At 69.5% G+C, this 56,981-nt stretch carries 53 protein-coding genes and 4 pseudogenes (1 of these 57 running past the window's edge); 28 read left to right on the plus strand and 29 right to left on the minus strand.

All coding sequences use genetic code 11. The features are described from left to right. Positions 1-188: pseudogene (locus tag ACZ31C_RS28025) on the plus strand (IS3-like element ISRhosp5 family transposase); the annotation flags it as partial. A 148-nt stretch (positions 189-336) separates the two neighbouring features. On the opposite strand, the pseudogene ACZ31C_RS28030 reads toward ACZ31C_RS28025, so the two are convergent. The 5 genes and pseudogenes from ACZ31C_RS28030 to ACZ31C_RS28050 all read right to left on the minus strand — a co-directional run. Then, a pseudogene (locus tag ACZ31C_RS28030) lies at positions 337-1,257 on the minus strand (alpha/beta hydrolase family protein); the annotation flags it as partial. 24 nt (positions 1,258-1,281) lie between these two features. Next, entirely contained in the window at positions 1,282-2,115 is an 834-nt protein-coding gene (locus ACZ31C_RS28035; protein ID WP_465797831.1) for an IS5 family transposase, read from the minus strand. A 101-nt stretch (positions 2,116-2,216) separates the two neighbouring features. Further along, on the minus strand, positions 2,217-3,050 hold the full coding sequence (locus tag ACZ31C_RS28040) for an IS5 family transposase (RefSeq protein ID WP_465797832.1): 834 nt from the start codon (positions 3,048-3,050) through the stop codon (positions 2,217-2,219). A 429-nt stretch (positions 3,051-3,479) separates the two neighbouring features. After that, on the minus strand, positions 3,480-4,049 hold the full coding sequence (locus ACZ31C_RS28045; RefSeq protein WP_465797833.1) for a nucleotidyltransferase family protein: 570 nt from the start codon (positions 4,047-4,049) through the stop codon (positions 3,480-3,482). Between the two features lie 221 nt (positions 4,050-4,270). Next, positions 4,271-4,717 carry a hypothetical protein gene (locus ACZ31C_RS28050; protein ID WP_465797834.1) on the minus strand — a complete coding sequence of 149 codons (447 nt, stop codon included), beginning with the start codon at positions 4,715-4,717 and terminating at the stop codon, positions 4,271-4,273. A 328-nt stretch (positions 4,718-5,045) separates the two neighbouring features. Here ACZ31C_RS28050 and ACZ31C_RS28055 point away from each other — a divergent pair, with 328 nt between their 5' ends. Then, entirely contained in the window at positions 5,046-8,990 is a 3,945-nt protein-coding gene (locus ACZ31C_RS28055; protein WP_465797835.1) for an nSTAND1 domain-containing NTPase, read from the plus strand. Between the two features lie 253 nt (positions 8,991-9,243). Further along, positions 9,244-9,330 (plus strand): annotated as a pseudogene (locus ACZ31C_RS28060) (IS5/IS1182 family transposase); the annotation flags it as partial. Positions 9,331-9,740: 410 nt separating this feature from the next. Here the strand turns inward: ACZ31C_RS28060 and ACZ31C_RS28065 are convergent. Beyond that, complete coding sequence (locus tag ACZ31C_RS28065) at positions 9,741-10,751, minus strand: IS701 family transposase (RefSeq protein WP_465797836.1); 1,011 nt, start codon at positions 10,749-10,751, stop codon at positions 9,741-9,743. A 1,413-nt stretch (positions 10,752-12,164) separates the two neighbouring features. On the opposite strand from ACZ31C_RS28065, the gene ACZ31C_RS28070 reads away from it, so the two are divergent. Then, entirely contained in the window at positions 12,165-12,314 is a 150-nt protein-coding gene (locus ACZ31C_RS28070; protein ID WP_465797837.1) for a hypothetical protein, read from the plus strand. Between the two features lie 772 nt (positions 12,315-13,086). Here the strand turns inward: ACZ31C_RS28070 and ACZ31C_RS28075 are convergent. The 8 genes from ACZ31C_RS28075 to ACZ31C_RS28110 form a co-directional block, all read right to left on the minus strand. Continuing rightward, positions 13,087-13,746 carry a hypothetical protein gene (locus ACZ31C_RS28075; RefSeq protein ID WP_465797838.1) on the minus strand — a complete coding sequence of 220 codons (660 nt, stop codon included), beginning with the start codon at positions 13,744-13,746 and terminating at the stop codon, positions 13,087-13,089. Positions 13,747-14,044: 298 nt separating this feature from the next. After that, positions 14,045-14,335: a hypothetical protein gene (locus ACZ31C_RS28080; protein WP_465797839.1), complete on the minus strand. Its 291-nt coding sequence runs from the start codon at positions 14,333-14,335 to the stop codon at positions 14,045-14,047. Between the two features lie 80 nt (positions 14,336-14,415). Then, a complete protein-coding gene (locus tag ACZ31C_RS28085) occupies positions 14,416-14,958 on the minus strand; it encodes a transposase (RefSeq protein ID WP_465797840.1) in 543 nt (180 codons plus the stop codon). Continuing rightward, positions 14,880-15,065 carry a hypothetical protein gene (locus tag ACZ31C_RS28090; RefSeq protein WP_465797950.1) on the minus strand — a complete coding sequence of 62 codons (186 nt, stop codon included), beginning with the start codon at positions 15,063-15,065 and terminating at the stop codon, positions 14,880-14,882. The genes ACZ31C_RS28085 and ACZ31C_RS28090 overlap by 79 nt, the downstream gene beginning before the upstream one ends. 378 nt (positions 15,066-15,443) lie before the next feature. Continuing rightward, complete coding sequence (locus ACZ31C_RS28095) at positions 15,444-16,484, minus strand: ABC transporter permease (RefSeq protein WP_465797841.1); 1,041 nt, start codon at positions 16,482-16,484, stop codon at positions 15,444-15,446. Then, positions 16,474-17,964: a sugar ABC transporter ATP-binding protein gene (locus tag ACZ31C_RS28100; protein WP_465797842.1), complete on the minus strand. Its 1,491-nt coding sequence runs from the start codon at positions 17,962-17,964 to the stop codon at positions 16,474-16,476. The genes ACZ31C_RS28095 and ACZ31C_RS28100 overlap by 11 nt, the downstream gene beginning before the upstream one ends. Further along, entirely contained in the window at positions 17,961-19,430 is a 1,470-nt protein-coding gene (locus tag ACZ31C_RS28105) for an amidase (protein ID WP_465797843.1), read from the minus strand. The genes ACZ31C_RS28100 and ACZ31C_RS28105 overlap by 4 nt, the downstream gene beginning before the upstream one ends. A gap of 26 nt (positions 19,431-19,456) precedes the next feature. Further along, positions 19,457-20,446 (minus strand): sugar ABC transporter substrate-binding protein, encoded by a 990-nt coding sequence (locus ACZ31C_RS28110; RefSeq protein ID WP_465797844.1) that lies wholly within the window; start codon positions 20,444-20,446, stop codon positions 19,457-19,459. Positions 20,447-20,889: 443 nt separating this feature from the next. On the opposite strand from ACZ31C_RS28110, the gene ACZ31C_RS28115 reads away from it, so the two are divergent. The 16 genes from ACZ31C_RS28115 (at position 20,890) to ACZ31C_RS28190 (ending at position 35,995) form a co-directional block, all read left to right on the plus strand. Then, the gene (locus tag ACZ31C_RS28115) at positions 20,890-21,606 is read left to right on the plus strand and encodes a maleate cis-trans isomerase family protein (protein ID WP_465797845.1); all 717 of its coding nucleotides are present in this window, start codon (positions 20,890-20,892) and stop codon (positions 21,604-21,606) included. Beyond that, on the plus strand, positions 21,603-22,397 hold the full coding sequence (locus tag ACZ31C_RS28120) for an alpha/beta fold hydrolase (protein WP_465797846.1): 795 nt from the start codon (positions 21,603-21,605) through the stop codon (positions 22,395-22,397). The genes ACZ31C_RS28115 and ACZ31C_RS28120 overlap by 4 nt, the downstream gene beginning before the upstream one ends. An 84-nt stretch (positions 22,398-22,481) precedes the next feature. Next, positions 22,482-23,276, plus strand: a complete 795-nt coding sequence (locus ACZ31C_RS28125) for a 2-keto-4-pentenoate hydratase (protein WP_465797847.1) — start codon at positions 22,482-22,484, stop codon at positions 23,274-23,276. Next, complete coding sequence (locus ACZ31C_RS28130) at positions 23,273-24,211, plus strand: acetaldehyde dehydrogenase (acetylating) (RefSeq protein ID WP_396752164.1); 939 nt, start codon at positions 23,273-23,275, stop codon at positions 24,209-24,211. Before ACZ31C_RS28125 ends, ACZ31C_RS28130 begins: the two co-directional genes overlap by 4 nt. Further along, a complete protein-coding gene (gene dmpG, locus ACZ31C_RS28135) occupies positions 24,208-25,263 on the plus strand; it encodes a 4-hydroxy-2-oxovalerate aldolase (RefSeq protein WP_465797848.1) in 1,056 nt (351 codons plus the stop codon). Before ACZ31C_RS28130 ends, dmpG begins: the two co-directional genes overlap by 4 nt. Next, positions 25,260-26,210, plus strand: coding sequence for a PDR/VanB family oxidoreductase (locus ACZ31C_RS28140; protein WP_465797849.1), 951 nt, complete (start codon positions 25,260-25,262; stop codon positions 26,208-26,210). The genes dmpG and ACZ31C_RS28140 overlap by 4 nt, the downstream gene beginning before the upstream one ends. 88 nt (positions 26,211-26,298) lie before the next feature. Then, a complete protein-coding gene (locus ACZ31C_RS28145; protein WP_465797850.1) occupies positions 26,299-27,483 on the plus strand; it encodes a Rieske 2Fe-2S domain-containing protein in 1,185 nt (394 codons plus the stop codon). After that, positions 27,473-28,294, plus strand: a complete 822-nt coding sequence (locus ACZ31C_RS28150; RefSeq protein ID WP_465797851.1) for an alpha/beta fold hydrolase — start codon at positions 27,473-27,475, stop codon at positions 28,292-28,294. The genes ACZ31C_RS28145 and ACZ31C_RS28150 overlap by 11 nt, the downstream gene beginning before the upstream one ends. 78 nt (positions 28,295-28,372) lie before the next feature. After that, positions 28,373-28,504, plus strand: coding sequence for a hypothetical protein (locus tag ACZ31C_RS28155; RefSeq protein WP_465797852.1), 132 nt, complete (start codon positions 28,373-28,375; stop codon positions 28,502-28,504). Positions 28,505-28,532: 28 nt separating this feature from the next. Further along, positions 28,533-29,852: a M20 family metallopeptidase gene (locus tag ACZ31C_RS28160; RefSeq protein WP_465797853.1), complete on the plus strand. Its 1,320-nt coding sequence runs from the start codon at positions 28,533-28,535 to the stop codon at positions 29,850-29,852. Further along, positions 29,849-30,781, plus strand: a complete 933-nt coding sequence (locus ACZ31C_RS28165; RefSeq protein ID WP_465797854.1) for a DODA-type extradiol aromatic ring-opening family dioxygenase — start codon at positions 29,849-29,851, stop codon at positions 30,779-30,781. The genes ACZ31C_RS28160 and ACZ31C_RS28165 overlap by 4 nt, the downstream gene beginning before the upstream one ends. Positions 30,782-30,811: 30 nt before the next feature. Beyond that, the gene (locus ACZ31C_RS28170; protein WP_465797855.1) at positions 30,812-31,663 is read left to right on the plus strand and encodes an alpha/beta fold hydrolase; all 852 of its coding nucleotides are present in this window, start codon (positions 30,812-30,814) and stop codon (positions 31,661-31,663) included. Continuing rightward, positions 31,660-32,682, plus strand: a complete 1,023-nt coding sequence (locus tag ACZ31C_RS28175) for an LLM class flavin-dependent oxidoreductase (protein WP_465797856.1) — start codon at positions 31,660-31,662, stop codon at positions 32,680-32,682. Before ACZ31C_RS28170 ends, ACZ31C_RS28175 begins: the two co-directional genes overlap by 4 nt. Beyond that, complete coding sequence (locus ACZ31C_RS28180; protein ID WP_465797857.1) at positions 32,679-34,007, plus strand: MmgE/PrpD family protein; 1,329 nt, start codon at positions 32,679-32,681, stop codon at positions 34,005-34,007. The genes ACZ31C_RS28175 and ACZ31C_RS28180 overlap by 4 nt, the downstream gene beginning before the upstream one ends. Positions 34,008-34,107: 100 nt before the next feature. Next, complete coding sequence (locus tag ACZ31C_RS28185; protein WP_465797858.1) at positions 34,108-34,797, plus strand: TetR/AcrR family transcriptional regulator; 690 nt, start codon at positions 34,108-34,110, stop codon at positions 34,795-34,797. A gap of 175 nt (positions 34,798-34,972) precedes the next feature. Then, the gene (locus ACZ31C_RS28190; RefSeq protein WP_465797859.1) at positions 34,973-35,995 is read left to right on the plus strand and encodes an asparaginase; all 1,023 of its coding nucleotides are present in this window, start codon (positions 34,973-34,975) and stop codon (positions 35,993-35,995) included. Between the two features lie 766 nt (positions 35,996-36,761). Here the strand turns inward: ACZ31C_RS28190 and ACZ31C_RS28195 are convergent. From ACZ31C_RS28195 to ACZ31C_RS28210, 4 genes and pseudogenes are all read right to left on the minus strand, one after another. Continuing rightward, the gene (locus ACZ31C_RS28195; protein ID WP_465797860.1) at positions 36,762-37,136 is read right to left on the minus strand and encodes a hypothetical protein; all 375 of its coding nucleotides are present in this window, start codon (positions 37,134-37,136) and stop codon (positions 36,762-36,764) included. Beyond that, positions 37,133-37,501: an ATP-binding cassette domain-containing protein gene (locus ACZ31C_RS28200; RefSeq protein ID WP_465797861.1), complete on the minus strand. Its 369-nt coding sequence runs from the start codon at positions 37,499-37,501 to the stop codon at positions 37,133-37,135. The genes ACZ31C_RS28195 and ACZ31C_RS28200 overlap by 4 nt, the downstream gene beginning before the upstream one ends. Positions 37,502-37,646: 145 nt before the next feature. Beyond that, a pseudogene (locus ACZ31C_RS28205) lies at positions 37,647-37,859 on the minus strand (ATP-binding cassette domain-containing protein); the annotation flags it as partial. Continuing rightward, positions 37,852-38,427 carry a TetR family transcriptional regulator gene (locus tag ACZ31C_RS28210; RefSeq protein WP_465797862.1) on the minus strand — a complete coding sequence of 192 codons (576 nt, stop codon included), beginning with the start codon at positions 38,425-38,427 and terminating at the stop codon, positions 37,852-37,854. The gene ACZ31C_RS28210 and the pseudogene ACZ31C_RS28205, both read right to left, overlap by 8 nt. 209 nt (positions 38,428-38,636) lie before the next feature. On the opposite strand from ACZ31C_RS28210, the gene nhaA reads away from it, so the two are divergent. Continuing rightward, positions 38,637-39,881, plus strand: coding sequence for a Na+/H+ antiporter NhaA (gene nhaA / locus ACZ31C_RS28215; protein WP_465797863.1), 1,245 nt, complete (start codon positions 38,637-38,639; stop codon positions 39,879-39,881). Between the two features lie 164 nt (positions 39,882-40,045). On the opposite strand, the gene ACZ31C_RS28220 is transcribed toward nhaA, so the two are convergent. Genes ACZ31C_RS28220 through mbhE form a run of 6 tightly spaced genes read right to left on the minus strand, consistent with a single transcriptional unit; the run spans position 40,046 to position 45,719 of the window. Next, positions 40,046-40,369: a cation:proton antiporter gene (locus ACZ31C_RS28220; protein WP_465797864.1), complete on the minus strand. Its 324-nt coding sequence runs from the start codon at positions 40,367-40,369 to the stop codon at positions 40,046-40,048. 11 nt (positions 40,370-40,380) lie between these two features. Further along, positions 40,381-40,638, minus strand: coding sequence for an MrpF/PhaF family protein (locus tag ACZ31C_RS28225; RefSeq protein ID WP_131052860.1), 258 nt, complete (start codon positions 40,636-40,638; stop codon positions 40,381-40,383). After that, a complete protein-coding gene (locus ACZ31C_RS28230; protein ID WP_465797865.1) occupies positions 40,635-40,994 on the minus strand; it encodes a Na+/H+ antiporter subunit E in 360 nt (119 codons plus the stop codon). The genes ACZ31C_RS28225 and ACZ31C_RS28230 overlap by 4 nt, the downstream gene beginning before the upstream one ends. Next, positions 40,991-42,505, minus strand: coding sequence for a monovalent cation/H+ antiporter subunit D family protein (locus ACZ31C_RS28235; protein ID WP_465797866.1), 1,515 nt, complete (start codon positions 42,503-42,505; stop codon positions 40,991-40,993). Before ACZ31C_RS28235 ends, ACZ31C_RS28230 begins: the two co-directional genes overlap by 4 nt. Continuing rightward, positions 42,502-42,918 carry a sodium:proton antiporter gene (locus ACZ31C_RS28240; RefSeq protein WP_131052863.1) on the minus strand — a complete coding sequence of 139 codons (417 nt, stop codon included), beginning with the start codon at positions 42,916-42,918 and terminating at the stop codon, positions 42,502-42,504. Before ACZ31C_RS28240 ends, ACZ31C_RS28235 begins: the two co-directional genes overlap by 4 nt. After that, entirely contained in the window at positions 42,915-45,719 is a 2,805-nt protein-coding gene (gene mbhE / locus ACZ31C_RS28245) for a hydrogen gas-evolving membrane-bound hydrogenase subunit E (RefSeq protein WP_465797867.1), read from the minus strand. Before mbhE ends, ACZ31C_RS28240 begins: the two co-directional genes overlap by 4 nt. Positions 45,720-46,287: 568 nt before the next feature. On the opposite strand from mbhE, the gene ACZ31C_RS28250 reads away from it, so the two are divergent. The 4 genes from ACZ31C_RS28250 (at position 46,288) to ACZ31C_RS28265 (ending at position 48,372) form a co-directional block, all read left to right on the plus strand. Next, positions 46,288-46,701: a hypothetical protein gene (locus ACZ31C_RS28250; protein WP_465797868.1), complete on the plus strand. Its 414-nt coding sequence runs from the start codon at positions 46,288-46,290 to the stop codon at positions 46,699-46,701. 117 nt (positions 46,702-46,818) lie between these two features. Continuing rightward, positions 46,819-47,064, plus strand: coding sequence for a FitA-like ribbon-helix-helix domain-containing protein (locus tag ACZ31C_RS28255; RefSeq protein ID WP_465797869.1), 246 nt, complete (start codon positions 46,819-46,821; stop codon positions 47,062-47,064). Further along, the gene (locus ACZ31C_RS28260; protein ID WP_465797870.1) at positions 47,061-47,489 is read left to right on the plus strand and encodes a PIN domain-containing protein; all 429 of its coding nucleotides are present in this window, start codon (positions 47,061-47,063) and stop codon (positions 47,487-47,489) included. Before ACZ31C_RS28255 ends, ACZ31C_RS28260 begins: the two co-directional genes overlap by 4 nt. Before the next feature lie 442 nt (positions 47,490-47,931). After that, the gene (locus ACZ31C_RS28265) at positions 47,932-48,372 is read left to right on the plus strand and encodes a DoxX family protein (protein WP_465797871.1); all 441 of its coding nucleotides are present in this window, start codon (positions 47,932-47,934) and stop codon (positions 48,370-48,372) included. Positions 48,373-48,883: 511 nt separating this feature from the next. On the opposite strand, the gene mgrA is transcribed toward ACZ31C_RS28265, so the two are convergent. From mgrA to ACZ31C_RS28280, 3 genes are all read right to left on the minus strand, one after another. Further along, positions 48,884-49,873, minus strand: coding sequence for an L-glyceraldehyde 3-phosphate reductase (gene mgrA, locus ACZ31C_RS28270; protein WP_465797872.1), 990 nt, complete (start codon positions 49,871-49,873; stop codon positions 48,884-48,886). Between the two features lie 193 nt (positions 49,874-50,066). Further along, positions 50,067-50,273, minus strand: a complete 207-nt coding sequence (locus ACZ31C_RS28275) for a class I SAM-dependent methyltransferase (RefSeq protein WP_465797943.1) — start codon at positions 50,271-50,273, stop codon at positions 50,067-50,069. 21 nt (positions 50,274-50,294) lie between these two features. Next, on the minus strand, positions 50,295-50,897 hold the full coding sequence (locus tag ACZ31C_RS28280) for a mycothiol-dependent nitroreductase Rv2466c family protein (protein ID WP_465797873.1): 603 nt from the start codon (positions 50,895-50,897) through the stop codon (positions 50,295-50,297). A 583-nt stretch (positions 50,898-51,480) separates the two neighbouring features. Between ACZ31C_RS28280 and ACZ31C_RS28285 the strand changes: the two genes are divergently transcribed. Next, positions 51,481-54,219, plus strand: coding sequence for a tetratricopeptide repeat protein (locus ACZ31C_RS28285; RefSeq protein WP_465797874.1), 2,739 nt, complete (start codon positions 51,481-51,483; stop codon positions 54,217-54,219). A 20-nt stretch (positions 54,220-54,239) separates the two neighbouring features. Here the strand turns inward: ACZ31C_RS28285 and ACZ31C_RS28290 are convergent, their stop codons facing one another. Next, complete coding sequence (locus ACZ31C_RS28290) at positions 54,240-54,938, minus strand: hypothetical protein (protein WP_465797875.1); 699 nt, start codon at positions 54,936-54,938, stop codon at positions 54,240-54,242. Between the two features lie 165 nt (positions 54,939-55,103). Between ACZ31C_RS28290 and ACZ31C_RS28295 the strand changes: the two genes are divergently transcribed. Next, positions 55,104-55,996 (plus strand): IS5 family transposase gene (locus ACZ31C_RS28295; RefSeq protein ID WP_465797876.1). Its coding sequence is split into 2 segments (ribosomal slippage): positions 55,104-55,448 and positions 55,451-55,996, totalling 891 coding nucleotides; the frame shifts between segments, so codons are not numbered across the junction. A gap of 230 nt (positions 55,997-56,226) precedes the next feature. Here ACZ31C_RS28295 and ACZ31C_RS28300 read toward each other — a convergent pair. Next, a complete protein-coding gene (locus ACZ31C_RS28300; RefSeq protein ID WP_465797944.1) occupies positions 56,227-56,763 on the minus strand; it encodes a TetR/AcrR family transcriptional regulator in 537 nt (178 codons plus the stop codon). Between the two features lie 145 nt (positions 56,764-56,908). Here ACZ31C_RS28300 and ACZ31C_RS28305 point away from each other — a divergent pair, with 145 nt between their 5' ends. Then, positions 56,909-56,981, plus strand: the 5' portion of a protein-coding gene (locus ACZ31C_RS28305; protein ID WP_465797877.1) for a CatB-related O-acetyltransferase. It continues 584 nt past the right edge of the window; 73 of the gene's 657 nt are visible here — the first part of the coding sequence; it begins with the start codon at positions 56,909-56,911; the stop codon falls past the right edge of the window.

Here is a 56,981-nt window from a genome sequence, read left to right on the forward strand (position 1 = left end):
CCTTCAAACGCGAGACCCTGCAAGGCCGCCGCGCCTACACCGACGAACGCGAAGCACGACTGACCTCGTTTCGCTGGCTGCACCGCTACAACACCATCCGACGCCACTCACGGCTCGGACAGCAAGCACCGATCACTTACGAGAAGAGCACCCGGCCAGCGCCAGCTACGCTGGCCCCGGCCGCATAAACCCCGTGTCCAGGGTCAGGGGTCAAGCCCCAATGCCTGAGCCGAGTCGTCGTGGCCGTCACGCATCGCCACCACAACGCTGCGTGCCCGCTGGCCGAACTGATCCAGCTCTGGTGCCGTCAGTTGCCGCAAGCAGCGGTGTGATCTCTCAACTGGTCACTGCGGCCGTCATCACCGCACGGTAATGAGCCAGTTCCGCCTCCAACGCCGTGCCGGCCTCTGCGGAGGTTGCCACAGAATGACCGACATCGGGAAGAAGTAGCAGTCGGTGGGGCACATCGCGCGCGGCCAGCTGGTCGGCGAGTACGCGAACGTCCTCGACCACGGCCACGTCATCGGCGGTGCCGTGAATGAACAGCACAGGTCGTTGGACGTTGGAGGCCCGAACCCGGCCGGCCCCGCCTCGCAGCCGCATGGCATGGGCACGTTGGAACCGTGGCACCGTCTCGGCCCACCGATCTGGATCCACGATCGCCGACACGGCAGTGGCAGCGGCGAACGGGCCATTCTGCGCAACCGCATGCAGTGCGGTGTAGCCTCCAGCGCTGGCACCACGGATGAAAATCCGGCCTGGCAATGCCCGCCCTGCCGCCAGCAGGTGAGCAGCCACTGCCGCACAGTCATCGACATCGTCCAGACCCCACCGGCCATACAGCGATTCCCGAAAAGCACGGCCGTAGCCGGTGCTGCCGAGGTAGTCGACGTCCACGACAGCGAACCCCCGGCTGGTGAAGAACTGCGCCTGCCAATCCAACCGCAGGAGACAGGAGGCGGTCGGTCCAGGATGAGCCCGAATGATCACGGGTGCTCGCCAGTCCGCTGTCGAGCCCGTCGGTGGATACACCAGGGCCGATACCTCGCGCCCACCTGCGGCCTGGACCCGCAGCTCCGTGGGCGTCGACACCTGTGCTCCGGAGAGTTCGGCGTGCTCTGACTTGGCGAGCACTTCCACCCGAGGCTCGTCATCAGCCAGGTTCACTAGCGCGACCTGCGAGGCCGTCGTCGGCGATGCGCCAATCAGTGCCACGGTCGTTCCTTGCGCCGCCAGGTAGGGCTTGATTGATGTGTAAGTGCGTGTTTGAGATGTGGTTGTTCAGGTCCGGTTGAAGGTGCGGCGGGCTTGTCGTTGTGCCGGTTGACCGCGGGTGATACGGCGGGTCATGCCGGCGATGGCGGCCCAGCGGATGAGGGCTGCGGAGACGGCCGGGTGGCGTTCGTAGTCGCGGGCCAGGCGGCGGCAGGCGGTGAGCCAGGCCAGGGTCCGCTCGACCACCCACCGACGCGGGTGGACGGCGAAGCCGCGCTGGTCGGCGGGTTTGCGGACGATCTCCAGCGTGGTGCGCAGGGTGTCGCGGGTCCAGTCGACCAGCCGTCCGGTGAAGCCCTGGTCGGCATAGACATGCCGGATCGGGGTGATCATGTAGGCGCTGAGCAGGGCGGTCTTCGCGCCGTCGCGGTCCTGCCAACTCGCCGCGAGGACAGTGACGGCGACCAGCAGTCCCAGGGTGTCGGTGACGATGAACCGCTTACGGCCGTTGATCTTCTTTCCGGCGTCGTAGCCTCGACTGTCCCGACCGACGGTGTCGGCGCCCTTCACACTCTGGGAGTCGATGATCCCCGCCGACGGCTGCGACTGACGGCCCTGCTGCACCCGCGCCTTGACCCGCAGCGTAGCCAGGAGTTCCTCGGTCACGCCGGCCTCTTCCCACCGGGTGAAGTACCAGTACACCGTCTGCCACGGCGGTAGATCAGCCGGCAGGTACCGCCACGGACACCCCGACCGCACCACGTACAGAATCGCGTTCACGATCTCCCGCCGTGGGTGCTTCTCCCGCCGACCGTCCGTGTTCGGCTCCGGCAACAACGGCTCAACCAGCGCCCACTGGGCGTCAGTCAGGTCGGAGGGGTAGCCACGACGCGCAGACACCGCGCCGCCCTGCACGCCCCACCGCTGGATGTCATGCCGCCACGCCGTCCACAACAGACCTTCTCAAACACGCACTTAGTGCGTGTTTGAGATGGGGTTGATCAGGTTCGGTTGAAGGTGCGGCGGGCTTGTCGGTGTGCGGGTTGGCCGCGAGTGATGCGGCGGGCTATGCCGGCGATGGCGGCCCAGCGGATGAGTGCTGCGGAGACGGCCGGGTGGCGTTCGTAGTCGCGGGCCAGTCGGCGGTAGGCGGTGAGCCAGGCCAGGGTGCGTTCGACGACCCAGCGGCGGGGGTGGACGGTGAAGCCGCGTTGGTCGGCGGGTTTGCGGACGATCTCCAGCGTGGTGCGGAGGGTGTCGCGGGTCCAGTCGACCAGGCGTCCGGTGAAGCCCTGGTCGGCGTAGACGTGCCGGATCGGGGTGATCATGTATGCGTGGAGCAGGGCGGTTTTGGCGCCGTCGCGGTCCTGCCAGCTCGCGGCGAGGACGGTGACGGCGACCAGCAGGCCCAGGGTGTCGGTGACGATAAACCGCTTACGGCCGTTGACCTTCTTCCCGGCGTCGTAGCCCCGACTGTCCCGGCCGACGGTGTCAGCGCCCTTCACGCTCTGCGAATCGATGATCCCCGCCGACGGGTCCGGGTTACGGCCCTGCTGCACCCGCGCCTTGATCCGCAGCACAGTAAGGAGGTTCTCCGTCACGCCGGCTTCTTCCCACCGGGTGAAGTACCAGTACACCGTCTGCCACGGCGGAAGATCCGCCGGCAGGTACCGCCACGGGCACCCGGACCGCACCACGTACAAGATCGCGTTCACGATCTCCCGTCGCGGGTGCTTCTCCCTGCGGCCGTCCGTGTTCGGCTCCGGCAACAACGGCTCGACCAACGACCACTGAGCATCAGTCAGGTCGGAAGGGTAGCCACGGCGAGCAGACACCGCGCCACCCTGCCCGCCCCACCAGCAGAAGTCACACCACCACGCCGTCCCCAACAGACCTTCTCAAACACGCTCTTAGGAAACCGATGCTCTATCCCCTGAGCTACGAGGGCGCGAGGGGCCCAGTCTAACGGCCTGCGGGTTGACCCGGGGTGGCAGGGAGTGGCCCGGGTTGACCTGGGTTGTCCTGGCTGGCCGGGGCGGCGGATGACCACGCGTCGATCACACGGACGGCGTCTGCGGCCGTGATCGTTGGCCTGCTTTGACCTGGTGTGGCACCGGTTGTGGCCCACGGTGGCACCTGCTGGAGAGCACACGACGCACACATCATTCAAGATCATGGCTGGCTGTCCGGGTCGGGGTCGGAGGGGCCGCTGGCGGACGAGGTGGTGACCGTGGCGGCGGCTGCCGGCGTGGGACGTGGGTGGTTCAGGTGATGACGCGGACGCCGGGCCAGCGTTCGGTGAGGCGGTGGCGGGCAAGTCGTTGCCGGGAGATCTCCGGGCTGACCCTGGCCGGGTTGCGCCGCCACACGCCGTCGAGGAGGTCGTCGAGGCCGTGTGGTGCGCAGACGGCGATGTGGTCGTGCGCGTCGAGGCGGATGGCCACGGCGGTGGCGTATTCGGGCCAGGTGGCGACTGCTTCGGTGATGCTGCGCAACGGTGGTACCGGGCCGCTGCCGAACTTCGTCGGATACCAGGTGTGGACGGCGGCTTGGTTCTTCGCTTCCCATGGTGGTTCCGGCCAGGCCGCTACCAGGCGTCTGGTGGCGCGGTTGTCGTTGTCGCGGCTGAGGTCTGTCGGGTCGAGGAAGGCGACGTCGACATCGCGTACCGATGACGGGTCGAAGCCGTTGCCGTACCGTTCGGCCCAGACGAGGTCGCGGATGGTGCCGGCGCCGATCCGGGCGTCCGGCAGGGCGGAGTCCCGCACGACGCCCAGCGCCCGGATCAGCCAGGGGCTGCGCTGAACCAAGTTCCGCAGCTCGTCTCTCCGCATCGCTTCCCCTGGTTGCGCTGTCAGGTTCTGGACAGTCGAACAAACCGTCCACAAGGGGCGCGCCTGGCCGGATTGCAAGGACGCGCGGGACCCGTAACGGTATCCGGACGCATTGAACCGCCCCGGGTTCTGCGGAGTCCTACAAGATCCGGGGCAGTTCACACTCCTGTTCTCGGCGCTGGCGAATCGCCAGCGCCGAGAACCCGGCTTAGTGTGGCCTGCTAGCAGGCACCCACAGACGGCTGACTACTCACCACTCCGCTGCTGAGGTAGCCGACCTTGTCGTAGTAGTGGGCTTTGAACCACCGGTTCGAGCCGAAGCCGTTCGGTCCGCCGTCGATCCAGCAGCTGATCTCGACCCACTGGTTGTAGATGGTGAGGATCTTCTCCGCGCCCAGGTTGGGGTTCTTGCGAAGGTTGCCCTCGGTGACCCAGCCCCGGGGGTAGGCGAGAGGCTTGACCGCCGTGTCCGGGCGCACCGCCGAGGCTGCTGCGGCCAGCGGCTGCGGGGCTTCTTGTCGCGACGCAGCAGCCTGCGCCGGGCTGGTTAGGCCGACCAGGGTGAGCGCCGCAGTGAGGCCGACGGCCATTGCCGTGAGGCGGGTACGCCACCGGCGTGCCACTGACGGTGCGCCGGTGGTCCGGCCGTTGGGTTCGGTGTCTCTCACTGAGGAGGTGTTCGTGTGGGCAATCGCGGGCATTCGTCCTCCGTCCGAGTACGACTGTGATTCGGACGCCTCGTTGGCGTCACGTCGACCGTCGCGGCTGTGAAGGGCCAGCGGAAGGGTCTGACGGGTTCTCCGGACAACCCCGGACGAGTCCTGGACAGGCCCGTACGCCTCGCTTCCAGCGAAGCGACCGCCGTATTTCCGCACCCCCAACGACGTCAGCCAGTCAACAAGACGACACGTAGCGCTACGCCGGGCATTGGATACTCGAGGGCGGTCGACGGTAGGAAACATCGTCTGCGGCAGGGGTGTGGGAATGGGAAGGACAATGCCCGACGACACGACCTGGGGTGTCGACGCAGAACGTGTCGGTAACGTCCGGACCCGCCTAGAGTTCGGGCGCGAACTCACCCGGGTTCGGGAACGAGCTGGCTTGACCGTCCGGGACGTCGCGCGGGTGGTGGATATCCCCGTCAGCACCGTCGGTGGCTACTTCTCAGGGACTCATCTTCCGCCGGTCAAGCCGCCGGACATGCTCGTTCGGATCCTGCGGGCGTGCGGGGTCGACGACCCAGAGACGCTCGAACATTGGACGCGGGCACTTACTCGGGCACGTCGCGCGCCGGGGCCACGACGGACGGGGGAGGTTCCGCCTTACCGTGGTTTGGCCCGCTTCGAGCCGGAGCACGCGGAGTGGTTCCACGGCCGTGAAAAGCTCGTGGCGGACCTGGTCGAACGCGCCGTTGCCAATGCGGAGGGCGGGCTATTTACTGTCGTGGGGCCCTCCGGCGCAGGCAAGTCGTCGCTCCTGCGGGCGGGTCTTGTGGCCTCGCTGTCCGAATTCGGCTGGCGTTCCCTGATCCTGACGCCTGGGACTCGGCCGATGGTTTCCCTGGCCGAGCAGTTGGCGGCGCTGACCGGCGACGACGCGCAGGAGATCGCGGCCAGGCTGTCCGCAGAGCCGCATCGTGCTCCCGAACTGGCACAGCCCTCCGATGTGGATGAGACCGGACCGGGGCTGACCGGTGGGCGAATCGCCATCGTTGTCGACCAGTTCGAGGAGATGTTCACCGCCGGGGCGGAAGAGGCCGAGCGCCAAGCCTTCGTGGCGGCGCTGGCTGCGGTGGCCGGCTCGTTGGCGGCCAGCGACGGCGCGGCTGTCCGGCCAGGTTCCTCCGCTCTCGTGGTCATCGGTATGCGGGCCGACTTCTACGCCTCTGCCTTGCGCTACCCGCAACTCGCGGAGGCACTGCAGGACGCGCAGGTAGTCGTGGCGCCGATGGGGGAGGCAGAGCTTCGCAGGGCCATCGTGGAGCCCGCACGCCAGGCAAAGCTCACGGTTGATGACGGGCTGGTCGAGCTGCTCCTGCGGGATCTGCGGCCGTCCGGCGACGATCCGCAGGACGTAGCACACGACGCTGGCGCCCTTCCGCTACTGTCCCACGCCCTCCTGTCGACATGGGAGCGCGGCGGCGCCGTGCGCCTCACCACCGCCGACTACCGTGACACTGGCGGCATTCGCGGTGCTGTCGCGCGGACAGCCGAGGAGGCGTACGCCTCGCTGACGCCTCTGCAGCAGCAACTCGCGCGTCGGTTGTTCCTGCGCCTGGTCCACGTGGCGGACGACGCCGCCGACACTCGTCGGTACGTACCGCACCTCCAGATGCGCCAGGTCGGCGACGGCATGCAGGACGTTCTGGACGTGTTCGTGGGCCAGCGGCTCATCACCGCCCAGGCCGACCGAGTCACACTCACCCACGAGGCCCTGCTGACGGCGTGGCCCCGGCTGCGGTCGTGGATCGACGCGGATCGGGCCGGCCTGCGCATTCACCGCCAGTTGAACGCCGCTGCGGAGACGTGGCGCGGTCTGGGTCGCGACCAGAACGCTCTGTACCGTGGAGGACGGCTCACCATCGCCACGGAGTGGGCGGCCGAACCGGACCACCAGGCCGAACTCGACCCAATCGAGCGGGAATTCCTCGATGCCAGCATCGCCCACGCGTTCGCCGAGCAACAGGCGGCGCGGCGGCGCAGCCGCAGGATGCAACAGCTCCTCGCCGCGTTGACCGTACTCCTCGTCGCCTCGGCCGGCTCGACCGCGTTCGCGTTGCAACAGCGCGCGGCCGCCGACGAGCAGCGGCAACTGGCGGTTGCACGGCAGATCGCCACCGTCGCCAATCAAGTACGCGCCAAGGACGCGGCGCTTGCGATGCAGCTGTCACTGGTCGCCTACCGGATCGCGGCGATACCCGAGTCCAGGTCCAGCCTGCTCAGCTCCTACGCTTCGCCGACGGTCACCCGCGTCATAGGGCCGCCTGGCGTCATGCAAACGGTGGCGTTCCTGTCGAACGGCGGGCTGATGGCGGCGGCGGGCAGCGATGGTGCCGTACGCCTTTGGGCGCTCCCGCATTCGGGCCGGCCGGTACCGGTCGGTGAACCGTTATCGGGGCACACCGACACCGTCTACTCGCTCGCATTCAGCCCTGACGGGCGGATGCTGGCCAGCGCCGGTGGCGACCGCACGATCAGATTGTGGGACATCTCCGACCAGCGGACACCGTCGGCGGCTGGCACTCTGACCGGCCCCGCCAACACCGTCTACTCAGTAGCGTTCAGCCCGGACGGCCGGACGCTCGCCGCAGGCAGCGCCGACAATACCGTTCAGCTGTTCGATGTCACTCACCCGGAGACGTCACGCCCACTTGGCCCAGCGCTGAGGGGCTTCACCGATTTCGTACAGTCGGTCGCATTCAGCCCGGACGGCCGATTCCTCGCTGCTGGCAGTGCCGACACCACGATTCGGATCTGGGACGTCGGCCGGCCGCTCGCGCCGCTCGCCGTTGGAACGCCCCTGAACGGTCCCGCCAAGACGGTCTACTCGGTGGCCTTCCGTCCGGACGGGCGGGCGCTGGCGGCGGGTAGTGCCGATGGCAACGTTCACCTGTGGGACCTCGCCCGGCCGGACCGCCCCGTGTCACTGGGCAGGCTGACCGGCCCAGGCACGTGGGTGAACTCGGTCGCGTTCAGCCCCGATGGCCAGCGGATCGCTGCCGCCAGTTCCGACAGCAGCCTGTGGATATGGGACGCGGCCACCCGCAAGGTCATGCACGTACAGCGGCACCCTGCACCGCTGACAACCGTGGTCTTTCCCTTCGCCGACCCGGCCCGGGTAGCCACCGCGGCCGCCGACGGCACAGCCCGAATATGGCGTGTGCCGGGGCCTGTCGTCACGGCTCCCAGGGCGAACGTTTTCGCGGCATCGTTCGCCGCCGGTCACGTCCTTGCCGTCACGGACACAGACAACGGCGGAACCCTGTGGAACGTCAGTGATCCAAGGCAGCCGCGGCAGGTCGGTGCCGCATTATCGAGGCTGAACTTATCCGGCAACACGTCCGGCGCGGCGGCGTTCAGCCCGGACGCCCGCACGCTGATCAGTGGGGACCGCGACGGCACAGCACAACTGTGGGATCTCACCGATCCCGCGCGCCCCGTCGCGCTGCCGAAGCGGCTCACCGGTCACACCGCCACCATCCAGTCCATCGTCTTCAGTAACAACGGGCAGCTGGTCGCCGTGGGTAGCAGCGACACGACAGTCTCGTTATGGGACGTTGCTGATCCCCATCGGCCTCGCCGACTGCATCCGAACCTGGCCGGGCCCGGAAACTACGTGCTAGCCGTCGCGATCAGCCGCGACAACCGACTGCTGGCCGCCGGAGGCGCGGATAACACCGTACGGTTGTGGGACATCACCGACCCCGCCTCCCCCCGAGCCCTCGGCCCAGTTCTCAGCGGCCCGGACAGCTACGTCTACGGCATCGCGTTCAGCCCGGACCACCGGTTCCTGGCAGTCGGAAGCGCCGACAACAGGGTTCGGCTCTTCGACCTTACGGATCCAGCTGCGCCAGCCCCGGTGGGACAGGCCCTCACCGGCCCCGACAACTATGTCTACTCGGTCGCGTTCAGCTCCGATGGGCGACGACTCGCCGCAGGCGCCGGTGACGGCACGGCTTGGTTGTGGGATACCACCGATCCGCGTCGTCCCGACCTCTTCGCGACCCTCACCGCTCACGACAAGCCCGTCTACGTGGTGGCGTTCGGTAGCGAGAACCCAGTCCTTGTGACTGGCGGCGCGGACCGGACGGCACGGTTGTGGAACCTCGACCCCGAGCAGGTGGCGGCGTTTGTCTGTTCCACAACCGGCGACGATATCAGCCGGGCGGAATGGGAAAAGTACTTGCCGAACCTCCCGTACGCCCCGCCCTGTGGTCGCTGACCGGCCGGTCGTCATCGCGTAGTAGCTAATCGTTGGACCTGTGCGCCGGTTACCGAGTCATGTACGACGGCCGCCCACCGCCACTGGTATTGACCAGGTCACGACCATCAACGCGGATAAACAGAGCCCGGCCCGCCCAAAGCTGTTCGTCTGCGGCTCTACCAGGTGTGATTCCGTCTCAGAATCGGTACCAGGGAAGGCAGCAGACCCTCCCGCCGTGCGGGGGATCGGCAAGGCCAGCGCGGACTGCTCCCTGACCAAACTCCGCTGCTACCCACGCCGTGGCACCCCGATCGTGCACGCCATACTCGTCCTCCAAACCGCCGAGGACGCCCGCTACCCACGACGAAGTGGCTCAGTGGCTCCGATCAGGTCGGCAACGTGCCGCCGAACGGAAACGCCATGACCAGCACAGGGCCGAGGTGACCTGGCTAGCCTGGTCGGAGCATCGTGGTGTCTACGGTGCCGGCCGGCTGACCGCCGAGTTGCACGAACGCGGGCACCGGTGGAACCGAAGGCGGTGAAGACAGCAATCCCACCGGCAATGCGTTGACCAGAGCTCTCTGCTCGGTGACCTCTTCCGCGATCCCGAAGAGGTCACCACCACAGCTAGACTTGCGCGAGGTCCAGAGTTGCGCTGAGCGTCATCGGCGGTGGGCCAATGGGTCGTGTCGCCCCTCGGACACAAACCGAATCCCAACGGTGCGCGGCAAGGTCAACACTTGCCCGCACCGTTTGTGTTTGCGGGTTTTAGATCAGGTGTAGGCCGAGGTTGCGGTAGACCTCCAGTTTGTGTTCGGGGTCGACGTCTCGTGGTGCGGTGACCAGGTCGCCAAGTTCGTCGATGATGGCGAGGAAATCGTTCTCGGTGAGGTGGCTGGCCTTGTCTGAGAGGTCTTGGCCGTGGTCGCTGTCTGCTGGTGTTGCTCGGCCGTGCGGGGCGGTGGTGCTGGCTGCGGCGGCGGCGAGGAACGCGTGGGCGGTGATGACGAGGTTGGTACAGCGGTGCCAGGCTCGCCAGCGGCGGTGTTGATGTTGGTCCAGGCCGAGGCCGGTCTTGGTGGCCTGGAAGGATTCTTCGATGCTCCAGCGTCGGCCGGCGACGGCGATCAGGTGGTGCAGCGGCACGAGCTGCGGTGACCAGCAGCGGTAGAACGCCAGCTCACCGGTGGTGCGATTGCGGCGGATCAGCAGCCAGTGGTGGCCCTGGTGTTCGCCGGCGGCCAGGGGCAGGGTGACGAATGGCCAGTCGTAGTAGCGGTGACCTTTCGCTCCTTGGTCGGCGGAGATCCGCTGCCATGCCCGGGTCGGCAGGTCGGCGGAGATCTGGTCCCCTCGCTGGATGCCCAGGCCGGTAGGGACCCGGTGCGAGCAAGCGACCGCGAGAACGTAACCCAGTCCGTGCTCGCGTAACGCCGCGGCCAGGTGCGGGGCACCGCCGTAGGCCTCGTCGCCGGCGACCCACCGGCATTGCAGCCCGCCGGCCAGGGCGGTGTCGATCAGCCGTCGTGCCAGCTGCGGTTTCGTGGCGAACCCGACGGTGTCGGGCACCCCGGCCTCCACCCGTCGCGCAGGACCGCCGATCCAGGACTTCGGCAGGTAGAGAGTGACGTCGACCAGGTGTGCCCGCTCGGTGCGGCATAGGGCAGGTGCACCGCGAGCTGGCAGTTCTCGATCTTCCCGGCGGTACCGGAATCTGCCGTTGCACTCCCAGGTGTGCACGCCCTTCTTCAGATCACCGGTCTCATCGATCAACAGCACTCCGTCGGGTGCCCGAGCTTGACCGCGACGAAATCCCGCACGTCGGCGCGGACCTGCGTGTCGTCCTACCTGGCCGGACCGATCAGGTCCTGCATTCCTCCTGGACCGTCATCCCCGGCGTGCTCCGCGATCATCCAGCAATTCTTCGCCGGCAACGGCGCCAGTAGGCCAGCCATGAAGTCCCGCACCCGCCGGCGCGGCTCAGGCCGGCCGAAACGCGACCCGACCACGTCCATCAGTTCGTCGAACAGCCCACACCATCGCCCGACGTCTACTCTGTAAGCGGCAGCCACCGCCGTATCTCGGGTCCACACAACCACGAGACTCAGCGGTGGCTGCTCCATGCCCACGGACAAAACCACACTGCTACGGCAGGTCAGAACGGATCTCCTGCTGGAGTACTAATCCACCACTCAGACTGGACGCCCAGTCTCGCAGTTGCAGCGACTGTGCCAACGGGCTGCGACTCGACGTACATTCGACGCGAGGTGACGGAAGGGCGGCGCGACCATCCGTCGGCGCAGCGTGTCTCGGGTGAGGCGATCGGCGAAGCAGGTAGACGGGTATCCGACAGGCACTGTTGCCCGTCTACCCCAAGGGCACTTCACAGTAGATGATGGCGTTAAGTGTCAAGTCGAACACTCCGAGTGTCCCCCCATCGAGGCGTGTGCCGGTTATTGCGACCAAGGAGGGCAAGCCCATGCTGCGGATAGTTGCTTTTATCGTGTTGGTGGTAACGGCGGTGGCTACCCTGGGTACTCCAGCTCATGCAGCTGCCAATCCCTACACGCCCGAGAGAGCATGCAATAACGACTTTGGTGGCAACTGGAGCCGCACCACCGATGGACACCGCGTATTGCGAGAAGTTGACTCTGGAAGTAAGTGGGGCGATGTTTATCTGATGTACAGTGGCGGGTACAACTGCGTAGTCAGCATTAAATCCGCCTATGTCGGAATCCGGACAATGACCGGGGCTGGGCTCTTGGTTCAAGGGGAGGCTTATTGGCGCTGGGACCAGGGATTGTACATGTACTATGCTGCGGTTCGGGGGCCAGCAAATCGCACTTGCGTCCAGTACAAGGGATCGATCTACAATACTAGCGATTATAATGGCTACGAGGCCATCGGGGGTCGTTCCACTTGGGGTAACTGCGGCTGATGCCTGCACCCTTCGAAACCCGTTTACAGTTTTTACCGTACGGCATCTACCATGGCGTTTCCGCAAACTCCTACCGGGCATGGCGCAACGACCGCGCCCGGACAAAGCTGGCACGGCGCCCTCGCCACCGTCTTGAGTCCGACGTGGTGGACGCCTGGCTCAACGACCCGGTCGTGAACGCGTTGCACGAAGACCTCGGACGATAGTTCCGTGCGCTGCCACCAGAGCAGCAGCTCGCCAAACTCCTTCCGGAGTTGGAGAACGCACAGGGCCTGTACGCCCACCTCGCTGGCACCGTCGCCGAGGCGCCCGCCGATGATCCCCGCCGGTTCCTGCTTATCGCGTTGGGCGACCAGGTGGAGAGCATCCGCGCCAGGATCAACGAACTCGGCAGCAGCGCCTAGTGTCCTGAGTCTTTGATTCGTTTGCAGTGCGTGGCGAGGTTGGTCAGGATCTCGTCGGCGGTCTTAATCCAGACGTAGGGTAGGGCTGCTCGTTCGACAGGGTGAGCCAGGCGCAAATGTGTTTCTCCAGCGCGACCACGCTGCGGTGCACGCCTCGGCGGATAAGCTTGTTGTCGCCTCACTGCCGTTACGCTCGGCACGAGGTCTCCGGTGTGAAGTTCTAGCTTGGCCGCTGAACCAACTACCGGAGACCTCTCCCATTAGCGACCACCGCCACACCCCACATCAACGCCCTACGAAACACGGCCTAGTCGCCGAGCCTGAGCCCGGCGACCTGGCTCGCCGCCGGTGGCTCCAAGCCGAGGCCGTTCCTCGGACAGCCGGATGTCGAGCGGGCGGGAACGTCATCCAGCCGCTCCGCATGGACGGGACCGGCCGGCCCCATTGGGGCGAAGGATGATCAAGCATGTTAAATGCGGCGAAGTGTCACCTATCAATGCAGCAAGCCCAAACCCACGATGAAGAGCGCTCATTGCTCGTCTGGCCTGCGGCTTCGCAGTGCGTCCGGGAAGCCATCGACCTGCTCGGCGCTCATGCCCAGGACCTGCCGGGCTATGTGGCGCATCGCCCGCTGCGTACGTGATTCTCGACGGCACTCTGGATCCCGACCGACCGAGTCGCGGACCAAAAGCCGTACATAAAGGCAGCCTCGCCCGCGTCACGTTCGTCGCCGGATGTGAGACGGAGCCAAAACGGACCCAACTCTCGCCCGTTACCTCCGTTCACTGATAAATCGGTTAGCGGACGGAAGAAGCAGGAAGAATGCAATCAGGAAAGGGAGGGTGACGATGAGGGCAATCGACACTACGGTTTTCACCGTCCACCACACGGGGATATCTGGATTGGATGCCGGGTAGGAGGAAAGGGTTATCGCCCCGGCGCAGCAGGAGATAATCCCAAGAGTGGGCAGCGCGATCGCGCCGAAAACTTGAGCGCCGCGCGATCCTCTCATTATCAGATATGCAAATACGGAGCACGCCGTCGACGCCGCTAGAGATATCATGCAGATGGCGAAGAGTTGGAGAGCGAAGCCATCCTCGAGAAGCCAGCGATCGGTGTCGGTGGTCGCTGGCGCGGCCTCCATGATGGCGACGGATATGTTGCGATTGGTTGCGGCCAGAATGCCGTTGATGCCGAATAGGAGTGCAAGAGTTAGACAGAGAGTGGACGCTGCGAGCACGGTGCCCGGAGGTCTCATGGTTGCAGCGTGTGTTGCGGGAACTGTCGCCCTGTCAGGACTTTTGACGAGATTCCGTGGATCTCGATTGGGGCCGGTTTCGCGAAATGCGCGCAGGGTGATCAGTAGGCTAAGGAGCGCGATCATCGTTCCCGCAATTCCTGCAACCCAGGAGCCGACTTCCAGTGCTGCCAAAACAGCTCCTATCTATGCATATGTCTGACTTGCGGCTCCCGGTCCTGGGGATCAAGTCGGCGGCCGAACGCACATTACTTTCTCTGACTGGCGGACGCCTACAGCTGAAGCTGTCAGATAGGAGACCGCATTGACCTTTGTCTTGATATCCCAGGGCCCCCGGCCTTCTTCCTCCGGTACGGTCAGTCGGCCAACCGGTGGACGTTCGTTGCGCCGTCGTCGGACTCCACCGCGCCGGCGTCGTACGCGATGGCCACGTCGAACACCTCGCTGGCCACAACACTAGTGTCCTGAGTCCTTAGTACTCCAGCCGCACCTGGTGGAGTTGGAGTCTTTGCTGGTAGTGGGCTGTTCTGGCGCGGTACTGGTGTCGTCGTCGCCATCGTGACCATCGATGGGTGTGGTCGAAGGGTCGGGTGGTGGTGATCAGGTGTGCCAGGAGACGGCGGACCTCACCGAGGGTGAGCGGAATGAGGTCGTCATCGGATTCGGTGCCCCCTATTTTGGCGTGGGCGGCGGTGACGGCGAGGTAGGCGTGGGCGCACAGAACGAGAGTTATGTGCCGGTACCAGGCGTCGTACCGACGCACCTGGTAATGGTCCAGACCGACCTCGGTCTTGGCGGTCTGGAAACACTCCTCGACCGCCCACCGGGTCCCCGCGATGCGGATCAGGTTAGTAGGCCAGGTCGGTGGAGCCGGTGATGCTGCGGCGGATCAACAGCCAATGCCCGTATCCGTTGACGGTGCCGGGCAGAGAGGCCACGGCAGTCGTAGAGCCGTGGTCCTTTCGCACCGTCGCCGCAGCTATGGCGCTTCCACGCCAGAGGCGCGGCGGCGGCGAGAACGTCCGGACGGGAGTTGCCGGCCGTGGTGGGGATCCGCTGGTTGCGGGGCGCGGTAAGGACATAGCCAACGCGCTGCTGCTGCAACCATGTCCGGAACTTCGAGTCCTGCCCGTAGGCCTCGTCCGCGGTCACCCAGCGCGCCGGGAGCCCCGCCGCGACGGCGCGCCCGACCATCCGCAGCCCAAGCGCAGGCTTTGTGGCGAACCCGACGCCCGCCTCGATGCCAGCTTCGGCGCGGCGGGCCGGATCGTCGCACCAGCGGCGGGGCAGATACAACTCCCGGTCGATCAGCGTGCGCCCCGCCGCGTGGCATAGGCGAGGAACACCCCGAGCTGGCAGTTCTCCGTCCGCCCGGCCGTCCCCCACGCGGACCGGTTGAGTAACCGCTGCATCCGATTCGGCGTGGTGTCGCCGGCGGCCTCGGTGAGGGTCCAGCCGTTGTTGCTCGCCAACGGCGACAGCAACCCGACCAAGTAGGCCAGGTGCCCACTGCGGGCCAGCCGGTCTCGATGGCCCGTAGGTGGGCGGCGCCGACGACCCAGTGGGCATAGCTCGCACCATGCGCGAGCACCGCGAAGACGCCTTCGGGTGAGGTGCGGATGGTGCGATGGACCTCGATCGTCACCGTCTCCTCGCTGCCGGGCCTGCGGTTTGACACACGCATGCCCGGCGGGTTCGGAGGCGGACGACCGTTGTTGGCTCGGCGGGCCGGATCACCGCGCACGCGAGACCGCGCCATCTCGGGTACTCGGCTCTGGTCAGGGCGCTGGGGGATGTGCGTGAGGGGTGGAGTGGGTCACCACGATCACCACCCCCACCGGCGCGTCCAGGGGCTCTCTCAGGCATGTGCGTCAGGTTCGGCTGCGGCTCTGCAGTCGGTCGAGTGCCACGGCGGCGATGAGGACCGTGCCGGTCACCACGCCCTGCCAGAAGGAGGAGACTCCCATGAGACCGAGTCCGTTCTGCAGGACCGCGATCAGCAACACCCCGACCACCGTGCCGCTGATGCCGCCGATGCCGCCGAAGAAGCTCGTTCCGCCGAGCAGGACCGCAGCGCCGGCGGTCAGGGCGATGGTGGAACCCGCGGTGGGTGAGGCCGCGGAGAGGCGGCTCGCCATGACCAGGCCGGCCAGCGCCGCGGTCAGCGACGCGATGGTGTAGACGGAGATCAGCACCGCCGTGACGTTGATGCCGGCGAGTCTGGCGGCCTCGCGGTTACCGCCGACGGCGTAGACGGCCCGGCCGAACGGGGTGAAGCGCAGCACCGCGCCGGCCAGCAGCACCGCGGCCAGGGCGATCCAGATCGGCGCCGGTACGCCGAGGACACTTCCGTTGCCGATGGCGTAGAAGATGCCGGGGGAGTCGATCGAGTAGGTGCTGCCGTTGGTGGAGACCTGGACGAGCCCGCTGATCAACGTCATCGTGCCGAGGGTCACCACGAAGAAGTTGAGGCGGAAGCCCCCGATGAGCAGGCCGTTGAGCCCGGCGCCGAGCAGAGCCCCGGTCGCGAGCCCGGCGACGAGCGCCACCGGTGCCGGTGCCCCGGCATCCAGCACGAAGTAGACCGTGACCCCGGTCGCGGCCATCACCGACCCGACCGACAGGTCGAAGCCCGCGCTGAGGATGACGAAGGTGAGCCCGACCGCCACCAGCATCAAGGGGCTGTTGGTCGCCAGGACGTTGAGGATGTTCGCCTTCGTCAGGAAGAACGGTTGGGTGCTGATCAGATAGACGAGCAGGATCAGCAGGCCGCCGAGGGCGCCCCCGTACCCCTTGACGCTCTGGTAGATGTGGCCCACGACGGCCCGGCCGGCCCGGTCGCGCCGGCCGGCGCCACCACCGGCGGGGCCACGGTCGGCCGGTTGCGCCGCGATCGCAGTGTCACTGCTCATGTCCACCGGCCGCATAGTGGGCCACCTCCACCTCTTCGAGTCCGTCGCACTCGCGCTCGGCCACGACGCGCCCGTCGAAGAGCACCAGCACCCGGTCGCAGACACCGATCAGTTCGGAGTTCTCCGAACTGCTGAGGACCACCGCCACCCCGGCGGCGGCCAATTCGTCGATCAGGCCGTAGATTTCCGACTTGGCGCCCACGTCGATGCCCCGCGTGGGCTCGTCCAGCAGCAGGAGCCGGGGGCCCAGCGCGATCCACTTGGCGAACACCACCTTCTGCTGGTTGCCGCCGGAGAGTTCGCCGGCCAGCCGGTCGGGGTCCGGTGGCCGGATCCGCATCCGCTCGATCAGCTTCGTGACCGTGGCGGCCTCGCCGCGGCCGGAGATCGGCCGCAGCGAGAGCCGTCCCCGGGCGAGGGTGATGTTCTGCGCCACGCTGCGGCTCAACACCAGGCCCTCGCCCTTGCGGTCGCCGGTGACGAAGGCGACGCCGGAGCGGATGGCCGCTCTGGGCGAGCCGGCGCGCAGCTGCCGGCCGTTGACCTGGATCCGGCCCTCGGTGGGCCGGTCGGCGCCGAACACCGCGCGCAACACCTCCGTCCGCCCGGAGCCCACCAGCCCGGCCAGCCCGAGCACCTCGCCGGCCCGGACGGTGAAGGACACGGTCTCGGCCCGGCCACCCGCCGCGAGTCCGGAGACCTCCAGGACCGGTTCTCCGGGGCTGCGTCGACGGGAACGGTGGAAGTAGTCGTCCAGGGAACGCCCGACGATCAGGCGGGTGATCCGGTCCTCGGTCGCCTCCGCCACGGGCAGCGTGCCGACCACCTGTCCGTCGCGCAGCGCGGTGATCCGGTCCGCGACCTGACTCAGGTCGGGGAGCCGCTGCGAGATGAAGATCAGCCCCAGGCCCTGGTCCCGGAGGCGTCGTACGATGTCGAACAGGGCCTGGGCCCGGTCCTCGGTCAGCGAGCTGGTCGGTTCGTCCAGCACGATCACCCTGGCCTGGGTGGCCAGCGCGCGGGCGATGGCCACCACCTGACGGTCGTTGGGGGCCAGCGCCGACACCGGTGTCTCGGGATCGAGGGTCGACTGGAGCTGATCGAGGGCCTGTGCGGCCTGGTCCCGCATCCGTCGCCGGCTGACGACCGTGCCGGCGCGGGGCCACCGCCCGAGGACGATGTTCTCGCCGACGCTGAGGCCGTCGACCAGCGGAACCTCCTGCGCGACGGCCACGACGCCGTGCCGGGCGGCGTCCTGCGGGGTACGCAAGGTGACCGTCTCGCCGTCGACGCGGATCTCCCCGGCGGAGGGTTGCAGCTCACCGTAGGCGATCTTCATCAGGGTCGACTTGCCCGAGCCGTTCTCCCCGACCAGCCCGTGCACCTCACCCGGGCGTACCTCGAAATCCACCCCGGCGAGCGCGGCCACCGGGCCGAACCTCTTGTGGATCCCGGTCAGTTGCAGCAGCGAAGCACTCATTCCCGTACCTCTGCTCCGGGCCGGAGCGCGGTGCCGGCCAGCCCGACCGGATGCCGACCGGCCCACGGGCGGGCGTCCTCCAGCTGTGCGGCGAGTTGGAGCAGCAGGTCCTCGCGGCCGTAGTCGGCGACGAGTTGCACGCCGAGTGGCAGACCGTCGCGTTCGAACAGCGGCACCGCCACGGCGGGCTGGCCGGTGCTGTTGAACTGGGGAACGAACCGGAGGAACTCGATGGACCGTCGGACCCCGGCCGGTCCGTCGAACCAGCCCAGCGGCGGGGGCGGCCAGGGCGAAACCGGGGTGACCAGCACGTCGTGTTCCCGCCACCAGGCCAGCATCCGCTCGCGGTAGCGGTCCATCCAGGCCATCACCCGCCGGTGGCCGGTGGCGTCGAGGGCCCGTCCCCGCTCGATCCAGAACCGTGAGATGAGGCCGTATTCGCTCTCGTCGACCGGGCGACCGACCATCGTCGGGATCAGCTCGGCGAGGAGGCTGACCGCAGGGCTCAACGCGTCCACGAACCGTTCGTGGTAGTCCGGGTCGAACATCGCCTCGGGATGGGAGGTCCGCACGGTGTGCCCGAGCTGGCCGAGCAACTCGCCGCACTCCCGTACGGCGTCGCGGTTGGCGGGCTCGACGAACTCCTGCGGCAGCCGGTCGGCGTCGAGGAGCCCGATGGTGAGCCCGGTGGTGGGACGGGTGATCGCCTCGGTGTAAAGGCTCGACGGCCCCGGCGCGACCGCCGGATCGCCCGGCTCGTAGCCCTGAAGCAGGTCGAGCAGCGCGGCCGTGTCGCGTACCGATCGGGTGAGCACCCCGAACGTGGCGTGACCGACCAGCGCGTCCGGGGTGTCCGGGCCGGAACTGACCCGGCCCCGGCTGGGCTTGAGCCCGACCAGCCCGCAGTAGGCCGCCGGGTTGCGGATCGACCCGCCGCCGTCGCTGCCCTGGGCGAGGGGGACCATGCCCGCCGCCACCGCCGCGGCGGCCCCACCGGAGGAGCCCCCGGCGACCCGGCCGAGAGCCCACGGGTTGCGGGTCGCGCCGTGCGCGGCACTCTCCGTGCTGCCCGCCAGGCCGAACTCGGGGACGGCGGTCCGGCCGAGCACGACGAAACCGGCGGCCCGCAGCCGGCGGGTGGCGTGGGCGTCCCGGGCGGCCCGGTGGTCGGCGTCGCGTAGGACCACCGAACCCTGCTGGTCCGGCTCGCCGGCCATCGCGCAGCCGAGGTCCTTGAGCAGCATGGGCACTCCGGGGAAGGGCAGGTCCGAGCGCCCGGCCAGGGCGTCGGCCTCGGCGACCGCGGCGGCGAAGCGGCGGTGGATCACGGCGTTGACCGTCGGATCCATCCGTTCGATCCGCGCGACCGCCGCCCGCACCAGGTCACCGGGCGTGAGCCGGCCCGCGTGGACCAGGGCCGCCTGGCTGTGGGCGTCCAGCCAGGTCAACTCCTCGGTAGTAGTCATCGCTCTCCCTGCTCGGTGCCGGCCGGTCAGCGCAGATGTTCCGGGCATCCCCCGTTGGCGCAGGTCAACTCGCCACTCTCGATCTGCCTGATCGCCTCGTCCCAGTCCAGACGCTCGCCGATGGTCTCCTGGGTGTAGAGCTCCGGCTGCAGGTAGGTGACCGGCTTGACCGTCTCGCCCGCGAGGAGGCGCCGCATGATCTCGACCCCGACGAGGCCCTGACGCCAGGGAACGAGGTCGACGATCGCGTCGATCTGCCCCTGCTGCACCGCACGGGCACCCTCCGGGTCGCCGTTCTGCCCGACGATCACGACGCCGTTGATGCCGGCCCGGTTGAGCGCCACCGCGGCGCCGATCGCGCTCGCCGTGTTGTAGGCCATCACCGCGTCGATCTCGCCCCGGAACCGGGCGATCGCCTCGGTGGCCGCCCGCTCCCCGCCCGCCTGGTCGTCGGTGGCGTTGTCGACGGTGCCGAGCCACTCGATGCCCGGCCGGTCCTCGGTCACGTACTTCTCGTAGTTCTCGACCATGAACTTGATCGAGGGAACGGGAGCGCCGATGCCGATGCCGAGCACGCGGCCCTTGCCGTTGAGCCGCTCGGCCACATGGTCGGCGAGCAGCCGGGCGCCGCCGACGTCGGAGTTCTGGTTGAAGGCGGCGTCGTAGGGTGCGACCGGTTCGGTCGGCTCGCTCTCGGAGATGATCGCGGAGGCGCCCAGCACCTTGATCCCGGCGGTGCGGGCACGTTCGAGGGCGGGGTCGACCGCGTTCGGGGCGAGCGGGAAGACGATCACGCCGTCCATCTGCTGGGCGACGAACTGGTCGATGTCGGAGACCTGCTTGTTGGCGTCGAGGGCGGCGTCGAGCACGGTGACGTCGATGCCGGCGTGCTTGCCCGCCGCGATCGTGGCCTGTCCCCAGGCGCGGTCGAGCGGTTGCGACGACACCGGGTCCGACAGGCCCACCCGGTAGGAGCCGTTCGCGGCGGCGGAGTCATCGCTTCCGCAGGCCGCCACGGAAGGTAGGAGAAGAACTGCCACCGTCGCCGTCACGGCAGAGGTTTTCCACTTCATCTGGCACTCCCAAAGGGTCGAGACACCGCGGGACGGATCGGTGAGAAGGGGTTCGGCAACTACGGGGAACTCCGGCGGCCTGCACCACTGAGGACATCACGCTCCGTGCCGGCCAAACGCTTGCCGTACTATGTACCGTTCGATGTCACCCGGTCAAGGGGTGGATACGTGATCGTGACTTCCAAGGTCTCCTACCAGCTTCATCGAGAGATCGGGTCGTCCTCTGGTTGGCCTTTCGCCGGGCGTGCACCCTTTTCGGAAGATGAAGGCGCTCACGCGAAGTAACTGCGAGCGGCAATCCCTGGCCGTGCCGAACAACCTACCGTACGTTGTACGAGCCGCCACCGGTTCGGTGGCGGCCTTCGGCGAGACACGGAGGTGGTGGGATGAGTCTGGGATTCGGCACAGCGGCGCGGATCGGACATCTCTATCCGTCCGGTGGCCTCTGCGACTACGAGTTGCAGCTGATGGCCCCGGACGGGGTGCAACTGGTGACCACGCGGATGCCGTTCCGTCGTTCGAGCCTGGCCGACGATCACGCGCTCCTGGCCGACCTGGAGGCGCACAGTCGGCTGCTGGCCGACGCCGAGGTCGACCTCATCGCGATGAACTGCACCGCGGCCACGCTGCTCGCCGGCCCGGAGTCGGTGAACGCCCGCATCCACGCCAGCACCGGTCTGCCGTCGACCACGACCATCGAGGCGGTGCTGGACGCGCTCGAGCGCGCCGGGATCGGCCGGATAGCGTTGCTCACCCCGTACGTCGAGGAGGTGACCTCGGCCGAGGTCGAGCTGCTCACCGCCCGCGGTCTCGAGGTCGTCTCCGTCGCGAGCCTGCCCTGTGCGACCCCGGTGGAGCAGGCCACGCACGATCCACAGGTCTGGCGGGACCTCGCCGCCGGTCTGGCCGGCAGCACCGCGGACGGACTGTTGATCAGCTGTGCCGGAATCCGGCTGGCGCCGGTGCTGGCCGCGATCGAGGAGGACTTCGGCCGGCCCGTGGTCGCCAGCAACCAGGCCCTGCTCTGGCGTTGCCTACGGATCTGCGGCGTGTCCGAGCGGCCACGGGGATACGGCGCGCTGTTGGCGGGGGAGTTCGATTGAGCGCCCGCCGCCGTTATGTCGACACCGCTCTCGGGCAGTTGCACCTGGTCGAGTGCGGCGCGGGCCCGCCGGTCCTCTTCCTGCACCAGACCCCGCGATCCTGGCACGAGTACGCCGGGGTGCTGCCCCTGGTCGGGCGGCGCACCCGCGCGATGGCGATGGACACCATCGGGTTCGGCCAGTCGGCGCGGGTGGCTGACCCGTGGTCGATCGGGCTCTTCGCCGACGGGGTCGAGGCCCTCCTCGACGCACTCGACCTGCCGTCCGTGACCCTCGTCGGCAACCACACCGGCGCGGTGGTGGCGGTCGAGGTCGCCGCGCGGGCCGCCGAGCGGGTCTCCGGGCTGGTGCTCTGCGGCATGCCCTACGTCGACGAGGCCCGTCGCCGCCGGGTCCGGGCCCAGCCGCCGATCGACCACGTCGAGCCGCGTGCCGACGGCACCCACCTGACCGAACTGTGGTCCCGCCGCCGGGGCTTCTACTCACCCGGCGAGGAGCACTTCCTGACCCGGTTCGTGGCCGACGCGTTGGAGGTCGCCGACCGGGTCGAGGAGGGGCACGTGCGGGTGAACGAGTACCGGATGGAGGATCGGCTGCCGCTGGTCCGCGCGCGGACGCTCGTGCTCTGCGGTGCGGACGACCACTACTCGCTGCCGGACGTGCCGATCCTGTCCCGGCTGCTCGACTGCCGCAGCGTGGTGCTGGCCGATGGCGGGGTCGCCCTGCCCGAGCAGCGTCCCGAGGCTTTCGCCCGAGAGGTGCTCGCGTTCCTCGGTCGTGCCGAGCGGTGAACCCTTGACCCCTCGTACTATGTACGGTACAAAGCTTTGGCGCGGCCGACTCAGGCCGGCGCCCCCGACCGGCAGGAGCATGACGTGACCGAGCAGCAGCTCACGGAGGCCGCTGAGCGCCTGCACGAGGCGGGGCGTACCGGCCGACCGTGCGCGCCCGTGCGGGATCTGTTCGCCCCGGGTGACGTCGACGGCGCCTACGCGGTGCAGCGGCTCAACGCCGCGCGAACCGAGGCCGCCGGCGCGCGACGGGTCGGCCGGAAGATCGGCCTGACCTCGGTCGCGGTGCAGCGTCAGCTCGGCGTCGACCAGCCCGACTTCGGCACGTTGTTCGACAGCATGGCGGTGGGCCAGGACGAGCCGATCGCGGCGACACGGCTGCTCCAGCCGAAGATCGAGGCCGAGGTGGCGTTCGTCCTCGCGGTGGACCTGCCGGACCGCCCGGTCACCGCGCTGGACGTGCTGCGGGCCACGGAATTCGTGCTCCCGGCCCTGGAAGTGGTGGACAGCCGGGTGGCGGCCTGGGACATCACCATCGTCGACACCGTCGCCGACAACGCCTCCAGCGGCCTGTTCGTGCTCGGTACCAGGCCGGTGTCGCCGAGCGCGATCGACCTGCCGGCGGCGCCGATGCGGCTCGACCGCGACGGCGTGGAGGTCTCCACCGGCGTCGGCGCGGCCTGTCTGGGCGATCCGGTCAACGCGGTGGTCTGGCTCGCCAACACCGCCCAACGCCTGGGCGATCCGCTGTGCGGCGGCGAGCTGGTGCTCAGCGGGGCGCTCGGCCCGATGGTCCCGGTGACGCCCGGGGCGCGGTACGTGGCCACGATCGGCGGCCTCGGCGCGGTGCGCGCGACGTTCGGCGAGGAGGGCCAGTGAGCAGCACGACGAAGGTGGCCGTGATCGGCTCCGGAAACATCGGCACCGACCTGATGATCAAGGTGCTCCGGCTCTCCGAGACGCTGGAGATGGGCGCCATGGTCGGCATCGACCCCGCCTCCGACGGGTTGGCCCGTGCCGGGCGGCTCGGCGTGCCGACCACCGCGCAGGGCGTCGAGGGGCTCGTCGCGATGCCGGGCTTCGCCGACATCGAGATCGTCTTCGACGCGACCTCGGCGGGCGCGCACGCCCACCACGACGCGGTGCTTGGCCGCCACGGCAAGCAGGTCGTCGACCTGACGCCCGCGGCGATCGGGCCCTACGTGGTGCCGACGGTCAACCTCGACGAGCATCTGCAGTCGCCGAACGTGAACATGGTGACCTGCGGTGGACAGGCGACCATCCCCATCGTCGCCGCGATCTCCGCGGTGACACCGGTCCGGTACGCCGAGATCGTGGCCTCGATCGCCTCCCGGTCGGCGGGGCCGGGCACCCGGGCCAACATCGACGAGTTCACCGAGACGACCGCCCGGGGCCTGGAGGTGGTCGGTGGGGCCACCCGGGGCAAGGCGATCATCGTCCTGAACCCGGCCGAGCCGCCGCTGATCATGCGCGACACCGTGCTGTGTCTGGTCGACGACTGCGACCAGGCCGAGGTGGCCGCCTCGGTCGCCGAGATGGTCGCCCGAGTCCAGGAGTACGTGCCGGGATACCGGCTCAAACAGCAGGTCCAGTTCCGGCGGGTGGCGCCGGGGGAGCCGGTCGACGCGCTCACCGACGCCCCCGGCGGGCACGACTGCTGGGTGGTGCAGGTCTTCCTCGAGGTCGAGGGTGCCGCCCACTATCTGCCCGCGTACGCCGGGAACCTGGACATCATGACGTCCGCCGCGCTGCGCGTCGCGGAGCGGATGGCGCGACGGGAGGCGCAGGCATGAGCGGGCCCCGGGTCTACGTCCAAGACGTGACGCTACGCGACGGCATGCACGCCGTTCGGCACCGGTACTCGATCGCCCAGGTGACCTCGATCGCCGCCGCCCTCGACGCGGCCGGCGTCGCCGCCATCGAGGTCACCCACGGCGACGGGCTGGCGGGCAGCAGCCTCACCTACGGGCTCGGCGCCCACACCGACTGGGAGTGGATCAGCCAGGCCGCCACGGTGGTGCGCGACGCGAAGCTCACCGCGTTGCTGCTGCCGGGCATCGGCACGCTGCACGATCTGCGCCGCGCCCACGACCTCGGCGTGACCTCCGTGCGAGTCGCCACCCACTGCACCGAGGCCGACATCTCCGCACAGCACATCACGCACGCCCGTGAGCTGGGGATGGACGTCTCCGGCTTCCTGATGATGTCGCATCTGGCCGAGCCGGTGGAACTGGCCCGACAGGCCACGCTGATGGAGTCGTACGGAGCACACTGCGTCTACGTGACCGACTCCGGCGGCCGGCTGACCATGGACGGCGTCCGCGACCGGGTGCGGGCCTACCGCGACGCGCTGCGCCCCGAGACGGAGATCGGCATCCACGCGCACCACAACCTCGGGCTGGGGGTGGCGAACTCGGTCGTCGCGGTGGAGAACGGCGCGTCGCGGGTGGACGCCTCGTTGGCCGGCCAGGGCGCCGGCGCCGGCAACTGCCCGCTGGAGGCGTTCATCGCCGTCGCCGATCTGCTCGGCTGGCAGCACGACTGCCAGCTCTTCGCGCTGATGGACGCGGCGGACGACCTGGTCCGGCCGACGCAGGAGCGACCGGTGCGGGTGGACCGCGAGACCCTGACGCTCGGCTACGCCGGGGTGTACTCCAGCTTCCTGCGGCACGCGGAGGCGGCGGCCGAGCGCTACGGGCTGGACACCCGGTCCATCCTCGTCGAGGTCGGCCGACGAGGGCTGGTCGGCGGGCAGGAAGACATGATCGTGGACGTCGCGCTGGACCTGGCAGCGGCGTCGACCGCCGCCCCCGGCACGGGCGATGCGGAGGGAGAGCAGCCATGACGGCGCCGGAACCGGAGTGGGAGCTGCTGGTCCGGGCCATGCGGTGGGAGTCCGACTGCGTGATCTCGGTGGTCCTCGAAGACCCCGACGGCGGCGAGCTGCCGGCCTGGGCGCCGGGCGCCCACATCGACCTGCTGCTGCCCGCCGCGACGCGGCAGTACTCCCTCTGTGGCGACCCCGCCGACCGGCGCCGCTACCGGGTGGCCGTGCTGAACGAGCCGGCCAGTCGGGGCGGCTCGCGGTATGTCCACGAGTCACTGCGCCCCGGCGACCTGGTCCGAGTACGTGGCCCCCGCAACCGGTTCGCGCTGGAACCGGCGCAGCGGTACCTCTTCATCGCGGGCGGCATCGGCGTGACCCCGCTGCTGCCGATGGTGGCGCAGGCGCAGGCCGACGGCGCCGACTGGCGGCTCGTCTACGGTGGCCGGTCGCGGCGCACCCTGGCCTTCCTCGACGAGCTGGACCACCACGGCGACCGCGTCCATGTGGTACCCGAGGACGAGGCGGGCCTGTTGAACCTCGCCGAGCTGCTCGGCGATCTCCGGCCGGGCACCGTCGTCTACTGCTGCGGCCCAGAGAGGTTGCTCGACGCCGTCGAGGAGCGTTGCGCCGGCTGGCCCGGCGGGACGCTGCACCTGGAGCGGTTCCGGGCCCGGGAGGTCGTCGTCGAGGGGGAGGACCGCCCCTTCGAGCTGGTCTGCGCGGCCTCCGGCGTCACCGTGACGGTGGGGGCCGACGAGAGCGCGGTGGATGCGCTGGACGCGGTGCAGGTCTCCATTCCCAGCGCGTGCCGGGAGGGTATCTGCGGCACCTGCGAGGTGAAGGTCCTCGACGGCGTCCCGGACCACCGCGACTCACTGCTCACCGACGACGAGCGGGCGGCGGGCCGCACCATCATGCTCTGCGTCTCCCGGGCTTCCGGTGAACGTCTGGTCGTGGACGCGTGACCTGGGGATATCTTGACTCCCGTGCACTAGACCGTACTATGTACCGGACATGCGTAGTCCGGCGAAACGCCAGCCGAGAGGACGGGTCATGACTGTTCAGCCCAAGGACGAGAGCGCGCCGTCCCGCCCCACCACCGGCCGCGCGAACCGACCCCAGCCCGGCCAGGACTGGTCGCAGTGGCCCACCTACGACGCGGCCACGCTGGGCTTCCGCAACTACTGGTACCCCGTGGTGTGGGAGCGCGAGATCGGCGACAAGCCGCACGCGGTGACGCTGCTGGGCGAGAAGATCGTGCTGGTCCGCAAGGGCGACGTCGTGCACGCCCTGCACGACCGGTGCCCGCACCGCGGCGTGCCGCTCTCCCTCGGCCGGCGCCAGTTCCCCGGCACGGTCAGCTGCCCCTACCACGGCTGGACCTTCGACGTCACCAACGGCAAGCTCGCCGCCGTCCTCACCGACGGCCCGGAGTCGCCGATCTGCGGCCGGGTGTCGGTCAAGACCTACCCGACGGCACAGCGCCTCGGACTGGTCTGGGTCTTCGTCGGCGACGACGAGCCGCACCCGGTCGAGCAGGACATCCCGGCGGAGCTGCTCGACAACGACCACGTGCTGGGCGGCAAGTACGACATCCGCGAGGGCAACTGGCGCTTCGCCGCTGAGAACGGCTTCGACGAGGGGCACGCGAAGTACCTGCACAACACCGCGCTCTGGCGGCTGTTCAAGGTGATGCCGGCCTGGAACAAGACCCGGGTGGAGGAGCACGGCCCCTGGCTGATCCGGGTGCAGGACGAGGTGCACTGGGACGCGCACTTCCCGGGCCTGGGCACCTTCACCAACAAGCGCTGGTGGAAGCGGATGCCACTGCCCGACGCCCCAGGCAAGGGCAAGAACGTCAACCCCGTCATCGCCGGCCTGAACCTGCCCGGCTTCGTCTCGATCCGGCTGCCCGGGCTGCTGCGGGTCGCGTACCCGGACTTCATCCACTACGAGTGGTACGTGCCGGTGGACGCCGACCGGGTCCGCTACGTGCAGATCATGGTGCGGTTCGAGGACGGGCCCAAGGGCCTGCTCTTCAAGGCGAAGTACCTGGCCGCGATCCGATGGCTGTTCCACGGCCAGTTCACCGCGCAGGACGCGTGGATGGTCGACGTCATGGACGCCCCGCCGGAGAAGCTCTACCGGCCCGACCTGTCCATCACCGGCTGGCGGCGGATGATCGAGAAGGCGGCGCCCACACCGCAGCCACACAAGGCACCGCCGAATGGCTGCTGAGGCACTGCGGGTCGACGCCGCCGGAGTGGCGTTGCACTACCGCGAACTGGGCACCGGCCGACCCACCGTGGTGCTGCACGGCGGCGGTCCCGGATGCTCGGCGTGGAACGACTTCGGCCCGGTCGCGGATCGGCTCGCCGCCGGGCGCCGACTGATCCTGCTCGACCTGCCGCAGTTCGGGGCCTCGGACGTGCCCGTGGTGACCGATCCGGTCTTCAGTTGGCACGCCCGGCATCTGCTCGCGGCCCTCGACGCGCTCGAACTGCCCAGCGTGGATCTGGTCTGCCAGTCCTTCGGCGGCTCGGTCGCGCTGCGGCTGGCCGCCCTGGCACCCGAGCGGGTGAGGCGGATCGTGCTCACCGGCAGCGTGCCCATCCCGAACCCGACCGGCACCGGTGTCTCCGGACCGGCGATCCGGGACACCTACTTCGGCGGCGACGGACCGTCGTTGGCGAAGATGGCAGACCTCATCGGCAGGTACGAGTGGTTCGACCACGCGGGGGTGCCGGCGCAGACCGTGCGCGACCGGTACGCGGCGAGCATCCGGCCGGAGTGCCGGGCCATCGCCACCGACGCCAGCCGACGCGGCGCCCCCGAGGACCTCACCCGGCACCTCCCACAGGTGACGGCGCCGGTGCTGCTGCTCTGGGGCTCGCACGACCCCTTCGCCGACCCGGCATACGCGCTGCGCCTCGCGTCGGCGCTGCCCCGCGCCGACGTGCACGTGCTCGGTCGCAGCCGACACCACCCGCAGCAGGAGCGGCCGGCGGCCTACACGGCCGTGGCCCGCGCCTTCCTGGACGCCGACTGACCTGCCTCGCCGACTGACCCGCGTCGCCGGCCGGCGAGCCCGCGGACATCCCGCAGTACACCCAGTGGAGGAGGACCCATGCGCAAAGTGTTGCTGTCCGTTGCGGTGCTGGCCGTCGCGGCCCTGACCATCCCGCCGGTGCGGCGGTGGCTGGACACCGTGCTGATCCGCACCACGGGCACGACCGTCCGGACGAACCGGAGGGTGTGAGGTGTCCGCGACCGCGAGGAGCACCGACGTGAGCACGACCCCCCAGGAGCGGGAGTGGATCACCGCCGCCCGGGACCAGATCGACCGGACCGAGCTGCGCGATCTGATCGCCGGGATGACGAGCATCCCGAGCCCCACCGGGCAGGAGGCACCGCTGGCGCGGTGGCTCGCCCAGGAGTTGACCACCCGCGGTCTTCAGGGCCGATACCAGCCGATCGACGAGGAGCAGGGCAACGCCGTCGGCCGGCTGCGCGGCGACGGGACCGGCGCCGACCTGCTGCTGTACGCCCCGATCGACACCCTCACCGTCGGCACCGAGCAGGAGGACCTTCCCTGGATCGGCGACGAGCTGCGGCGCGACATGCGGGCCGAGGCGTCGATCGAGGGCGACTACGTGCTCGGCCTTGGCGCGAGCAACCCCAAGGGACACGGCGCGTGCCTGATCGCTGCGGTCGACGCCGTCCGCAGGGCCGGGGTGCCGCTGCGCGGTGACGCGATCGTCGGTCTCGGCGCGGGCGGCATGCCCACCAACCGTCGCCCCGGGGCGACGCGCTACAACGCCGGTCAGGGCAACGGCTGCTCGTTCCTGCTGGAGCAGGGCATCTGGGCGGACTACGCCCTGATCGCCAAGCCCGGCTGGGCCGTGCACTGGGAGGAGGTCGGGCTCTGCTGGTTCGAGGTGACGGTGCGCGGCACGTACGGCTATGTCGGTAGCCGGCACCGGGTGCCGTACCGCAACGCCATCGTCGACGCCGGCATCGTGGCCCAGGGCCTGGAGCGCTTCTTCGTGGCGTACGCCGAGTCGCACACCCGGGGTCTGGTCGCGCCGCAGGGCCACATCGGCTCCATCGAGGGCGGCTGGCCACGCACCGCCGCCATCTCGCCCGCCCAGTGTCGACTCCGGGTCGACCTGCGGCTCGGCCCGGACCAGGACCCGATGTCCGTCAAGCGGGAGTTCGAGGCGGCGCTGGCCGGGATCGTCGCGGCCAACCCGGGACTCGACGCCAGCTCGGAGATGACCCTGTCGATCCCGGCCACGGCGACCCCCGAGGAGAACTGGATCGTCCGGGCGGCAAAGGCTGCCTGGGCGGAGAGCGAGGGCCGGCCGCACGAGCCGATCCTGGCCAGCAGCGGCGCGACCGACGCGAACATCCTGCGCGCCCGGGGGCTACCGACCGCGCGGATCGGCATGAACCGGGCCGGCGCGGGCGCCCCGCTGCCGGTCGACTTCCCGATGGGCATGAACGTCGTGGACGTACGGGAGATGGAGCGACTCACCCGCACCCTGATCCACGCGATCGTGACCACCTGCACCCGTGACCGCGCAGAGTTGGAGAAGCTGCCATGAGCTCGATCGTCCTCGGTGTCGGCGCCTCGCACAGCACCCTGATGAACACCCACTGGGACGAGGTTGCGGACGAACCCGGCGCGATCGACTTCCGGGCGGGCCTCGCGGCAGCCCGCGACGAACTCGCACAAGCCCGCCCGGACACCGTGGTCATCATCGGCTCGAACCACTTCCGGGGCATGTTCCTGGACCTGATGCCCGCGATCACGGTCGGAGTGGGGGAGGTGCTCGGCGCCGGGGAGGCGAAGACCCCCGAGGGGCCGCTGCCCGCCGACCCCGAGCTCGCCCGGCACCTGGTCGACACCCTGAGCGAGAACTTCGATCCCGCCTTCTCGCTACGCATGCAGGTCGACCACGGGATCACCCACAGCTACCAGCACCTGGTGCCGTCGTTGGACGTGCCCATCGTGCCGGTGGTGGTGAACATGTTCGCCCCGCCGCTGCCCTCGTTGCGCCGCTGCCATGCGCTCGGCGCGGCGATCGGTCGGGCGATCCGCGAAGACGGGCGGGACAAACGGGTGGCGGTCATCGCCTCGGGTGGCCTGTCCCACCGGCTGCCCTGGCCCAAGTGGTACGAGACGCTCTCCGACGACGACCGCTTCCTGGTCGAGGCATGGCTGGAGGGCCGCAACTCCTGGCAGGAGTACGAGGTCCGCCGGCGTCAGATCATCCGGGCCGCCGAGGCGGACATCAACCCCGAATTCGACAGGCGGTTCCTGGCGGCGTTGGTCGCCGGCGACCTCAGCGAGTTCGTCGGGCTCACCGCCGAGCAGGTCGACGAGGAGGCCGGCAACGGCGCCCAGGAGATCCGGTCGTGGGTGGCCATGGCCGCCGCGGTCGGCCCGGCCCAGAGCACCACCCACGCGTACGCGCCGATCGCGCAGTGGCTGACCGGCATGGCCGTCGCCTCGCTGCGTCCCGCCTGCTGACCGTAGACAGACTCCCGAATCGAGGTATCCATGAGCATCTGGACCGACCTGACCGAGCTGGAGTTCCAGCTCCGCTTCGTCGACGCGAACGGGGTCCGCACCCGGACGCTACAGGCGGGTTCGGGCGACCCCGTGATCTTCCTGCACGGCACCAGCGGACACCTGGAGGCGTTCGTCCGCAACCTGCCGGCGCACGCCGCGCGCTTCGCCTGCCACGCGATCGACATGCTGGGCCACGGCTACACCGACACCGTCGCGGAGCCCTACCGCATCGAGCGGTACGTCCGGCACGTGCTGGACTACGCGGATGCCGAGGGTCTGGACCGCTTCCACATCGTCGGCGAGTCGCTGGGTGGCTGGGTCGGCGGACGGCTCGCGGCCGACCACCCCGACCGGGTTCGTCACCTGACGCTGGTCGCCCCCGGCGGCACCGTCGCCAACCCGGCCGTGATGGAGCGGATCAAGACCAGCACCCGCGCCGCGGTCACCAGCGACGACATCGACCTGACCAGGAAGCGCCTGCACCTGCTGATGTACGAGCCCGCCAAGGACGTCAGCGAGGAACTGGTGGAGATCCGCCACGCGATCTACCACCGTCCCGAGTTCGTCGCGGCGATCGACAACCTGCTGGCGTTGCAGGAGATCGAGAACCGCCAGCCGGACCTGCTCACCGAGGAGCAGATGGGCCAGATCCAGGCGCCCACCCTGATCGTCTGGGGCGCGGAGAACCCGTTCGGTGAGATCCCCGAGGCCAACCGCATGCACAAGAGCATCCCGGGCTCCATGTTGGAGATCTTCCCGAAGTGCGGCCACTGGCCGCAGCACGAGCACAGCGAACGCTTCGACGAGCTGAACATCGCGCACCTGTCGAGAGCGGCGTGAGCGTCCGGATCGGCATCCGGCTGCCGGCCTGCCGCCCGGTCGACCAACTCGCCCAGGCGGCACAGCGCGCCGAGGAACTCGGCTTCGACGAGGTCTGGGTGCCGGACTCCCAGCTGCTCTGGCGAGACGTCTTCGCCACCCTGACCGCGATGGCGCTGCGGACCGAGCGGCTGCGCCTCGGCACGGCGGTGACCAACGTGGAGACCCGGCATCCGTCGGTGGTCGCCTCAGGGGCACGGACCGTGGCCGAGGCGGCGCCGGGCCGTTTCGTGCTCGGCGTCGGAGTGGGCAACAGCGCGGTGGAGCCGGTCGGGCTGCGCTCCACCACCCAGGCCAACCTCCGGGAGCGGCTGGGGCAGGTCCGCGACCTGCTCGGCGGCGCGGAGGTCGACTTCGGCCCGGTGCGCTCGCGGCTGCGCGACCCGAACGCCGAGCTGCCGGTCTTCGTCGCGGCGAGCGGGCCGAAGAACCTGCGGCTGGCCGGTGAGATCGCCGACGGGGTGATCCTGCTCTCCGGGGTCTCCCCGGCGACCCTCACCGCAGGTCTCGGCCGGGTCCGGGAGGGCGCACAGGCCAGCGGCAGGTCCCTGGCGGACCTGGAGATCGTGGTGTCGGCGTACTGCCACGTCACCGACGACATCGAGGCCGATGCCCGGATGCTCAAGCCGATCTGCGCGGGGATCGCGCAGAAGGGCGGCGCCGCCGCGCTGGCCCTGGCCGGGATCGACGTGCAGGTGCCGCCGGTCGTGCCGGGGCTCTACCCGGACACCGTGCACGCCGAGGACTGGGCCGAGGCGGTCCGGGTCTGCGGTCAATGGATCACCGACGAGATGGCGGTGCGCTTCGCCCAGGCGTTCTGCCTCTTCGGCACCACCGCACAGATCGCCGCCCGGATCGACGAGGTCGCGGCGGCGGGAGCGACGAACGTCTTCCTCCAGCACGTCGGCTCCTACGACCTGCCGTACGAGCTGATGGAGTCCTTCGCACCGAGCCTGGCTGCCAGGATGCGGGCGGCATGAGCGGCTCGCTCGTCCCCGCGCTCGTCGCCCGCGCCGACGCGGTGGTCGACGCCGTCGACCCGAGCGTGCGCACGCGCGTCGGCCTGCACCTGCTGGACGCGCTGGGCTGTCTGGTCGCGGGCGTGACGCACCCCAGCGCCGCTCCGCTGCGCCGCTTCGCCGACGCCGTCGACGAGGCGGGGCCGGTGCCCGTGCTGGGCGACGCCTCGCCCCGTTCGCTGCGGACGGCGGTCCTGCTGGAATCGACCTACCTGCACCTGGACGAGTTCGACGCGATCCACGCCGCCGGTGCCGTGGTGCCACCGGCGGTCGTCGTACCGGCGGCGCTGGCCGTCGCCGCCCGGGTCAGCAGCTCCGGCCGGGACCTGGCCGACGCGCTGCTCGGCGGCTACGAGGTGGTCGTCGAGGCGGGGCTGCGGCTCGGCGGCCCGGGGCTGTACGCGTACCGCTGGTGGCCCACCGCCGCGCTCGGCGCGCTCGGGGCGGCCTGGGCCACCGCCCGGTTGCTGGGTCTGGACGAGGCGGGCCGGCGGCAGGCGGTGGCGCTGGCCGCGCACGCCAGCGGTGGCCCGATCGGCGGCGGGGCGCTGGGGGAGGGGCACTACCTGGCGGGCGGCCGGGCGGCGGCCTGCGGCGTGGAGGCCGGGTACCAGGCGGCGGCCGGTCTGCGCGGGGACGTCGCGTTGCTGGACGAAGGGCTGCCGGGAGCGGCGGTACCACCGGCGCCCCCGACCGGGAGCAGCACGCCGCACCTGCTCAGCTGTGCCGTCAAGCGCTACCCCTTCGCCCGGCCGTTGCATGCCGCGCTCGCCGCGCTGGACCAACTGTCGGCCGAGGGTACGGCGGTGGCGAAGGCGCGGCGAGTGGAGGTGCACCTGCCGGCCCCGTTGTGCCGCTTCGTCACCGACACCCCGTCGCCGCAGGGCCCGGCCGAGGCGGCAGCGAGCGCCACGGTCGCGGTCGCGGCCCATGTGGCCGGCCGCACCCGCGACGTCACCTTCATCCGCACGGCATTGCCCCCGGCGGCACCCCCGGTCGAGCTGGTGCCCGCCGAGGACCTGACGGCGGATCTGCCGGCGCGCTGGAGCGCCCGGGTGGAGGTGTATCTGCCTGACGCGGAGCCCGTCCGGGCGTACGTGGGCGATGCGCCGAGTGCCGACGATGGGCGGGAGATCGTCGAGAAGTACCAGCGCAACGTGGGAGCGGCGAGGCCGGGCCCCGCGACGGAGTTGATCGAGCTGTGTGCCGGCCTGGACGAACTGCCGTCGGCGGCCCGGCTGCGTGAGGTGCTTCTTGCGACGGTGCCGCCGACGACGATCGGATGAGGCGCCCTCAGCCTCGCGGCCGATCGCAGGAACGTTGTACGGTATGGTGCACCAACGAGGATCGGTGGTGAGTGCTTCACGGCCGCTTGGAGGATCGACGATGCCGGCTTCCCGTGCGAGCAGAACGTCGCTGCCCCGCAGCACGGTCACCCGCGAGCAGATCATCGAGGCGGCGACGCGGATCGCGGACGAGGAGAGCATCGAGGCCCTCACCATCCGCCGGCTCGCCGCCGACGTCGGCAGCGGTGCGATGACGCTGTACAGCTACTTCCGCAACAAGGAAGAGATCCTCGACGCCATCGCCGACCACGTGCTTGGTGGCTTCACCCTGCCGCCGGCAGAGGAGACGGAACCGCGGGCGGTAGTGCAGAACCTGGCCTCGGCGTTCCTCCGGATGATGCGGGAGCATCCCAGTATCGTGCGGCTCTTCACCACCCGCGTGACCACGAGCCCGGATTCGCTGCGTGGGGCGATGGAGGCGGTGGTGGGCAGGCTGCGCGAGGCCGGGTTCGAGGGTCGTGAGGCGGTCCAGGCGTACGGTCTGATCGTTCATTACACCCTCGGCTTCGCCAGCTACCAGGCACCCCGCCCGTGGGGCAAGCCCGACCTGCCCGACGTCGAGGAGTTGTGCCGCCAGCGGACCCACTTCTACTCCGCGTTGCCCCTGGCGGAGTTCCCGAATCTGGTGTCGCTCGCCGGCGCCGTGACGACGCTGCCGAGCGACGAGCAGTTCCAGTTCGGATTGGACTGCCTGCTCGACGGGCTCCTGCGTCGGATCCAGGCGAACTGACCAGCAGGAACACCTCTCGCCCAGGTTCACGTTCCGCCGCCACCGTCTTGATCCCCCGTATCGTACGACGTACGATACGGGGGATGTCAGGCTCGGAGTTCCGGTCGTCACGAGAGGTGGCCCCGACGATGTTCGGGAGAGCCACCGCGTCGGCACGCAGATGACCGGCGCGGGCGTGCGCGCAGCGAAGGTCGTCGCCCTGGTCGGCACCGGCGGCACGATCACGGGCTGGTCGCCGAGCAGTCTGGACCTGACCGGTTACGCGGAAACGGAGTCGCAGCGGCTGTCGCTGGCCGAGGTGGTGGCCGCGGTGCCGGAGATCGCCGAGATCGCCGAGATTCGGCAAATCAGCCTCCCCGCAGCCCCGAGCCATGCCCTCGACCTGCCGGACATGCTCGGCATCGCCGGACACGTGCGCACCGCCTTGGCCGACGACGAGGTGACGGGGGTCGTGATCACACACGGCACCAACACCCTCGAGGAACTGGCATTCCTGCTGGAGTTGGTGCTCGCACCCGGCAAGCCGGTGGTCCTCACCGCCGCGATGCGCCCGCTCTCGGCGCTGAGCGGGGACGGCCCGCTCAACCTCGTCGACGCGGTACGGGTGGCGGTCAGCCCACAGACGGCGGGGCGGGGACCAGTGGTGGCGATGAACGGGGCGATCTGGTCACCCCGTCGGGTAACCAAGGCCAACACCGCCGGATCCGATGCCTTCCGCAGCCCCGAACTGGGACCGCTCGGCTTTGTTGACCCCGATGGCACCGTGATCTTCCAGCACCGGGAGGAACACATCCCGCCGGTGCTGGACGTCATAGGCGCCGCCATACCAAGGGTGGACCTGGTTGTCTCCTACCCCGGCGCCGACGGGGTGCTGATCGACGCGGCGGTCGCCGCCGGCACGGCCGGCCTGGTCAGCGCCGGCACCGGTGCCGGTTTCCCCACTCCGGCCGAACACGCCGCCCTGCTCCGCGCGGTAGCGGCTGGGGTGGTGGTGTGCCAGTCGTACCGCAGTGGCGCGGGCCGGGTGCGGCCAAGTCCTCGACTCCGCCGAGCAGGCATCGTTGCCGGTCAGGGCCTCAGCCCCGGCAAGTGTCGGGTCCTGCTCGCGCTCGCCCTGGCAACGGGGGCCCGAGCCGGCCGGGTTCAGGAACTGTTCGACCGTGTCGACGGCCGGACCTGTTCGGCGAGCGCCAGGTAGGCGTCGCCGAGACGACCGCTGGCGAGGTCGATCGGCGGGTGGGCCAGTGCACCCTCAGACCCTACGGCGTAATGAAGGTGTGGCGGGACGCCGGATCCTCATCGCCGATAACTGGTCCGCCTTGCGACGTTGCGCGCGTGTCCGTTGACGTACTCTGCCGATCACCCCGGCAGCGACCTGGCGTTCCCGGCTGTCGTCGCTGGCTTCGATACCTGGTGTGAAGGCCGTCGGCACCCTGTTGTCGTCCCGCCGATGGCCAGGTGGCGGTATGGAGCACGAGGGGTCGTCCCCAGCGGCTACCGGATCTGGGACAACACGGCCCGCCGCTGGTGGGGCGACCTCTATCAATGGTGTGCGGATAACGCCAGGACATCGCCCGGATATAGGTGAGCAGCCGTCAAGGTCGGCGTGGTTGAGGGCACCGGCCCAGACCTCGCACTCCGGGTTCTTCCCACCGCCCCACTGATGGGACTCGGGATCGGTCAACGACCGTAGCGCGCCGATCCCTCGGGCTTCGTCGCCGTACGCGTTCGGGCTGGCCTCGGCTCGCCGCGGCGCCTCGCTTCCAGCCAGTCACTCAATGACCGCACCGCGCTGTGATCTGCCATATCCGCCCGCACCATCAAGTCCGCCACCCAGCTCACCCCGACATGCTCCTGGAAACGGCGGCACCACACATGCCGGGCCGAGCGAAGCGGCCTTCGTCAACCTCACACGCCGTCGGCGCGGCTGGCACGGCGACCCCGCGCCTGGTGGGCGGCAGGCGCTACCGATGTGCTGGAGATCCGGTACACGCTGCGGTAGACAGAGCCGGAGTGAGCGGCTGTGCGAACAGGCCGGTGATGGTGGCGTCGCTGAATTCGCGGCCGACGAGCCAGCTCAGGGCGACACCGAAGGCGAGGAGGCCGCCGGCGGCGGTGATCTGGGCGGCGACGCCGGTCAGCAGTGCCCATCCGGTGGCGTCGGCCAGTGGACCGAGCTGCGCGCTGATCTGGTCGTTGCCGCTGCGGACCGCGTGCGTGAGCGCGGTGGTCAGGATGGTGATGCCGGCGACGAGCAGGACGGTGGTGGTGCGGATGACCCGGGAGGCCGCCAGTTTGTGGAGTTCGACGTCGAGTGCGGCGGTCAGGGAGCCAGTCATCGTGGGTGGTCCTGTTCGTGCTGGTAGACGAGGGCGAAGAAGGTGCGTTCGAGGTCGGCGGTGTCGGGGTCGAGAGTGCCGATGAGTCGTCCGCGGTTGACGACGGAGATGCGGTGGGCGATGCGGGCCACCTCATCGAGGTGGTGGCTGTAGACCAGGATCCCGGCACCGGCTTCGGCCCGTCGGGACAGGACGGTGCGCAGCAGGATCACGCCGGCCGGGTCGAGGGCGTTGGTGGGCTCGTCGAGCACGATCAGGTCCGGGTGGTGCTGTGTGGCGGCGGCGAGGCCGAGGCGTTGTCGGTTGCCTTGGGACAGTCGTCGGGTGGTGATGGTGGCGTACCGGGTCAGGTCGAGTTCGGTCATGGCGTGTTCGGCCAGGCTGGCAGCTTGTGCGGCGGGTCAGCGGCGGAGGCGTGCGGCGAGCCACAGGTTGGTCCGGACGTCGAATTTGGGGGTAGGCGAAGGGGTGTTCGACGAGGTGGCCGACCCGGGCCCAGTCGTCGGCGGTGAGTTGGGTCAGGTGACGGCCGTCGATCTGGCAGGTGCCGGTGGTGGGGTGCAGCATGCCGAGGATCAGACGCATGAGGGTCGTCTTGCCGGCGCCGTTGAGACCGACGAGGGCGTGGATCTCGCCGGGGTGCACGGTGAGGTCGATGCCGAACACGCCCGCGCCGTCGCCGAAGTCGTGGGCCAGGGCGGTGGTGGTGAGTCGTTCAGTCATGGCGAGTGCCCTCGATGGTGTCCAGGGCGACGTTGATGGCGTCGGTGAGGCTGGTGGGCGGCGTAGCCGTCGCCCATTCCAGGAGGGCGCAGGTCAGTGCCGCGAGGGCGACGGCGGCGGCGACCCGGGCGGGTAACGTCGAGACGCCGTCGGTGATGAGTCGGTCGGCGATTGCGGTCTCGGTGGCCGCAGTGGTGCGGGTCATGCCGGCGCGCAGGGTCGGGGAGTGGGCCACGATCCGGACGCGGCGTCGTGTGGTCTCGTCCTCCAGGTCGTCCAGATGCGTCAGCGCTGCGCGCAGACCGCGCGTGACCCGGTGCAGCGGTGGCAGTGTGTCCGGTTGCCCGGCCACTGCCTCGGCGATCAGAGGGTCGTACGGGTCGTCGAGGACGACCATCTCCTTGCTGGCGAAGTAGCGGAAGAACGTCATCTCCGAGACCTGGGCGCGGGCGGCGATCTGGGCGATGGTGGTGCCTTCGAATCCCTGTAGTTCGAACAGGTCCAGGGCGTGGCTGACCAGGCGGTGACGGGTGTCGGCCCGTTTGCCGTGCAGGGGTGGTTGCCTCACCCGTCGAATGTTGGCCGCTAACATTCGACGAATCCAGGTCCCCGAACCGCAACGGCGGGTGGAGTGATCATGGCCGCGCGGGGAAGCCTGGCCGGGCGTGTGCGTCGGCGATTCGGCCCCGACAGACATCACGCCTGACGGAGGCCCGGTTGATGGCGGAAGCGCATCGAGAGTCCCCTTCGCCTCGGTATGGCAGATTCCGGCGCTGGGTGTCGTTGGAGACCACGAGTGGGGCCCTGCTGCTCGTGGCGGCCGTCGCGGCGTTGGTGGTGGCGAACTCGCCGTGGCGCGGGGCCTACGCCAACCTCTCCGCAGCGAGGATCGGGCCGTCCGACCTGCATCTGGACCTGTCCGTGTCGGCGTGGGCGGCCGACGGACTGCTCGCGATCTTCTTCTTCGTGGTGGGTGTCGAACTCAAGCAGGAGATCGTCGTAGGAAGTCTGCGCCGACTCGGCGAGGCGGCGGTGCCGGTGCTCGCCGCAGTCGGCGGGATGCTGGCGCCGGCCGTGGTCTTCGTGGTGGTGGTCCTGGCGCGCGGCGACACCACGGCGGTCCGCGGATGGGCGATCCCCACCGCCACGGACATCGCGTTCGCGCTGGCGGTGCTGGCGATCTTCGGTCGCGGTCTACCGGTCGCGCTCCGCACGTTCCTGTTGACACTGGCGGTGGTCGACGACCTGTTGGCGATCATCGTGATCGCCGTGTTCTACACCGGCGACCTCGACGGGATCGCCCTCGCCCTCGCTCTTGCCGCGGTAGCGCTGTTCGCGCTGGTCGTCCGGTCGAGGCGACCGAGATGGTGGCTGCTGCTGCCGGCGGCGGCGCTGGCGTGGGGTTTCATGCACGCCTCCGGGGTGCACGCGACCATTGCCGGGGTGCTGCTCGGGCTCTGCGTGACGGTCCGGCCGGTCTTCGGGGAGCCCGATGGTCGGGCGCACCGGTTCGAGCAGGCGGTGCGTCCCGTCTCGTCCGGGTTCGCGTTGCCGGTGTTCGCGTTCTTCGCCGCCGGGGTCACGCTCGTCGACGGCGAGGGCATCGGGGCCGTGCTCGCGCAGCCGGTGTTCCTGGCCATCGTGCTCGCCCTGGTGGGTGGCAAGCTCCTCGGCGTGCTCGGGGTCACGGCGCTGGTCACCCGGTTCACCGGGCTGCGGTTGCCGGATGCGATCGGGGTGCGTGATTTGTTGCCGATCGGGCTTCTCACCGGCATTGGGTTCACCGTCTCGCTGCTGATCGCGGAGCTGTCGTTTCCCGACGCCGTACACACCGACGGTGCCACGGTCGGCGTGCTCACCGGTACGCTGCTCGCCGCTGTCCTCGCTGCGGCCACCCTGCGGTGGGACGCCCGCAAGGCGCGGGAGCGGGACATGAACAGGGACGGTGTCGTCGACAGCGATATTCGTCCGATCCGTGATCCCGCGGAGGAGGAGCCCGGCGCGGGGTTCGGCAGCCGATGAGCACCGTGCTGGCCCGGGACGGCCGCCGGATGGGTTGAGGATCTACTGGTCGATCAGAAGTCGCATCACCAACGCCAGGAGGGCGACGAACAGCACGGCGCCGGCGAGAAGGATGATGCCGCCGTTGGCGTCAAAGCATCGGCTCCATCGGGAGGGCATCACTGTCACCTGTTCCTTTCCGGCTGATCGGTGATCTCGCCAGGGTCGGTGTTGCTGCTGAATCGGTGGCCGGACAGCACGGCGGACCGGGCGATCACTATGCCGCCGACGGCCGAGGTGGCCAGTTGCAGGACGATGGCGATGATCGCTTTGACCGTGTTCGACAGGTGGGGGTCGAGGAAGGCTGCTCCGGCGACGATGAAGGTGATGCCGAGCCCGGCGGCGGTGGCCACCGCCGAGGTGCGGGTGTAGGGGTCGGGTAGGCGGTGCAGGCCGACGGCCGCGGCCACGAAGATGGCTGCGCCGAGCAGCGCGAGGACCTGTCCCACGATTTCCAGGATCATCGGCGTCCGTTCGCGATCGCGCGGGCCAGGGAGACGGCGGCGAGGAACGCCACCAGGGTGGCGACCAGGACCAGGTCGAAGGTGCCGTGGCGGTGGGCGCGTACGCCGATCAGGGCGATGAGACCGATGACGGCGAAGGTGAGCAGGTCGGCGGCGATGGCCCGATCGGCGGGAGTGGGTCCGCGAGCGATGCGGTAGGCCGACACGAGGAAGGCGAATCCGCAGCCGGCGATGGCGATGTCCAGAAGGATCATGGTCGGTCTCCGAGGCTCAAGGCGAGGAGCATGCGTCGTTCCATGTCGCGAAGATCGGCCAGGGCGCTGGAGGTGTCCTGGTGGTACATGGAGTGCACGAGCAGCGCCTGACCGTCCTGGTCGTGGGCGACCACGCCGAGGGTGAGGGTTCCGGGCGTGAGGGTGATGAGCACCCCGATGAGCGCCACGTGCAGATCGGTGCGGGAGTCCAGCGGCATGCGCACCACGCGGGGGGTGGTGGCCAGACCTGGGGTCAGGATGTCGACCAGGACCGTCCAGGAGGACTGGATGATCTGGCCGGCGAACCAGAGCGTGAACAGCACGAGCCGGATCGGGAGGGTGAGTATGCGGGTCATCGCTGCACCGCCTCGAGGTAGGAGGTGGTGTCGAGCAGGCCGTCGGCGGCGGTGGAGGCCAGGCCGAGCAGGAACTCCCCACCGAGGCCGAGGCAGACGGTGACGGCCGCGAGGATCGCGGCTGGCACTACCAGGCTGGTCTTCACCGTGGTGCGCTCGGCGGTGAGGAGCTGTCCGGTGCCGGCGGCCGGGTCGTCGGGACTGTCCGGTGGGGGAGACGCGGCGAACACCGCGTTCCAGATCTTCAACATGGACAGCAGCGTGATCAGGCTGACCGCGAGCGTGATCGCGACGACCGCCAGGTGGCCCGCGTCGGCGGCGGCCATGATGAGGGTCAGTTTGGCCACGAACCCCGACAGGGGTGGCAGGCCGGCCAACGACAGGGCGGCGAGACCGAAGCTGACCGCCAGTACGGGTTCGCGGCGGACGATTCCGCGGAGCCGGTCGAGTCGGCCGGTGCCGTAGTGGGTTTCGATCGCGCCGGTGGACAGGAACAACGAGGCTTTGACGATCATGTGGTGCAGCAGGTAGAAGATCCCGGCGGTCAGTCCGGCGGGCGTGAACAGGGCCACCCCGAGCAGGATGTAGCCGATCTGGCTGACCATATGGAAGGCGAGGATCGAGCGCATGGTGTCCGCGCCGACCGCGGCCAGTACGCCGACGAGCATCGTCGCGCTGAACACGACCAGGCCGATCCACAGGTAACGCTGGTCCCCGTCGAACACCACGGCGTAGATGCGGTAGATCGCGTAGATCGCCACCTTGGTATGTAGGCCGGAGAAGAGGGCGGTCACCGCCGGGGAGGTCGAGGGGTAGGCGCGGCCCAACCAGCCGTAGGTCGGCACCACCGCCGCCTTCATCGCCAGTGCGAACAGGCAGATCGCGGTCGCGGCCGCCACCAGCGGCGAGTCGGCGGCGGCACCGGCGAGTTCGGCGAGGTTGACGGTGCCGGCCGTGCCGTAGAGCAGGGCGATCCCGGCGAGCAGGACGGTGGAGACGAACAGGTTGAACGTGACGTACAACCGGGAGCCGCCCACTGCCGCCGGGTGGCCCTGCTGCCGCCGGGCGAGGATGTACAGCCCGTACGACGGCAGCAGCATGACCTCGATGAAGACGAAGAGGTTGAACACGTCGGCGGTGAGCAGCGCACCGTTGACGCCGGCGGTCAGGGCCAGCACCAGCGGCGCGAACAGGCGCAGCCGTCCGGTGCCGCTGGCGAGCGCGAACAGGACACACACCAGGGTGAGCAGTCCGGTGACGGTCACCATCAGCGCTGCGAGGGTGTCGGCGACGAACGGGATCGCGATGCCGGACGTCCAGCCGCCCACGCCATGGGCGAGAACGGTGCCGTCACGGGTCGTGGTGACCAGGGCGACACCGGCCGCCAGGTTGGCGGCCAGGACGGTGACCAGCAGCCGGATCGGCCACCGGGTGTCGGCACGCGCGAAGGCGGTGACTCCGGTTCCGGCGAGCGGGACCGCGACGAGCAGCGTCAGCAGCGTACCGGTCATGACGTCACCTCCTGCCGGTCGCGGGGCTCGCCGGTGCGGTCGTGCCCGGTGCTCGTGGTCGCCGCTCCGGTCGGCCTCTCGGGATCGTCGGGTTGCGGCGCCTCGGTCGACTGGTCACCCGACGGTCGGGGCCGACCGGTGACGGCCAGGACGAGCAGGTAGATCGTGATCGCGAAGGCGATCACGATGGCGGTCAGCACGAACGCCTGCGGCAGCGGATCTGCCGTGGTCGCCGGATCCGGGTCCGGCCCGAGCGGCTCACCGCGCCGGTTGATGCCCCCGGCGCTGAACAGCAGCAGGTTGACGGCGTGGCTGAGCAGGACGAAGCCCAGCACGACGCGGAGGAAGTCGCGTTGCAGCAGGAGGTAGACCGCTGCGGTGACGAGCGCTCCGACGGTCAGCGCGAGAATCACGGCGTGGCCCCCTCGGTCTGGCGGGCGTCGGCCCGCGTGTCGGTGTGGGGCTGGTGCGGTGGCGTCGGCGGTCGTCGGCCGGGTGTGTCGGTCGAGGCGGCGCCGAGCAGGCGTAGCGCCGCCAGGATCACCCCGAACACCGCCAGGTACACGCCGACGTCGAAGACGAGGGCGGTGGTCAGCTTCACGCCGAGGACCTCGGCGTGCAGCGGCCGCAGGAACGAGCCGTCGAACAGGCCCAGCGCTCCGGTGCCGACCGCCACCAGGATGCCGGCGCCGGCGATGGCCAGGAAGGGCCGCTGGAGCATGCGGGTACGGGCGGAGGACGCCGACAGGTACGCCAGCGCCAGCGCACAGGTCCCCAGCAGGGCGGCGATGAACCCGCCGCCTGGTGCGGTGTGGCCCCGCAGGAGCGCGTAGAGCGAGCCGAGCAGCATCAGCGGGACCAGGAAACGGTCGAGCACGGTCAGGAACACGGCGTTGCGCTGCGGATCGGACAACGGGTTGTCGACCTGCGGCTCCGACGTGCCCCCGACGGCCGGGTGGGCGGTGAGCAGGGCGCTCACCGCCATCGCCGCGACGGCGACGACGACGAGTTCACCGAAGGTGTCCAGGGCGCGGAAGTCCACCAGGATGGTGTTGACGATGTTGGTGCCGCCGGTGAGGGTCTGCGCCTCGCGGATGAAGTGTTCCCCGGCCGGGGAGAGCGAGCGGTGTCCGGTGAACGCCAGCGTCGCCAGGGTGGCGGTGGTCCCGGCGGCGAGGGCGGCTGCGGCGGCCAGCACCGAGCGCCTGGTGCCGACGGCAGCGAAGCGGGGACGCATACGACGGAGCACCAACACCATGATCACGACGGTGAGGATCTCGACCAGCAGTTGCGTCAACGCCACGTCGGAGGCGCCGAGCACGAAGAACCACATGGCGACGGAGAACCCCACGACGCCGGTGGCGATGACCGCGGTCAGGCGTACCCGGGCGCGGACCACCGTGACGATCCCGACCATCATGACCACCAGTAGTCCCACGTCGATCGCGTGCGGGCGCAGGGTGGGCGGTGCTCCCGGCCACCCGGCGACCACCCCGAGGCCGGCCAGTCCGAGCAGTACGACCGGCGCCGCCATGTGGGCGGCGGGGGCGTCGTTGCGGGTCAGCGCACCGACCCGGCGACCGAACGCGATGGTGTTGTCGTGCAGGGACTGGACCGCCCGTACCCCTGAGCCGGGGAACAGCGCCCGGTCCAGGAGCCGGTCGGTGTGGCCGCGCCACACCGTCAGGAGCACCCCGGCGGCGATCGCGAGCACCGACAGCATCAGCGGCCCGCCGAAGCCGTGCCACAGGTAGACGCCGCCGATCTCGGAGAGTGTGGTGCCGGCGGTCGCCGCCGCCGCGCCGCGCACGAGATCGGCGAGCAGCCAGCCGGCGACTCCGAAGACGGTGCCGGCGAGTGCGGTGAGGCTGATCGCGGCGGACATCGACGCGGTCGGACGCCAGGGCCGGACCTCCGGGGCGGGGCCGGGGAGGAGGGTGAGGATCACCCGGGCGCTGTAGGCGACGGTCAGCACCGCACCGGCGGCGGCGACCAGCGCCACCAGCCAGCCGATCGCCGGTGCGGCGGGTGCGTCGAGCATGGCCTCGAAGATCATCTCCTTGCTGATGAACCCGAGGGTCGGCACGATTCCGGCCATGCTGGCCACGGCGAGTGTGATCATCGCGGCGGCCCACGGCATGGACCGGGCCAGGCCACGGAGGCGGCGCAGGTCGCGGGTGCCGGTCCGCCGTTCCATCAGCCCGACGTGCATGAACGCCGCCGACTTGAACAACGCGTGCGCGGCGATGTGCACGCTGGCGGCCAGCATCGCCTCGGTGGTGCCGATGCCGATCACCGCGACCAGCAACCCGAGTTGGCTGACCGTCGAGTACGCCAGCAGTTCCTTCATGTCGTGCCGTTGCAGCGCGAACAGTGCGCCCATCACGGCGGTGAGCAGGCCGACGGTGACCAGCAGGACCGGCCAGACCGGCGCGTGCGATGCCGCACCGGCGAAGAGCATCAGCAGGTAGATGCCCGCCTTGACCATCGCGGCGGCGTGCAGGTAGGCGCTGACCGGTGCGGGTGCGACCATCGCGTCGGCCAGCCACGCGTGGAACGGGAACTGGGCGGCCTTGGTCATCGCCGCCACCGCGACCAGCACCGCCACCGTGGTGCCGAAAGCCGCGTCGGCGGCCCACGCCGGATGCGCGAGGGCGGCGGTCAGGTCGGTGGTGCCCGTGCGGGCCGCGACGAGCGCCACGGCACCCAGCAGCGACAGCCCGCCGGCCACCGTCACCAGCAACGTGCGGGTCGCCGGTGGTCCGGCGGTGGGGCCGGACCGGGCGATCAGCAGGTACGAGCAGACGGTGGTCAGCTCCCAGGCCACCCAGAGCACGACCAGGTCGTCGGCCAGCACCAGCAGCAGCATCGCCGCGGCGAATCCGGTCATCAGGGTGTAGAAGCCGGTCGGCCGCCGATCGGTGAGGTACGACGTCGAATAGACCATGATCACGGCGCCGATCCCGAGGACCAGCACCGCGAAGAGCATCGAGAGCCCGTCGAGCCGCAGTCGCAGCGCCACGTCGACCGTCGGCATCCACGACACGGTCTCGGACACGGTCCGTGTGCCCGCGCCGGCGTGGACCAGCACTCCGACGGCCAGCAGCAGCCCGCCGCCCAGGGCCCAGCCGGCCTGTCGGCCGAGCAGGCGGGTGAGGACGGGGACCAGCGGCACCGACACCGCGACGACGAGAAGAGCCAGAATCAGGGACATGACACATCCCTGGTCCGGTCGATGGATACGCGTGATCTCAGCGTGGGGGTGACAAGGCGCACGGGGTCTCTTTCGGGGTCGGCTCGACTGTCGCCGACCAGGCTTCCCGGCACACCTGCGGACTAGCCTAGTACACGTCTTCCCTGCTGAGCGAACCCGGCAGGGCGAGATCAGGGCCTCATCGGCCGGTCCGAACCCGGCCGTCGACGGTGCCGGGAGCGGTCGGAGGGCGGGAGCGGTGTCGTCAGCGCAACCTGCCGAACGCTTCGGCCCTGGCCTCCCAATGCGAACCGCCGGCGCGTTCCTCGGGCGAGGTGCTCCGCCGGCTGTTGATCGAGCGTGTTCCCCCTATGCGGGTGGACGTGAGTCGCGCTGCGGCTCGATGATGTGGTGATGGTGTTGCAACGTTGAGTGATCGCTGGGGTGGTTGCGCGCGTCACGGTGTTGCCGCCGTAGGCGGTAAGCGAGCCCATCCCACGTCGTTCTACTGGCCCACAGACGGGTCCAACCCTGGGGACGCTGGGGCCCACGCTTGCGGAAATCACTGCAGCAGACATGGAGGAAACGCATGAAGATCGTCAGGTCCGCCGCCGCAACTGTCACCGTTGCCGCCGTGATGATGGCCGGAGCATTGGCTGCGCCGAGCCCGGCGTACGCGGCCACCTATGGGGGTGAGTGCGGTTCCGGCTACGGCGTCGTGAACTCCGCCGCAATCGGCTCCAAGGGGACCGTGTTCCTTACCTACAACTCGGCCACGGGCAAGAACTGCGTGGTCGCTAAGCGGAACGCCATCGGCTCAGCGGTGCTCATTGAGGCAGGCCTCGCGATTCACCCGGTCGGGGCCCATTGGACGGCCTTCGAGGGCGACTACTTCCGGTCGTACGCCGGCCCGATCTACCTGTCCGCTGCGGGCAGATGCGTCGACTGGATGGGCCGCATCAGCGGCACCGAGGGCGGCAAGCGCGGTACCAACTGCGGCTGACGCCGGGTGTTTAGGTTGTCCCAGATCAGCATTAACCGGCGTACGCCCTGAGCGGACCGCGGCGGCAGTCCGTGCCCGTGCTAGCATTGCTCTCATTGCCTGAGGTGAGGAGGAGTGATGGCAGCGCTCAGCATCAGAGATCTCGACGACGCGGTGCGGGAGAAGTTGCGCCGTCGCGCTGCGCAGCATGGCCGATCGATGGAGGCCGAGATCCGCGACATCCTCACCAGGGCCGTCGCCGAGGATGCGCCGGCGAATGACCTGTTCAGCGCACTCACTGATCGATTCGCCAGACTCGGGGGCGTCGAACTGGAGCTGCCGTCTCGTTCGACGTCACCCCGCGCAGCGAGCCTGCCCGAATGATGATCGTTCTGGACACCAACGTCGTTTCCGAACTCATGCGGGCCGAGCCCGCACCGGTGGTACTCGCGTGGATCCAGCAGAACTCGCGTGCCGGCCTGTACACCACGGCGATCACTGTCGCTGAGATCCGCTACGGCATCGCGCGGCTGCCGGCAGGGCAGCGCCGGGAGTCACTGCACCAGGCCGCCAACGAGATCTTCGCCGCCTTTCCCCGTCAAGTGCTGCCCTTCGACCTCGCCGCAGCCAGCGCCTACGCCGACGTCGTCGCCGGGCGGGACAGACTCGGCCACCCGATCGACGGGTTCGACGCCCAGATCGCCGCCATCTGCCGCGCCCAAGCTGCCACCCTCGCCACCCGTAACACCAAGGACTTCACCGACACGGGGATCGGCGTCGTCGATCCCTGGCAGGACGCGACCACCTGAAACCACCACTTCGCCTGCCGCCGTCAGCGGTCCGCGTTCAATCCTGAGTGACGTCTCGTGTCTCTCTCATGCGTCCATGGCGGATCATGTCCAGGTGTAGGTGATCCCGGCGGCCCGCCGGGAGTGGATCTTTCCGTTCGCCGGGCTGCAGCCCGCCCAGTTCCGGCACCACCGCACCGTCCGAGCCCAGGTCGAACACGTCCTGGCCCGCATGAAGTGCTTCAAGATCGCGGCGCGTCGTGGTCGACCACGACGACGTCGATCCCGGCTTCGCGGGCGGCGTGGGCCTCGGGCGCGAACGGGGACTCCCCACAGCTCAGTCGACAGACGAGGCGGTACGGGACCTGGAGCCGGACCGCCTCTTCTGTCCGTAGGGTGGTGGGAGCCGCCCCCCGCAGCGGGCCGGCCGTCCGTTCCTCGTTCACGCCGTGGGAGAGACACCATGACATCCACGTCTGTCCGACGGTTGACGGGTGCGGTCGGCCAGGTCGCGTTGGGTGTGCTGCTGCTCGTTGCCGGCACCGCCCACCTGACCGTCGCGCGCGAGGAGTTCCGGGCGCAGGTGCCCTCCTGGCTCCCGCTCGATGCCGACCTCGTCGTCGTCGCCTCCGGAGTGGTCGAGATCTGTCTGGGGCTGGCCCTGCTCGCCGCTTGGCGACAGCCCGTGCGTGGCCTCACCGGAGCGGTTGTAGCGGCCTTCTTCGTCGCGGTCTTTCCGGGCAACATCGCGCAGTTCACTGAAGGGCGTGACGGATTCGGCCTGGACACCGACGCGGCACGGGCGGTCCGCCTGCTTTTCCAGCCGCTGCTCGTGCTCTGGGCGCTCGCCGCCACCGACGCGGTTCCCGCGCTGCGCTCACTGCGCCGTCGCCCCGAATCATGACGTCCCGACCAGGTCGAGGGCTGACCCGAGCCTCGGGCCAGCCCTCGACGGTGTAGCGGCCGAGTCCAGTAGGGTGATCGTCAGCCGATCGGGATGGCGCCGATAACGCGCAACCCGAGGTGAGCATCGGTTCGCGTCAATCCTCGGACACTCCCGCGTAGCAGCTATGCGACGCACGATGTACCGGTGGTCGAGCATCCTCGACCACCGTTGGTCTTTCTCCGGCAGCGAGCCCCGCACCGCTCTGCGCACGGGCACGGGCAGGGGCAGGGGCAGGCTGGAGCGTGAGCTGTGACCTCACGTACCGTCCGCGAGCGGCTGCGGGCGGGCCGCTGGTGCGGTCGGCCTCATCCCCGGGGTACGCCTCGCCGCCACCCTCGCGTCCACCACCGCGACCACCCTCGCCGGCATCTGGACCACAGCCGCGACCATCGCTGGTCAGGTGCCCTGTGACCAAAGGCCAGCGTAGCGAGGGCAACACCGCCGCGGTCCCGAACGAAACGGCCCCCGATCAGTCGAGGTGGGACTCGATCTCGGCCAGTTCCTCGGAGGTGAAGTCCGGGTTTTCCAGGGCAGCGACATTCGCCTCCAACTGGGCGACGCTGCTCGCGCCGATGATCAGGCTGGTCATGCGCGGGTCGCGCAGCGCCCAGGCGAGCGCGAGCTGGGCCAGGGACTGCCCGCGCCGCGAGGCCACCCCGCCGAGCGCCCGGACCCTGGCCATCTTCTGCTCGTCGAGGCTGCTCTCGTTGAGGAAAACGCTGGTGCGCACCCGGGAGTCGTCGGGGATACCGTCCAGGTAGCGGTCGGTGAGCAGCCCCTGGGCGAGCGGGCTGAACGCGATGCAGCCGGCCCCCACCCGCTCCAGCGTGTCCAGTAGGCCGTCGCGCTCGGTCCAGCGGTCGAGCATCGAGTACGCCGGCTGGTTGATCAGCAGTGGCGTGCCGAGGTCGCGCAGGATCGCAGCAGCCCGCTCGGTCTGCGCCGAGTCGTAGTTGGAGATGCCGACGTACAGGGCCTTGCCGGAGCGGACGATCGCGTCCAGCGCACCCATCGTCTCCTCGAGCGGGGTCTCAGGGTCGAACCGGTGGGAGTAGAAGATGTCGACGTAGTCCAGCCCCATCCGGCGCAGCGACTGGTCCAGCGAGGCGATCAGGTACTTTCGGGAGCCGCCGTCGCCGTACGGGCCGGGCCACATGTCGTACCCGGCCTTACTGGAGATCACCAGTTCATCCCGGTAGTGCTTGAGGTCCGTGGCGAGCATCCGGCCGAAGTTCTCCTCCGCCGCCCCGGGCGGCGGGCCGTAGTTGTTCGCCAGATCGAAGTGGGTGACGCCGAGGTCGAAGGCGCGTCGGACGATGTCCCGCTGCCGCGCGAAGGGTCGGTCCGGCCCAAAGTTGTGCCACAGCCCGAGCGATACGGCCGGCAGCCGCAGCCCGCTGCGCCCGCTGCGGCGGTAGGTCATCGTTCGGTAGCGCTCGTCCGAGGCAGGATGGGTCACGGTACCGACCCTATCCAGCGGCGCCTGACCGGGTGGCGGTGGTGCGAAGGTTGTCTGTTCCAGACTTGCCGGCGTGGCCGAGGCCGCCGACGGACGGTGGTGCAGCGGCTACCGGAGAGCTCGGATCGTCACCCGCCTCGTGGTGGGGCTCGGCGTACTCACCGACGTGCAGGATCCTGGCGACCTCGTGAGCTCATGCGTCCAGGTCGTTCATCCAGATCAGCGCACCCTTTCCGATGTAGACCAGATCGGTGCTGGAGTCCGGTAGCGGTACGTGCGGCACGGTGGCGAGGATGTACCGGCACGCGACGCCGAGCTCGTCGGCACGTCGCTGCGCCGCCGTCACGGCTACCTCGCTGTAGTCGACGCCGACGACGGATCTGGCCCCGGCGTGGAGCAGACCGAGGGATCAGGACGCGAGTCACCAGACGGGCGGGGCGTGGGGGCGGCCCTTCAACTCGTGGAATCCATCGGCCTCCGCGACCAGGAGCGTGCCGTCCCACAGCCGGCCCGCCGCCTCACCGCGCGGCACACGCGACATCACCGGCCCGAACCAGGCGATCAGCCGCCCGTCCTCGGGTGCCACCACGGTGATGGGGGACCCGACGTGGGTGCCGATCTGGCGGATCCCGGCGGTGTGTGACGCCCGCAGCACCGCGTCGTGCTCAGGCGAGTTCCAGGCGGTCGCCAGGTCCGCGGGTAGCCCAGCGGCGGTCAGCACCTCGTCGAGCGGGGTCCAGTCGCCGCTCACGGCCATCGCGCCGTACCGGTCATAGAGGCGGCCCACCGCCTCGGCGCCGTACCTGTCTTGGACAGCGGCGAACAGGCGAGCGGGCCCCCACAGGAATCCGTCCGGATCGTTCTCCGGATCGTCGTCGCGGCCCTCGTTCAGCACGGACAGGCTCATGATCTGCCACACGACATGTACCGGACGGACCTTCTCCACCTCACGCAACCAGCGGGAGACGAGCCAGGTGTACGGACAGCTCGGATCGAACCAGAACCTCGCGGTCAGCGGAGCCATGGCGCCAACGTACCGCGATCATCACGCCCGGCCAGATGCCGCATCGAGTGGTCGATCGTGCTTATGGACCCGTGTCGATCCGGAAGCTCGCAGGTCAGGCACCTGACAGGAGCAGCGCGAAGGGCTCGTTTGGGGCCTCGTATCGCGGACACCCCCAAACGAGCCCCCGACGCCGTACCCAGCCGAGCCTCCAAAGGAGACCGTGCTGTACCACTACGAGCGCCGGGCTCAAGGTGAGCCTGGACCGACGCGTACGCGGCGAGGACCGGCGCCCGATTCGACCTCGCGGACTGTCTGGCAGGCCTCCCTGGCAGTGACATCGGCATCCAGATTCGCCGGATGGGGTGCATCCGACTGCGGATCGTCAGCGAGTCCAGGGCGGATTTCCGGCTGCGCAGTTCCGAGGGGCTGGACTCGGCGGTGGCGACGCTGACATTGATAGCCGATCATCCGGTGTCCACGATCGGGGTGGGATCACCACGATGGAACGACCGACGGCGGAGGGGGCGATGCGCAGGTGATCGACCGAACGCCGGGACAGCCTGATCCGGGCAGGGCGGGTCGGGCCGCGGGGTGGGGCGGGGTGGCGCTGCTGATGGCGGCAGGGGCGTTCGCGGCTGTCGCCAACTTCGTACCGTGGTCCGTGGCGGCCGGGTTGGGTGCGCTGTCCGGTGCCACCGGCGTGGTGGGTGGGGTGCGGTGGCAGCGGCGCGTTGACCGCCGGTCGCGGGAAGCCGCGTGGGCGGCGGCCGTCAGCCACGGCCCGGCTGTTACGCACACCGCGGGCGTCGACGAGGAGAGCGTGCTCCAGCTGCTTCTGCCCGAGCACCAGCTCGTCACGTACAGCGTTCGCCACCAATCACTCCTGCGCGAGCTGCTGCGGTGGGCCGACAACCGGGCCGAGATCAGTGATCAGGTGCTGTACGTGGACGGCCATCCAGGGTCCGGCAAGACCCGACTTTTGGTCGAGTTCACCGCGCGGGTGTCGGCGCGGTGCGGCTGGGTTCCTGCCGGTGGTGGCGAAGCGGCGGTGGTGGCCGCATCGGCACTGACGGAACCGGTGGTGTTGATCGTCGACGACGCCGATACCCGAGACGATGTGCCCGCACTGCTGGCAGCCCTCACGAAAACCAGTCGGGGCGTGGTGCGGGTGGTGTTGGCCGCGCGCACGTCGCAGTGGTGGCCCACGGTGCGAGCCGCTCTGCCCACACACGCGCTGACCGACCTGCCCTACCGGGCACAGCTCACCGTTACCCCAATCGTTGGCGGTGCCCACAATCAGCGGCAGGTCTTCGACCAGGCACTGCGGTCCTTCACCCCGGAAGGAACCACTCCGCCATCGGCGACGCTGACGCCGCAGAACCCGCCCCCATCGATCATCCTGGTGCACGCCGCCGCAGCGTTCGCACACCAGCAACAACAGCACGGGACGGTAGACCTCGACACCGTGGCCGCTGACGTGTTCGCGTACGAGCGGACGCGGTGGCAGCCGAACATCCACCAGGCGGGCCTGGCTCACCTGCCGGGCGCGATCCTGCACGAGGCTCTGCTACTGGCGGCGCTGGTAGGCGCCGTGGACGAGGCGGCGGCGGTGCGCCTGTTCGACTGCCTGCCCACACTGGCCGGCCCAGCCACGGCGGACACCCGACGCCGGGTCGCGGACTGGCTCCGGAGCGCATATCCGCAACGGAACCCGGACTGGCTGGCCCCGCACCTGCCCGCCGTCCTGATGGAACGACACGCGGCATACACGGTGGCGAACGATCGCGCCCTGGCGTCCACCCTGGCGGCGGCGACGTCCGGCGATGAGGACCGCGCCCGCCGCCTGTTTACCACGATAGGCCGCGCGCGGACCCACAGCCCGCACGCCGATGACGCGTTGGCCGCGATCATCGACGCTGACCCATACCCGATGGCTGCCGCGGCAGTCACCGCCGCCGCAGCCACCGCTGTTGCCCTGGACCACGTCCTGGCCGCGAGCTTTACCAAGACCGGTACGACTCTGACCGCCGACCAACTCCAAGACCTGTACCGCCTCATCCCCACACGAGCACGGCGGCATCTGCTGGCGGCCACCGCCGTCACCCTGCTTCGCACCTACCTGAACCACCACACCGTCGACCTCAACCACCCGGACACCCTGACCGTCCGGCACGACCTGGCCGACGTGTTGTCGATTCAGGGTCGGTACGACGAGGCGGCCGACGAGTTCCGGGCGGTGTTGGCGGCCCGTGCCGAGGTTCTCGGTCCCGACCACCCCGACACCCTGTCCGTCCGGCACGACCTGGCCGACGTGTTGTCAGATCAGGGTCGGTACGACGAGGCGGCCGACGAGTTCCGGGTGGTGCTGGCGGCCCGTGCCGAGGTTCTCGGTCCCGACCACCTCGACACCCTGCGGTCCCGTTACGGCCTGGCGGTGGTGTTGGCGGAGCAGGGTCGGTACGACCAGGCGGCCGACGAGTTCCGGGCGGTGTTGGTGGCCCGTGCCGAGGTCCTCGGTCCCGACCACTCGGAGACCCTGGGTACCCGCCACGGCCTGGCCGGACTGTTGGCGGAGCAGGGTCGCTACGACCAGGCGGCCGACGAATGCCGGACGGTGTTGGCCATCCGTGCCGAGGTGCTCGGGACCGAGCACCCCGACACCCTGGTCACCCGCCACAACCTGGCCGGCATACTGGCCCTGCAGGGCCGTTACGACGAGGCGGCCGACGAATACCGGTGGGTGTCGGCCACCCGTGCCGAGGTTCTCGGCGCCGATCACCCGAACACTCTGCAGTCCCGTCACAACCTGGCCAGCGTGTTGGCGGACCAGGGCCGCTACGACGAGGCGGCCACCGAATTCCAGGCGGTGTTGGCCACCCAGATCGAGGCCCTCGGCGCCGACCACCCGAACACTCTGCACTCCCGTCACAACCTGGCCAGCGTGTTGGCGGAGCAGGGTCGGCGTGACGAGGCGGCTGCCGAGTTCCAGGCGGTGCTGGCCACCCAAACTGAGGTCCTCGGCCCCGACCACCCCGACACCCTGGGCACCCGCCACGGCCTGGCCGGACTGTTTGCAGCTCAAGGCCGTTACGACGAGGCAGCCGACGAATACCGGTGGGTGTCGGCCACCCGTGCCGAGGTTCTCGGCGCCGATCACCCGAACACTCTGCAGTCCCGTCACAACCTGGCCAGGATGCTGGAGGAGCAGGGTCGGTACGACGAGGCAGCCACCGAGTTCCGGGCGGTGTTGGCCACCCAGACCAAGGTCCTCGGCCCCGACCACCGGGACACCACCCAGACACGCAAGTCCATGAACCTGCTCGCCAAGCACCAGAAGTGACGACCCACCAAGACGGATGATCAACAGTCCGGCGAAGCGAGCCCTGCTGAACCCCGTCGCGCTTGGCTGCCGCCGACGTTCTGCTCTGCCCAGACGACAGCGGGGTCGATCCCGGAGCCGTTAGCAGAGCGGATACTCGGGCCTGGCGGACGGCCATCGACGCGCAGGTCGCTGAGGATGGAGGCGAGTCGGGCTGCAAGAGCCGCGTCGGCGAGCGCCAGTTCTGCGATGAGTGCAGCCGTAGCGGCGGAGAGAGCGCGGGTGAGCTCGGCTTCGTCGAGCGTACGGACCAGGGTGGTGTTCAGCGGCGCGGTCACTTCCGAGGGAAGCAGGTGGGCGCCTTTCGCGTAGCTCGTGGGATGACCGAGGCGTAAGCAGGCCAAGGAGAGAACCTGGCCGCGTAAGGCGCTGATCCACTGCTCGGCCTGCCACCAGCGGTGTCGTTGGATGCAGATCCACGCGTGCAGGGCGTGGTGCCATCCCAACCCGGCCAGAGTCCGCCGGCAGGGGGACGGGCCTTCCTTCGCCGGTGCGGGATGTCCGAAGACGGTACGCCAGTTCGGACCGTGTGGCCCGAACTCCGCAGCCGGGGTGAACCCGATGTCCACTTCGAGCACTCCGGGAAGCAGGAACACCCGATACACCGCCGAGCCGGACGGCAGGTCCCAGTGATGGACGGCGGCGAAGTCACGGTAGAGCAGCTCAGTCCAGCGATGCATCGCTGAATCCAGCGAACCTTCGATACCGAGCGCCAGGTCGATGTCCGACCATCGGTCGCCGCCGTCGACGGCGTGGGATCCGGTGATGGCGGCCCCGACGACGGCGGGATCACCTTCGGCTAGGTTTTGTCCTGCGGATCATGAGTCTCGCTCGTTAAGCCCGGTATGGCGCGAGGTGATCTCACGAGTCACGAGTGGGCTGTGCTGGCACCGTTGCTGCCGGGGCAGCCTGTTCGGGGTGGGCAGTGGCGGGACCATCGGCAGGTCATCAACGCGATCTGCTGGGTGAAGCGCACCGGCTCGCCGTGGCGGGATCTTCCCGAGCGGTACGGGTCATGGAAGACCGCCCACGGACGGTTCAGCCGGTGGGCGGCCGACGGGACGTGGGCCCGGTTGAAGGCCCACGTCATCGCTCTCGCGGAACTGGACGACGGCATCGACTGGAACGCCCAGGTCGATGCCACCATCGTGCGGACCCACCAGCACGCCGCCGGTGCCCGTAAAGGGGGCTGAGTCGGGAACAGTCGCGGGCAGCACAGGCCATCGGCCGCTCCCGGGGTGGTCTCACCACGAAGATCCACACTCTGGCCGACGGGCGTGGCCGTTCCCTGGCCACCCGGATCACCCCTGGTCAGGCGGCTGACACCCGCCAGTTGATTCCACTGCTGGAGCAGATCCGCGTGCCCCGCTCCGGGGGTGTGGGCCGGCCGCGTAAGCGACCCGACTCGCTCACCGGCGACAAGGCGTACTCCTCTCGCGCGAACCGGACCGCCCTGCGGGACAAGGGCATCACCACGGTCATCCCCGAGCCCAACGACCAGATCGCCAACCGGAAGCGGCGGGGACGACACGGCGGCCGACCACCGACGTTCGACCCGGTCGCCTACCGGCGCCGTAACCAGGTCGAACGTGGTTTCAACCGGCGTAAACACTGGCGAGGACTGGCTACCAGGTACGACAAGCTCGCGGCCAACTTCCAGGCCACCCTCGACCTGGTCGAAACCCTCGACTGGCTACGCGCCGTCCCCGACACCCAAGATCCGCGAGACAGAACCTAGGCCGAGCAACTGCTCCCGGATCGAGTCACGCTTGCTGACGGAGAACACCACGCCACCGTATCGCCTCGATTCCGATGACATGAGCGTTACTGACGGCCGCACGATCCTCTCCTCTGGCCGAGAGTGCGCGTCTGCGTCGTTGCCATGTGTTGATGGTCGAGCCTGGTCGGTAGCCGTGCGACATCGGCGAAGCACTGTGGCATCGCTGAGCTTGGGGGGCGGCGTTGTGCTTATCGGTTGGTGAAGGCGCCTGCGCGGGCGGCGGTGGCCGCGCTGCGGGCGACAAGTTTGGGAAGGTACGCGTCGGCTGCCGCTCGCATGAGTACCAGCTCGTGATACAGCGGAGCGGTGGCGGCGATGAGCAGCCGACGCGCATCGGTGCCGGCCGGTATCTCACCGCGTTCGACGGCCCGTCGCACGATGTCGGCACAGCGGTCGTACCGGCCGGCCCAGAAGCCGCGCAGGGCCTCGGCGGCCTGTTCGGAACGGAACGACGCGGCGATCAGCGCGAGGGTCACCGGGTCGGCGGTCAGTGCGGCATGAACCTCGTGGTTGACCGCGGTCAGGTCGCCTTCGAGCGAACCTGTGTCGGGTGGGCGCCATGCGTCGACGCTCGCCTCGTCCAAAATGTCGGCCAGCAGGCCACCGACATCCCGCCAGCGCCGGTACACCGTCGTGCGGTGCACGCCCGAGCGCTCGGCCACCACGTCGATGCTCAGCGAGTCGTAGCCGTGCTGCACCAACTGCGCGAGCGCGGCGTCGAGCACGCGGCGACGGACCGCTGCGCTGCGTCCGCCGGGCCGACGCACCCGGCCGGTCCCGGACTCATCGGAAAGATCGCTTGTCGGTCGCGGCGACGCCATGCCACGATGTTATCGCTACATTAGTAGCGTTTAACGAACGGGGGTTTCCTTGACACCTGATCCCACGGCCCTTCACCCGGTGGCGGCGCATCCACGCGTGGTGTTCCTCAAGGCGCTGGTCA

The sequence above is a fragment of the Micromonospora sp. NPDC023869 genome, from assembly GCF_055559695.1.

Excerpts from the sequence above, each read along its gene's own strand:
- ACZ31C_RS28045 (WP_465797833.1), bottom strand. The coding sequence starts at position 4,049 with ATGCGGAGAGACGAGCTGCGGAACTTGGTTCAGCGCAGCCCCTGGCTG.
- ACZ31C_RS28055 (WP_465797835.1), top strand. The coding sequence starts at position 5,046 with ATGCCCGACGACACGACCTGGGGTGTCGACGCAGAACGTGTCGGTAAC.
- ACZ31C_RS28095 (WP_465797841.1), bottom strand. The coding sequence starts at position 16,484 with ATGAGCAGTGACACTGCGATCGCGGCGCAACCGGCCGACCGTGGCCCC.
- ACZ31C_RS28100 (WP_465797842.1), bottom strand. The coding sequence starts at position 17,964 with ATGAGTGCTTCGCTGCTGCAACTGACCGGGATCCACAAGAGGTTCGGC.
- ACZ31C_RS28105 (WP_465797843.1), bottom strand. The coding sequence starts at position 19,430 with ATGACTACTACCGAGGAGTTGACCTGGCTGGACGCCCACAGCCAGGCG.
- ACZ31C_RS28115 (WP_465797845.1), top strand. The coding sequence starts at position 20,890 with ATGAGTCTGGGATTCGGCACAGCGGCGCGGATCGGACATCTCTATCCG.
- dmpG (WP_465797848.1), top strand. The coding sequence starts at position 24,208 with ATGAGCGGGCCCCGGGTCTACGTCCAAGACGTGACGCTACGCGACGGC.
- ACZ31C_RS28140 (WP_465797849.1), top strand. The coding sequence starts at position 25,260 with ATGACGGCGCCGGAACCGGAGTGGGAGCTGCTGGTCCGGGCCATGCGG.
- ACZ31C_RS28145 (WP_465797850.1), top strand. The coding sequence starts at position 26,299 with ATGACTGTTCAGCCCAAGGACGAGAGCGCGCCGTCCCGCCCCACCACC.
- ACZ31C_RS28150 (WP_465797851.1), top strand. The coding sequence starts at position 27,473 with ATGGCTGCTGAGGCACTGCGGGTCGACGCCGCCGGAGTGGCGTTGCAC.
- ACZ31C_RS28155 (WP_465797852.1), top strand. The coding sequence starts at position 28,373 with ATGCGCAAAGTGTTGCTGTCCGTTGCGGTGCTGGCCGTCGCGGCCCTG.
- ACZ31C_RS28165 (WP_465797854.1), top strand. The coding sequence starts at position 29,849 with ATGAGCTCGATCGTCCTCGGTGTCGGCGCCTCGCACAGCACCCTGATG.
- ACZ31C_RS28170 (WP_465797855.1), top strand. The coding sequence starts at position 30,812 with ATGAGCATCTGGACCGACCTGACCGAGCTGGAGTTCCAGCTCCGCTTC.
- ACZ31C_RS28180 (WP_465797857.1), top strand. The coding sequence starts at position 32,679 with ATGAGCGGCTCGCTCGTCCCCGCGCTCGTCGCCCGCGCCGACGCGGTG.
- ACZ31C_RS28185 (WP_465797858.1), top strand. The coding sequence starts at position 34,108 with ATGCCGGCTTCCCGTGCGAGCAGAACGTCGCTGCCCCGCAGCACGGTC.
- ACZ31C_RS28195 (WP_465797860.1), bottom strand. The coding sequence starts at position 37,136 with ATGACTGGCTCCCTGACCGCCGCACTCGACGTCGAACTCCACAAACTG.
- ACZ31C_RS28200 (WP_465797861.1), bottom strand. The coding sequence starts at position 37,501 with ATGACCGAACTCGACCTGACCCGGTACGCCACCATCACCACCCGACGA.
- ACZ31C_RS28225 (WP_131052860.1), bottom strand. The coding sequence starts at position 40,638 with ATGATCCTTCTGGACATCGCCATCGCCGGCTGCGGATTCGCCTTCCTC.
- ACZ31C_RS28230 (WP_465797865.1), bottom strand. The coding sequence starts at position 40,994 with ATGACCCGCATACTCACCCTCCCGATCCGGCTCGTGCTGTTCACGCTC.
- ACZ31C_RS28235 (WP_465797866.1), bottom strand. The coding sequence starts at position 42,505 with ATGACCGGTACGCTGCTGACGCTGCTCGTCGCGGTCCCGCTCGCCGGA.
- mbhE (WP_465797867.1), bottom strand. The coding sequence starts at position 45,719 with ATGTCCCTGATTCTGGCTCTTCTCGTCGTCGCGGTGTCGGTGCCGCTG.
- ACZ31C_RS28250 (WP_465797868.1), top strand. The coding sequence starts at position 46,288 with ATGAAGATCGTCAGGTCCGCCGCCGCAACTGTCACCGTTGCCGCCGTG.
- ACZ31C_RS28255 (WP_465797869.1), top strand. The coding sequence starts at position 46,819 with ATGGCAGCGCTCAGCATCAGAGATCTCGACGACGCGGTGCGGGAGAAG.
- ACZ31C_RS28260 (WP_465797870.1), top strand. The coding sequence starts at position 47,061 with ATGATGATCGTTCTGGACACCAACGTCGTTTCCGAACTCATGCGGGCC.
- ACZ31C_RS28265 (WP_465797871.1), top strand. The coding sequence starts at position 47,932 with ATGACATCCACGTCTGTCCGACGGTTGACGGGTGCGGTCGGCCAGGTC.
- ACZ31C_RS28280 (WP_465797873.1), bottom strand. The coding sequence starts at position 50,897 with ATGGCTCCGCTGACCGCGAGGTTCTGGTTCGATCCGAGCTGTCCGTAC.
- ACZ31C_RS28290 (WP_465797875.1), bottom strand. The coding sequence starts at position 54,938 with ATGCATCGCTGGACTGAGCTGCTCTACCGTGACTTCGCCGCCGTCCAT.